Source organism: Planococcus sp. APC 3906, from assembly GCF_030407685.1.
In the GTDB taxonomy this organism is placed as follows: Bacteria; Bacillota; Bacilli; order Bacillales_A; family Planococcaceae; genus Planococcus; species Planococcus koreensis.
This window is the reverse complement of the sequence record NZ_JASDCW010000021.1, coordinates 1-56,318: the sequence shown is the minus strand read 5'-3', so window position 1 is coordinate 56,318 and position 56,318 is coordinate 1. Positions and strand designations below refer to the sequence as shown.

General features: G+C 46.6%; 67 protein-coding genes and 1 other annotated feature (1 of these 68 running past the window's edge). All 67 genes read right to left on the bottom strand.

The features are described from left to right. Positions 1-81: the 5' portion of a 30S ribosomal protein S13 gene (gene rpsM, locus QMA09_RS12525; RefSeq protein ID WP_290213329.1), read on the bottom strand. 285 nt of this gene lie to the left of the window's left edge; the window shows 81 of its 366 coding nt (coding positions 1-81); its start codon is at positions 79-81; its stop codon lies off the left edge, out of view. A gap of 21 nt (positions 82-102) precedes the next feature. Further along, positions 103-216: a 50S ribosomal protein L36 gene (rpmJ, locus tag QMA09_RS12520; protein WP_006828951.1), complete on the bottom strand. Its 114-nt coding sequence runs from the start codon at positions 214-216 to the stop codon at positions 103-105. 37 nt (positions 217-253) lie between these two features. After that, positions 254-472: a translation initiation factor IF-1 gene (infA, locus tag QMA09_RS12515; RefSeq protein ID WP_006828950.1), complete on the bottom strand. Its 219-nt coding sequence runs from the start codon at positions 470-472 to the stop codon at positions 254-256. 404 nt (positions 473-876) lie between these two features. Then, complete coding sequence (locus QMA09_RS12510) at positions 877-1,530, bottom strand: adenylate kinase (protein ID WP_290213328.1); 654 nt, start codon at positions 1,528-1,530, stop codon at positions 877-879. A 60-nt stretch (positions 1,531-1,590) separates the two neighbouring features. Continuing rightward, positions 1,591-2,886 (bottom strand): preprotein translocase subunit SecY, encoded by a 1,296-nt coding sequence (gene secY, locus QMA09_RS12505; protein WP_135500645.1) that lies wholly within the window; start codon positions 2,884-2,886, stop codon positions 1,591-1,593. After that, positions 2,886-3,326: a 50S ribosomal protein L15 gene (rplO, locus tag QMA09_RS12500; RefSeq protein WP_135500644.1), complete on the bottom strand. Its 441-nt coding sequence runs from the start codon at positions 3,324-3,326 to the stop codon at positions 2,886-2,888. Before rplO ends, secY begins: the two co-directional genes overlap by 1 nt. Positions 3,327-3,359: 33 nt before the next feature. Then, positions 3,360-3,542 (bottom strand): 50S ribosomal protein L30, encoded by a 183-nt coding sequence (rpmD, locus tag QMA09_RS12495; protein WP_135500643.1) that lies wholly within the window; start codon positions 3,540-3,542, stop codon positions 3,360-3,362. Between the two features lie 14 nt (positions 3,543-3,556). After that, on the bottom strand, positions 3,557-4,057 hold the full coding sequence (rpsE, locus tag QMA09_RS12490) for a 30S ribosomal protein S5 (protein WP_135500642.1): 501 nt from the start codon (positions 4,055-4,057) through the stop codon (positions 3,557-3,559). Positions 4,058-4,077: 20 nt separating this feature from the next. Continuing rightward, positions 4,078-4,440: a 50S ribosomal protein L18 gene (gene rplR / locus QMA09_RS12485; protein ID WP_135500659.1), complete on the bottom strand. Its 363-nt coding sequence runs from the start codon at positions 4,438-4,440 to the stop codon at positions 4,078-4,080. A gap of 33 nt (positions 4,441-4,473) precedes the next feature. Beyond that, positions 4,474-5,013 (bottom strand): 50S ribosomal protein L6, encoded by a 540-nt coding sequence (gene rplF, locus QMA09_RS12480; protein WP_135500641.1) that lies wholly within the window; start codon positions 5,011-5,013, stop codon positions 4,474-4,476. Between the two features lie 30 nt (positions 5,014-5,043). Continuing rightward, on the bottom strand, positions 5,044-5,442 hold the full coding sequence (rpsH, locus tag QMA09_RS12475; protein WP_006828942.1) for a 30S ribosomal protein S8: 399 nt from the start codon (positions 5,440-5,442) through the stop codon (positions 5,044-5,046). 29 nt (positions 5,443-5,471) lie between these two features. Beyond that, positions 5,472-5,657, bottom strand: a complete 186-nt coding sequence (gene rpsN / locus QMA09_RS12470; protein ID WP_006828941.1) for a 30S ribosomal protein S14 — start codon at positions 5,655-5,657, stop codon at positions 5,472-5,474. Between the two features lie 19 nt (positions 5,658-5,676). Then, positions 5,677-6,216 (bottom strand): 50S ribosomal protein L5, encoded by a 540-nt coding sequence (rplE, locus tag QMA09_RS12465; protein WP_135500640.1) that lies wholly within the window; start codon positions 6,214-6,216, stop codon positions 5,677-5,679. A 28-nt stretch (positions 6,217-6,244) separates the two neighbouring features. Further along, on the bottom strand, positions 6,245-6,556 hold the full coding sequence (rplX, locus tag QMA09_RS12460; protein ID WP_183736526.1) for a 50S ribosomal protein L24: 312 nt from the start codon (positions 6,554-6,556) through the stop codon (positions 6,245-6,247). 35 nt (positions 6,557-6,591) lie between these two features. Beyond that, positions 6,592-6,960: a 50S ribosomal protein L14 gene (gene rplN, locus QMA09_RS12455; protein WP_135500639.1), complete on the bottom strand. Its 369-nt coding sequence runs from the start codon at positions 6,958-6,960 to the stop codon at positions 6,592-6,594. A 47-nt stretch (positions 6,961-7,007) separates the two neighbouring features. Next, positions 7,008-7,271: a 30S ribosomal protein S17 gene (gene rpsQ, locus QMA09_RS12450; RefSeq protein ID WP_135500638.1), complete on the bottom strand. Its 264-nt coding sequence runs from the start codon at positions 7,269-7,271 to the stop codon at positions 7,008-7,010. A 24-nt stretch (positions 7,272-7,295) separates the two neighbouring features. Further along, complete coding sequence (gene rpmC, locus QMA09_RS12445) at positions 7,296-7,496, bottom strand: 50S ribosomal protein L29 (RefSeq protein WP_135500637.1); 201 nt, start codon at positions 7,494-7,496, stop codon at positions 7,296-7,298. Beyond that, positions 7,486-7,920: a 50S ribosomal protein L16 gene (gene rplP, locus QMA09_RS12440; protein ID WP_036803910.1), complete on the bottom strand. Its 435-nt coding sequence runs from the start codon at positions 7,918-7,920 to the stop codon at positions 7,486-7,488. Before rplP ends, rpmC begins: the two co-directional genes overlap by 11 nt. A 1-nt stretch (position 7,921) precedes the next feature. Next, positions 7,922-8,578 (bottom strand): 30S ribosomal protein S3, encoded by a 657-nt coding sequence (gene rpsC / locus QMA09_RS12435; RefSeq protein WP_135500636.1) that lies wholly within the window; start codon positions 8,576-8,578, stop codon positions 7,922-7,924. A 3-nt stretch (positions 8,579-8,581) separates the two neighbouring features. Continuing rightward, positions 8,582-8,923, bottom strand: a complete 342-nt coding sequence (gene rplV, locus QMA09_RS12430; RefSeq protein ID WP_135500635.1) for a 50S ribosomal protein L22 — start codon at positions 8,921-8,923, stop codon at positions 8,582-8,584. 19 nt (positions 8,924-8,942) lie between these two features. Beyond that, positions 8,943-9,221, bottom strand: a complete 279-nt coding sequence (gene rpsS / locus QMA09_RS12425) for a 30S ribosomal protein S19 (RefSeq protein ID WP_135500634.1) — start codon at positions 9,219-9,221, stop codon at positions 8,943-8,945. A 60-nt stretch (positions 9,222-9,281) separates the two neighbouring features. After that, positions 9,282-10,112 (bottom strand): 50S ribosomal protein L2, encoded by an 831-nt coding sequence (gene rplB / locus QMA09_RS12420; RefSeq protein WP_135500633.1) that lies wholly within the window; start codon positions 10,110-10,112, stop codon positions 9,282-9,284. A gap of 46 nt (positions 10,113-10,158) precedes the next feature. Then, positions 10,159-10,443 (bottom strand): 50S ribosomal protein L23, encoded by a 285-nt coding sequence (gene rplW / locus QMA09_RS12415; RefSeq protein WP_135500632.1) that lies wholly within the window; start codon positions 10,441-10,443, stop codon positions 10,159-10,161. Then, a complete protein-coding gene (gene rplD, locus QMA09_RS12410; RefSeq protein WP_290213327.1) occupies positions 10,443-11,066 on the bottom strand; it encodes a 50S ribosomal protein L4 in 624 nt (207 codons plus the stop codon). Before rplD ends, rplW begins: the two co-directional genes overlap by 1 nt. Before the next feature lie 29 nt (positions 11,067-11,095). Beyond that, positions 11,096-11,725, bottom strand: a complete 630-nt coding sequence (gene rplC, locus QMA09_RS12405) for a 50S ribosomal protein L3 (RefSeq protein WP_135500630.1) — start codon at positions 11,723-11,725, stop codon at positions 11,096-11,098. Positions 11,726-11,774: 49 nt separating this feature from the next. Then, complete coding sequence (gene rpsJ / locus QMA09_RS12400) at positions 11,775-12,083, bottom strand: 30S ribosomal protein S10 (protein WP_004233624.1); 309 nt, start codon at positions 12,081-12,083, stop codon at positions 11,775-11,777. A 253-nt stretch (positions 12,084-12,336) separates the two neighbouring features. After that, positions 12,337-13,659: a Na+/H+ antiporter family protein gene (locus QMA09_RS12395; RefSeq protein WP_135500629.1), complete on the bottom strand. Its 1,323-nt coding sequence runs from the start codon at positions 13,657-13,659 to the stop codon at positions 12,337-12,339. Between the two features lie 166 nt (positions 13,660-13,825). Beyond that, complete coding sequence (locus QMA09_RS12390; RefSeq protein WP_290213326.1) at positions 13,826-14,770, bottom strand: threonine ammonia-lyase; 945 nt, start codon at positions 14,768-14,770, stop codon at positions 13,826-13,828. Between the two features lie 78 nt (positions 14,771-14,848). Then, the gene (gene leuD / locus QMA09_RS12385; protein WP_135500627.1) at positions 14,849-15,436 is read right to left on the bottom strand and encodes a 3-isopropylmalate dehydratase small subunit; all 588 of its coding nucleotides are present in this window, start codon (positions 15,434-15,436) and stop codon (positions 14,849-14,851) included. Positions 15,437-15,466: 30 nt separating this feature from the next. Continuing rightward, entirely contained in the window at positions 15,467-16,885 is a 1,419-nt protein-coding gene (gene leuC, locus QMA09_RS12380) for a 3-isopropylmalate dehydratase large subunit (RefSeq protein ID WP_135500626.1), read from the bottom strand. Between the two features lie 19 nt (positions 16,886-16,904). Beyond that, on the bottom strand, positions 16,905-18,005 hold the full coding sequence (gene leuB, locus QMA09_RS12375) for a 3-isopropylmalate dehydrogenase (RefSeq protein WP_290213325.1): 1,101 nt from the start codon (positions 18,003-18,005) through the stop codon (positions 16,905-16,907). Positions 18,006-18,037: 32 nt separating this feature from the next. Further along, the gene (locus tag QMA09_RS12370; RefSeq protein ID WP_135500624.1) at positions 18,038-19,579 is read right to left on the bottom strand and encodes a 2-isopropylmalate synthase; all 1,542 of its coding nucleotides are present in this window, start codon (positions 19,577-19,579) and stop codon (positions 18,038-18,040) included. Beyond that, on the bottom strand, positions 19,566-20,600 hold the full coding sequence (gene ilvC / locus QMA09_RS12365) for a ketol-acid reductoisomerase (protein WP_135500623.1): 1,035 nt from the start codon (positions 20,598-20,600) through the stop codon (positions 19,566-19,568). The genes QMA09_RS12370 and ilvC overlap by 14 nt, the downstream gene beginning before the upstream one ends. Before the next feature lie 26 nt (positions 20,601-20,626). Beyond that, a complete protein-coding gene (ilvN, locus tag QMA09_RS12360; RefSeq protein WP_135500622.1) occupies positions 20,627-21,139 on the bottom strand; it encodes an acetolactate synthase small subunit in 513 nt (170 codons plus the stop codon). Continuing rightward, positions 21,136-22,860, bottom strand: a complete 1,725-nt coding sequence (gene ilvB / locus QMA09_RS12355; protein ID WP_290213324.1) for a biosynthetic-type acetolactate synthase large subunit — start codon at positions 22,858-22,860, stop codon at positions 21,136-21,138. Before ilvB ends, ilvN begins: the two co-directional genes overlap by 4 nt. A gap of 344 nt (positions 22,861-23,204) precedes the next feature. Next, a complete protein-coding gene (gene ilvE, locus QMA09_RS12350; protein ID WP_290213323.1) occupies positions 23,205-24,104 on the bottom strand; it encodes a branched-chain-amino-acid transaminase in 900 nt (299 codons plus the stop codon). Between the two features lie 321 nt (positions 24,105-24,425). Beyond that, a complete protein-coding gene (gene tuf / locus QMA09_RS12345; RefSeq protein WP_290213322.1) occupies positions 24,426-25,613 on the bottom strand; it encodes an elongation factor Tu in 1,188 nt (395 codons plus the stop codon). A gap of 115 nt (positions 25,614-25,728) precedes the next feature. After that, positions 25,729-27,807 (bottom strand): elongation factor G, encoded by a 2,079-nt coding sequence (gene fusA / locus QMA09_RS12340; RefSeq protein WP_290213321.1) that lies wholly within the window; start codon positions 27,805-27,807, stop codon positions 25,729-25,731. Between the two features lie 51 nt (positions 27,808-27,858). Continuing rightward, positions 27,859-28,329 (bottom strand): 30S ribosomal protein S7, encoded by a 471-nt coding sequence (gene rpsG / locus QMA09_RS12335; RefSeq protein WP_008432480.1) that lies wholly within the window; start codon positions 28,327-28,329, stop codon positions 27,859-27,861. Between the two features lie 44 nt (positions 28,330-28,373). Then, positions 28,374-28,793 (bottom strand): 30S ribosomal protein S12, encoded by a 420-nt coding sequence (gene rpsL / locus QMA09_RS12330; RefSeq protein WP_290213320.1) that lies wholly within the window; start codon positions 28,791-28,793, stop codon positions 28,374-28,376. 28 nt (positions 28,794-28,821) lie between these two features. Then, complete coding sequence (locus tag QMA09_RS12325; protein ID WP_241666090.1) at positions 28,822-29,127, bottom strand: ribosomal L7Ae/L30e/S12e/Gadd45 family protein; 306 nt, start codon at positions 29,125-29,127, stop codon at positions 28,822-28,824. A gap of 146 nt (positions 29,128-29,273) precedes the next feature. Continuing rightward, the gene (rpoC, locus tag QMA09_RS12320; protein WP_135500615.1) at positions 29,274-32,879 is read right to left on the bottom strand and encodes a DNA-directed RNA polymerase subunit beta'; all 3,606 of its coding nucleotides are present in this window, start codon (positions 32,877-32,879) and stop codon (positions 29,274-29,276) included. A gap of 107 nt (positions 32,880-32,986) precedes the next feature. Further along, positions 32,987-36,541, bottom strand: a complete 3,555-nt coding sequence (gene rpoB / locus QMA09_RS12315) for a DNA-directed RNA polymerase subunit beta (RefSeq protein WP_135500614.1) — start codon at positions 36,539-36,541, stop codon at positions 32,987-32,989. Between the two features lie 215 nt (positions 36,542-36,756). Then, positions 36,757-37,359, bottom strand: coding sequence for a class I SAM-dependent methyltransferase (locus tag QMA09_RS12310; RefSeq protein ID WP_290213319.1), 603 nt, complete (start codon positions 37,357-37,359; stop codon positions 36,757-36,759). A gap of 124 nt (positions 37,360-37,483) precedes the next feature. Then, a complete protein-coding gene (rplL, locus tag QMA09_RS12305; RefSeq protein WP_135500612.1) occupies positions 37,484-37,843 on the bottom strand; it encodes a 50S ribosomal protein L7/L12 in 360 nt (119 codons plus the stop codon). Positions 37,844-37,899: 56 nt separating this feature from the next. After that, positions 37,900-38,400, bottom strand: a complete 501-nt coding sequence (gene rplJ / locus QMA09_RS12300; RefSeq protein ID WP_135500611.1) for a 50S ribosomal protein L10 — start codon at positions 38,398-38,400, stop codon at positions 37,900-37,902. Positions 38,401-38,436: 36 nt separating this feature from the next. Beyond that, positions 38,437-38,584: a sequence feature (ribosomal protein L10 leader region), on the bottom strand. A 42-nt stretch (positions 38,585-38,626) separates the two neighbouring features. Further along, positions 38,627-39,322 (bottom strand): 50S ribosomal protein L1, encoded by a 696-nt coding sequence (rplA, locus tag QMA09_RS12295; RefSeq protein WP_135500610.1) that lies wholly within the window; start codon positions 39,320-39,322, stop codon positions 38,627-38,629. Positions 39,323-39,427: 105 nt separating this feature from the next. Then, entirely contained in the window at positions 39,428-39,853 is a 426-nt protein-coding gene (rplK, locus tag QMA09_RS12290; RefSeq protein WP_033542812.1) for a 50S ribosomal protein L11, read from the bottom strand. A gap of 162 nt (positions 39,854-40,015) precedes the next feature. Further along, positions 40,016-40,549 carry a transcription termination/antitermination protein NusG gene (nusG, locus tag QMA09_RS12285; protein ID WP_290213318.1) on the bottom strand — a complete coding sequence of 178 codons (534 nt, stop codon included), beginning with the start codon at positions 40,547-40,549 and terminating at the stop codon, positions 40,016-40,018. Between the two features lie 103 nt (positions 40,550-40,652). Further along, entirely contained in the window at positions 40,653-40,838 is a 186-nt protein-coding gene (gene secE, locus QMA09_RS12280; protein ID WP_135500608.1) for a preprotein translocase subunit SecE, read from the bottom strand. A 60-nt stretch (positions 40,839-40,898) separates the two neighbouring features. Continuing rightward, positions 40,899-41,045, bottom strand: a complete 147-nt coding sequence (gene rpmG, locus QMA09_RS12275) for a 50S ribosomal protein L33 (protein ID WP_135500607.1) — start codon at positions 41,043-41,045, stop codon at positions 40,899-40,901. A 69-nt stretch (positions 41,046-41,114) separates the two neighbouring features. Beyond that, the gene (gene sigH, locus QMA09_RS12270) at positions 41,115-41,798 is read right to left on the bottom strand and encodes an RNA polymerase sporulation sigma factor SigH (RefSeq protein ID WP_175580257.1); all 684 of its coding nucleotides are present in this window, start codon (positions 41,796-41,798) and stop codon (positions 41,115-41,117) included. 35 nt (positions 41,799-41,833) lie between these two features. Next, positions 41,834-42,343 carry an NYN domain-containing protein gene (locus QMA09_RS12265; protein ID WP_135500605.1) on the bottom strand — a complete coding sequence of 170 codons (510 nt, stop codon included), beginning with the start codon at positions 42,341-42,343 and terminating at the stop codon, positions 41,834-41,836. 4 nt (positions 42,344-42,347) lie between these two features. Further along, on the bottom strand, positions 42,348-43,100 hold the full coding sequence (gene rlmB, locus QMA09_RS12260; RefSeq protein ID WP_135500604.1) for a 23S rRNA (guanosine(2251)-2'-O)-methyltransferase RlmB: 753 nt from the start codon (positions 43,098-43,100) through the stop codon (positions 42,348-42,350). Beyond that, positions 43,097-43,516 (bottom strand): Mini-ribonuclease 3, encoded by a 420-nt coding sequence (locus tag QMA09_RS12255; protein WP_135500603.1) that lies wholly within the window; start codon positions 43,514-43,516, stop codon positions 43,097-43,099. Before QMA09_RS12255 ends, rlmB begins: the two co-directional genes overlap by 4 nt. A 4-nt stretch (positions 43,517-43,520) precedes the next feature. Continuing rightward, positions 43,521-44,921, bottom strand: coding sequence for a cysteine--tRNA ligase (cysS, locus tag QMA09_RS12250; protein WP_135500602.1), 1,401 nt, complete (start codon positions 44,919-44,921; stop codon positions 43,521-43,523). After that, a complete protein-coding gene (gene cysE / locus QMA09_RS12245; RefSeq protein ID WP_135500601.1) occupies positions 44,918-45,580 on the bottom strand; it encodes a serine O-acetyltransferase in 663 nt (220 codons plus the stop codon). The genes cysS and cysE overlap by 4 nt, the downstream gene beginning before the upstream one ends. Before the next feature lie 311 nt (positions 45,581-45,891). Further along, positions 45,892-47,355, bottom strand: coding sequence for a glutamate--tRNA ligase (gene gltX / locus QMA09_RS12240; RefSeq protein WP_290213317.1), 1,464 nt, complete (start codon positions 47,353-47,355; stop codon positions 45,892-45,894). 43 nt (positions 47,356-47,398) lie between these two features. After that, a complete protein-coding gene (gene ispF / locus QMA09_RS12235) occupies positions 47,399-47,899 on the bottom strand; it encodes a 2-C-methyl-D-erythritol 2,4-cyclodiphosphate synthase (RefSeq protein ID WP_290213316.1) in 501 nt (166 codons plus the stop codon). Further along, positions 47,896-48,591, bottom strand: a complete 696-nt coding sequence (gene ispD, locus QMA09_RS12230) for a 2-C-methyl-D-erythritol 4-phosphate cytidylyltransferase (protein WP_290213315.1) — start codon at positions 48,589-48,591, stop codon at positions 47,896-47,898. Before ispD ends, ispF begins: the two co-directional genes overlap by 4 nt. 13 nt (positions 48,592-48,604) lie before the next feature. Beyond that, the gene (locus tag QMA09_RS12225; protein WP_135500597.1) at positions 48,605-49,705 is read right to left on the bottom strand and encodes a PIN/TRAM domain-containing protein; all 1,101 of its coding nucleotides are present in this window, start codon (positions 49,703-49,705) and stop codon (positions 48,605-48,607) included. A gap of 93 nt (positions 49,706-49,798) precedes the next feature. After that, positions 49,799-51,178: a DNA repair protein RadA gene (gene radA, locus QMA09_RS12220; protein ID WP_290213314.1), complete on the bottom strand. Its 1,380-nt coding sequence runs from the start codon at positions 51,176-51,178 to the stop codon at positions 49,799-49,801. 63 nt (positions 51,179-51,241) lie between these two features. Further along, positions 51,242-53,683 carry an ATP-dependent Clp protease ATP-binding subunit gene (locus tag QMA09_RS12215; protein ID WP_135500595.1) on the bottom strand — a complete coding sequence of 814 codons (2,442 nt, stop codon included), beginning with the start codon at positions 53,681-53,683 and terminating at the stop codon, positions 51,242-51,244. Then, positions 53,680-54,771 (bottom strand): protein-arginine kinase McsB, encoded by a 1,092-nt coding sequence (mcsB, locus tag QMA09_RS12210; RefSeq protein ID WP_290213313.1) that lies wholly within the window; start codon positions 54,769-54,771, stop codon positions 53,680-53,682. The genes QMA09_RS12215 and mcsB overlap by 4 nt, the downstream gene beginning before the upstream one ends. Then, positions 54,761-55,294, bottom strand: a complete 534-nt coding sequence (locus QMA09_RS12205; protein WP_135500593.1) for a UvrB/UvrC motif-containing protein — start codon at positions 55,292-55,294, stop codon at positions 54,761-54,763. The genes mcsB and QMA09_RS12205 overlap by 11 nt, the downstream gene beginning before the upstream one ends. 11 nt (positions 55,295-55,305) lie before the next feature. Continuing rightward, complete coding sequence (locus tag QMA09_RS12200) at positions 55,306-55,776, bottom strand: CtsR family transcriptional regulator (protein ID WP_290213312.1); 471 nt, start codon at positions 55,774-55,776, stop codon at positions 55,306-55,308. A gap of 154 nt (positions 55,777-55,930) precedes the next feature. Further along, on the bottom strand, positions 55,931-56,176 hold the full coding sequence (locus QMA09_RS12195; RefSeq protein ID WP_290213311.1) for a hypothetical protein: 246 nt from the start codon (positions 56,174-56,176) through the stop codon (positions 55,931-55,933). Between the last annotated feature and the right edge of the window lie 142 nt (positions 56,177-56,318).

Genomic DNA, 56,318 nt, shown 5'->3' with positions numbered 1-56,318 from the left:
TTTACCAACACCGAAAATGTATGTTAATGAAATAACAACGCGTTTGTCGCGTGGAATGTCAACACCAGCAATACGTGCCATGTGTGATGCACCTCCTTCTTATTAGCCTTGTCTTTGTTTGTGTTTCGGATTTTCACAGATTACCATTACTTTACCGTTTCTGCGAATAACTTTACATTTTTCACAGATCGGTTTTACAGATGGTCTCACTTTCATCTAACCCAACCTCCTTAGTAGTCCGGAGTGCAAAAGATTATTTAAAACGGTATGTGATACGACCGCGTGTTAAATCGTAAGGAGAAAGTTCCACTGTTACTTTATCCCCCGGCAGAATGCGGATGAAATGCATGCGGATCTTGCCTGATACATGCGCAAGAATCGTATGGCCGTTCTCCAGTTCCACTTTAAACATCGCGTTAGGCAAAGTCTCAACGACTGTTCCTTCGATTTCAATTACATCGTCTTTCGCCATCGACCCAGTCTCCCTTCTGTATACAAATCAGGTTCTCATCTTCAAACAGTATTTGCTGATTGAATAATACTACGATATTCATTCACCAGGAATGCATGAGTGACATTCGAAAGACAGTCTCCGAGTTCCACTGCCCGCAAATTGCGGAGAGGGGGTAATCCGGTTAATCCAGCCTGACTCATGTTTCCTCGACCGTCCGGACTGCCTTGGATGAGTTCCAAACCCGTTACACAGATGCTTCCACGAAACCCATTATACTATTTCCCATGCCGAATTGCACTTTGTGAACCCTGCATCAGACTTCCTATAACAAGCCTTGTTTGCTTTTGCAGCTCTCGAAAATTCATATCTCCGTCGCTCCTTAAAGCCACATGGAGGCAACTAACTGCGCCCGGCGCCGAAGATTAGCCTCGGTCGCCCTTTAGAAGAGCATCAATGTCAGCAAATACCTTTTGAATGTCCTGCTGTCCATTTATATTTTTCAGCACGCCTTTGTCTTCGTAGAAATCAAGAAGCGGCTGAGTTTGTTTAATGTTAACTTCTAAACGGTTTGTGACGGTTTCAGGATTGTCGTCTTCGCGCTGGTATAGTTCGCCGCCATCTTTATCGCATACACCGTCTTTTTGAGGCGGGTTAAATACGAGATGGTAAGCTGTGCCACACACTTTGCAAATCCGGCGACCCGTTAATCGTTTAACAAGTTCGTCTTGTTCAACTTGGATGTTTACGACATGCTCGATTCTTTTGCCAAGATCAGCAAGAAGAGATTCCAGCGCTTCAGCTTGTGGGACTGTACGTGGAAAGCCATCCAATAGGAAACCTTCTTCACAATCCGCTGCGCTAAGACGCTCACGGACGATACCGATAGTCACTTCATCGGGAACTAATGCTCCCTTATCCATGAACGATTTTGCTTCCAAGCCTAGTTTCGTTCCGCCTTTGATAGCGGCCCGGAACATATCACCTGTAGAAATATGAGGGATGTCGTACTTCTCAACAATTCTGTCCGCTTGAGTGCCTTTTCCGGCACCAGGTAGACCCATTAATACGATATTCATACGTTTGCCCCCTCAGACAAGTGGAGAAGGAACGTTTTAACACGCCCCTAAAACCCCTGATTATTTCATAAAGCCTTTATAATGACGTTTAACAAGCTGAGATTCCAATTGTTTCATCGTCTCCAGCGCTACCCCTACCACGATCAATAGACTTGTACCACCGATTTGCGCCGATTGCGGCAAGCCCATCAGGTTGGTGAAGAAAATTGGCATTACTGCGATAACGGATAGGAAAATCGCTCCGACGAATGTCAAACGGTACAGCACGCTTGTTAAATAATCTTGCGTATTTTTACCCGGACGGATTCCCGGAATATAAGCACCTTGCTTTTTCAGATTGTCCGACACGTTTTCAGGATTAACCTGAATGAATGCATAGAAATAAGTGAAAGCTACAATCAAAGCGACATAAATGATCATGCCGACAGGACGAGTGTAGTCAAATGTATTCTGGATTGCATCCGTAACCGCGTTGGCGCCAAAGAAAGAAGCGATGGTTTGCGGCGTAATGATAAACGCTACTGCGAAGATAACCGGGATAACTCCGGCCGCGTTCACTTTCAAAGGTAAATGCGTTTGTTGTGCACTTGTTGTCTGGCCGCGGCCAGCAACGCGTTTTGCATACTGGATCGGAATTTTACGCAGCGCTTGCTGAACGTAGATGACCAAAACAGTAACAGCAACAACTGCTAGTGCAAGCAAGACCAGAAGGGCGATGTTAATCGCAAGCTGAGAACCAGCTCCTTCGATTTGCTGTGCGTACAATTGGTTGACAGCTCCAGGTATTGCAGCGACAATCCCAGCGAAGATGATAATCGAAATACCGTTCCCCACACCTTTTGCCGTAATCTGCTCACCAAGCCACAGTAGAAATGCAGTACCGCCAGTTAAAACAATTGCGATTACAGCATAAGTTGCAATCGAATCGTCCTGTATTAAAGATCCACCATAAATCTGGTTGAATCCGTAAGACATACCAATCGCTTGGATAAAGGCAAGAACAATTGTGAAATAGCGAGTGAATTGAGCAAGTTTCCGTCTTCCGACTTCACCTTGTTTCGCCCACTCTGCAAACTTCGGCACAACATCCATCTGCAATAATTGCACGATGATTGACGCTGTGATGTATGGCATGATCCCCATTGCTAAAATCGAGAAATTAGCTAGGGCGCCTCCACCGAAAGTATTTAAGAATCCGATCAAGCCAGCTTGATCAGTAGCTTGCAATACATTTGCGTCAACATTCGGTACCGGAATGAAAGTCCCGATACGGAAAATGATGAGCATTAGTAAAGTAAAGATAATTTTATTTCGAATATCAGTCACGCGCATAAAATTTGAGATTGTCTGAAACATTAAAGCACCTCGGTTTGTCCGCCGGCAGCTTCAATCGCTTCTTTTGCTGTTCCAGAGAATTTGTGAGCTTTAACAGTCATTTTCTTCTCTAAGCTACCATTGCCAAGAATCTTGATTCCAGAACGTTCGTTGCTGACATAACCTGATTCGATAAGCAATGCAGGTGTAATTTCCGTGCCCTCGTCGAAACGGTTCAATACATCAAGGTTGACAATAGCATAGTCTTTACGGTTAATGTTCGTAAATCCACGTTTAGGCAAACGACGGAACAATGGGTTTTGACCACCCTCGAATCCTGGACGAACTCCGCCGCCAGAACGTGCGTTTTGACCTTTATGGCCTTTACCTGCTGTTTTACCAGTACCTGAACCGATACCGCGTCCGATACGCTTTCTTGAACTGCGTGAACCTTCTGCTGGTTTTAATTCATGAAGTTTCATGTGGTTGGCACCTCCTTCTATAGAAATCAGGGATTAAACTTCTTTGATAGTTACTAAATGAGCGACTTTATCAAGCATTCCGCGAACGGCTGCATTGTCTTGGTGCGCTACTGTCTGGTGCATTTTGCGCAAGCCTAATGACTGGACAGTTTTACGTTGTGATGGCTTAGCGCCGATCACAGATTTTGTGAGGGTAATTTCTAGTTTAGTTGCCATGTAATTTTCCCTCCTTATCCTAATAGCTCTTCTGTAGTTTTGCCGCGAAGTTTTGCAACTTGGTCAGCACTTTTCAGTTGAGTCAAACCGTTGATAGTTGCACGAACCATGTTGATTGGTGTGTTTGAACCTAGAGATTTCGACAAGATGTCTTGTACTCCAGCAAGTTCAAGTACCGCACGGACAGGTCCACCAGCAATAACACCAGTACCCGGAGAAGCCGGTTTGATAAGAATTTGGCCAGCACCAAAGCGACCGATTACTAAGTGTGGAGTTGTACCTTTAACCATTGGTACTTCAATAAGGTTTTTCTTCGCATCTTCAATAGCTTTACGGATAGCATCTGGAACTTCTTGTGCTTTACCAGTACCAAAACCGACATTACCATTTTTGTCGCCTACAACAACTAATGCGGAGAAACGGAAACGACGTCCACCTTTTACAACTTTCGCTACGCGGTTAATCGTAACTACGCGTTCTTCAAGTTCAAGTTTGTTTGGATCAATACGACGCATGAAATGTGTCCCTCCTTCTTTTAAAATTGTAAACCATTTTCACGTGCAGCTTCTGCCAATGCTTTTACACGTCCATGATATAAATAACCACCGCGGTCAAAAACAATCGATGTCAAACCGTTTTCAGTAGCACGTTTTGCGATTGTTTCGCCGACTTTAGCTGCTGCTTCCACGTTGCCAGTTGAATCGCCTGTGAAATCTTTATCCATAGATGATGCACTTACAAGTGTTACGCCGTTAGTATCGTCGATCAATTGAGCGTAGATGTATTTATTCGAACGGAATACGTTTAAACGCGGGCGTGTTGCTGTACCCGTGATTTTTGAACGTACACGAGCATGACGCTTTTTACGAGATGCGTTTTTATCGAGTTTCGTAATCACTGAGGTCACTCCTTTCATCCTGCCTAAGCAGCATTATTTACCTGTTTTACCTTCTTTGCGGCGAACTTTCTCACCTTCGTAACGGATACCTTTGCCTTTATACGGCTCTGGCGGACGAACTTGGCGGATGTTAGAAGCAAGAGCTCCAACGCGTTCTTTGTCGATGCCTTTAACGATAACTTTTGTGTTAGCTGGAACTTCAACTGTAAGGCCTTCTTCCGGAGTGAATTCAACCGGGTGAGAGTAACCTACGTTAAGAACCAATTTTTGACCTTGCAGCTGAGCACGGTATCCAACCCCTACCAATTCAAGCGTACGCTCGAATCCTTGTGAAGTTCCAAGAACCATGTTAGCAAGCAAAGCACGAGTAGTTCCGTGAATTGTGCGGTGATCTTTCGATTCAGACGGGCGTGATAATGTTACCACGTTGTCTTCAAGAACGATTGCGATATCTTTGTTGAATTTGCGAGTCAACTCGCCTTTAGGTCCTTTAACAGTTACTTCGTTATTGTCGCCAATAGTGACAGTAACGTCAGCAGGAACCTCGATTGGTTTTTTACCTACACGTGACATTTCTTTGCACCTCCATTCGTTTGTTGCTAATTACCAAACGTATGCTATGATTTCTCCGCCGATTTGTTTCGCGCGGGCTTCTTTATCAGTTACCAAACCTTGTGATGTCGATACCAAAGCGATCCCAAGACCGTTCAGTACACGAGGCACCTCATTAGTTTTAGCGTATACACGCAATCCTGGTTTTGAAATGCGTTTCAATCCAGTAATAACGCGTTCGTTATTAGCTCCGTATTTCAAGAAAATCCGGATCATACCTTGTTTATCATCTTCAACATATTCCACGTCACGAACGAAACCTTCACGCTTCAAAATTTCAGCGATGTCTTTTTTCACATTAGAAGCCGGAAGCTCTAATTTCTCGTGACGAACCATGTTTGCATTACGAATGCGTGTCAGCATATCTGCAATCGGATCTGTCATTGTCATTACATTTACCTCCTTCCCAAATTAGGGGATTACCAGCTGGCTTTTTTAACGCCAGGAATTTGTCCCACATATGCAAGTTCACGGAAACAAATACGGCAAAGTTTAAATTTGCGTAATACTGAATGCGGACGTCCGCATCGTTCACAGCGTGTGTACTCTTGTACTTTAAACTTTGGCGTGCGTTTTTGTTTTGCGATCATAGATTTTTTAGCCACGTTTACGCCTCCCTCACGTTTACTTTTGGAACGGCATTCCGAATTGTGTTAATAACTCACGAGCTTCTTCATCAGAGTTCGCAGTTGTTACAATTACGATGTCCATACCGCGTACTTTAGAAACTTTATCATAATCGATTTCAGGGAAGATCAATTGTTCTTTCACACCAAGTGTGTAGTTGCCGCGTCCATCGAAAGATTTTTTCGAAACGCCACGGAAATCACGTACACGTGGAAGTGAGATAGCAATCAATTTATCCAGGAAGTCATACATACGCTCTCCGCGAAGTGTAACTTTACATCCGATTGGCATACCTTCACGAAGACGGAAGCCAGCGATAGATTTCTTAGCTTTGGTAATAACTGGTTTTTGACCAGAAATCGTTTGTAGTTCTTCAACAGCAGTGTCAAGGGACTTAGTGTTTTGAACAGCTTCGCCCACACCCATGTTAATAACGATCTTATCTACTTGGGGTACTTGCATTACTGATTTATATTCAAACTTGCTCACTAGAGCAGGAGTGACTTCATTCACATATTTTTCTTTTAGGCGGTTCATGTGTGTACCTCCCTTCATTCAGGAATTTTTATTTATCTAATTTTTCACCGGATTTTTTTGCAACACGAACTTTTTTACCATCTTCTACCTTGTATCCTACACGAGTCGGCTCGCCGGATTTAGGGTCGATTAACATTACGTTAGAAACGTGAATCGCTGCTTCTTGGCTGACAATCCCACCTTGTGGGCTTGCCTGGTTCGGTTTTGTATGCTTTTTGATGATGTTTACACCTTCAACTAGCACACGGTCTTTCTTAGGTAGAGCTGTCAAAACAACACCTGTTTTGCCTTTGTCTTTACCTGAGATTACCTTAACTGTATCACCTTTTTTAACATGCATTCTGTCGCACCTCCTTGGTATGGCACATTGATTTATTAAAGAACTTCAGGAGCAAGTGAAACGATTTTCATGAAGTTGCTGTCGCGAAGTTCGCGGGCAACAGGTCCGAAAATACGTGTTCCACGTGGACCTTTGTCGTCACGAATAATAACACATGCATTTTCATCAAATTTAATGTAAGTGCCGTCTTTACGGCGAGCTCCGCTTTTCGTGCGAACGATGACAGCCTTAACGACTTCACCTTTCTTGACAACGCCACCTGGTGTTGCTTTCTTCACGGTACAAACAATTACGTCGCCGATGTTTGCAGTCTTGCGACCAGAACCACCAAGCACTTTAATTGTTAGTACTTCACGAGCACCCGAGTTGTCTGCAACTTTTAAACGAGTTTCCTGTTGGATCACTTAGGTTACCTCCCTTCGGAATTTCTTAGGTTCCGAAATTATTTAAATTAGATAATAACCGCTTTTTCTACAACTTCCATCAAACGGAAACGTTTTGTAGCTGACAGCGGACGAGTTTCCATGATGCGAACGATGTCGCCCATTTTCGCTTCGTTTAGCTCATCATGAGCTTTATATTTCTTAGAGTATTTTACACGTTTGCCATAAAATGAGTGCTTCTTTTGAGTTTCAACCATTACTGTAACGGTCTTGTCCATTTTGTCAGACACAACACGGCCTGTGTATACTTTGCGTTGGTTACGCTCAGTCATACTTGCAAACCTCCTCTCGATTTATCAGTTATTGCCACTGAGTACTCTTTCGTGAATCACAGTTTTCATACGGGCAATCGCTTTACGTACTTCGCGGATGCGAGCAGTATTTTCTAATTGACCTGTAGCCAATTGGAAGCGAAGGTTGAAAAGCTCTTCCTTCAGTGATTTCACTTTTTGTTCGATCTCAGCAGTGGTTAAGTCACGGATTTCTTTAGCTTTCATTCGATTCACCACCAATTTCTTCGCGTTTAACGAACTTCGTTTTGATCGGAAGTTTGTGTGATGCTAAGCGCAATGCTTCGCGTGCCACTTCTTCAGATACTCCAGCAAGTTCGAACATTACTTTACCAGTTTTAACAACCGCTACCCAGCCTTCAGGCGAACCTTTACCGGATCCCATACGTACCTCAAGAGGCTTTTTCGTATAAGGTTTATGCGGGAAAATTTTAATCCATACTTTACCGCCACGTTTCATGTAGCGAGTCATGGAAATACGTGCTGCTTCGATTTGGCGGTTAGTGATCCAAGATGATTCTAAAGCCTGGAGACCAAATTCACCGAATGCGATTTCTTTGCCGCCTTTAGCTTCTCCGCGCATCTTGCCTCGGTGCTCTCGACGATATTTAACGCGTTTAGGCATTAACATATTATTTGCCTCCTTCCTCAGATTTCTTCTTAGTTGGAAGGACTTCACCGCGGTAGATCCATACTTTTACGCCAAGTTTGCCGTAAGTTGTATCGGCTTCTGCATGCGCATAATCGATATCCGCGCGTAGCGTATGGAGCGGAACAGTACCTTCACTGTAGTGTTCAGAACGCGCAATGTCAGCGCCGCCTAAACGTCCAGATACTTGAGTTTTGATCCCTTTAGCGCCAGAACGCATAGTGCGTTGGATAGCTTGCTTTTGAGCACGGCGGAAAGATACACGGTTTTCCAATTGGCGTGCTACGCTTTCAGCTACTAATCTCGCATCAAGGTCAGCTCTCTTGATTTCAATGATGTTGATGTGTACACGCTTGCCAGTCATTGTGTTCAGTTGGTTGCGAAGCACTTCTACTTCAGAACCACCTTTACCAATTACCATACCTGGTTTCGCAGTGTGAATTGTTACGTTTACACGATTTGCAGCGCGCTCAATTTCAATCTTAGAAACTGAAGCTTCTTTCAAACGTGCTTCGACGTATTCACGGATTTTAATATCTTCGTGAAGAAGTGTCGCATAGTCTTTTTCAGCGTACCATTTGGACTCCCAGTCACGAATGATTCCGATACGCATCCCTATTGGATGTATTTTTTGTCCCACGAATTATCCCTCCTTCTTGTCAGATACCACTAGTGTGATGTGGCTTGTACGTTTGTTAATCGCGCTTGCGCGTCCCATTGCACGTGGACGGAAACGTTTCAATGTCGGACCTTCATCAACGAATACTTCACTGATGTACAAGTTGTTCAGATCCATTTCGTAGTTATGTTCTGCGTTAGCAGCTGCAGATTTCAACAACTTCTCAACAACAATAGATGATGCTTTCGGAGTGTGGTTCAAAATTGCAACGGCTTCGCCGATTTGCTTGCCTCGGATTAAATCTACTACTAAACGGACTTTACGAGGAGCAATACGTACTGTTCTAGCAACAGCTTTTGCTTGCATGGGGAAATCCTCCTCTCAATTAACGTCTTGTTTTCTTGTCGTCTGCACCATGACTAGCGTATTTGCGTGTTGGAGCAAATTCTCCTAGTTTATGGCCAACCATGTCTTCAGTCACGTATACAGGGATGTGTTTACGTCCGTCGTATACTGCAATTGTTAGTCCGATGAATGTCGGGAAAATTGTAGAACGGCGAGACCAAGTTTTAATCACTTGTTTTTTCTCAGAATCCTTTTGTGCGTCAACTTTTTTCAAAAGATGATCATCAGCAAAAGGTCCTTTCTTCAAGCTGCGGCCCATTTGAGGTCCTCCCTTCGTGATCGCACCACGGTTCTTTCATTGAACCGCAGCGGAATCAAATTATTTTTTACGACGACGCACGATGAACTTGTCTGACTTGTTCGTTTTCTTGCGCGTTTTGTATCCAAGAGTTGGTTTGCCCCATGGAGACATTGGTGATTTACGTCCGATTGGCGAACGTCCTTCACCACCACCGTGTGGGTGATCGTTAGGGTTCATTACAGATCCGCGGACTGTTGGGCGATTGCCCTTCCAGCGGTTACGTCCTGCTTTACCAATGTTGATCAATTCGTGTTGCTCGTTGCCTACAGCGCCAATAGTAGCACGGCAAGTAGCAAGGATCATGCGAACTTCGCCTGATTGCAAACGAACTGTTACGTATTTTCCTTCTTTACCCAATACCTGAGCTGAAGTTCCTGCAGAGCGTACAAGTTGTCCGCCGCCGCCTGGCTTCAATTCAATGTTATGGATTGTAGAACCCATTGGGATGTTCGATAACGGAAGTGCGTTACCTGCTTTGATATCAGCTTCAACGCCTGACATGATCTGCGTTCCAACTGTGAGTCCTTTAGGAGCCAAGATGTAACGTTTTTCTCCATCAGCATAGTTGATCAATGCGATGTTCGCAGAACGGTTAGGATCGTACTCGATTGTAGCAACGCGTCCTGGAATGCCATCTTTGTTACGTTTGAAATCGATAACACGGTATTGGCGTTTATGTCCACCACCGTGATGGCGTACAGTAATTTTACCTTGGTTATTACGGCCGCCTTTACGCTTAGTTGGTTGTAGAAGCGATTTTTCAGGCTTGTTCGTTGTGATTTCAGCGAAATCCGAACTCGTCATATTACGACGACCGTTAGTGGTAGGTTTGTATTTTCTAATCCCCACGTTATTTCCCTCCTTCGTTAGTAGTTCTTTAAGAACTTATAAGAAATTAAATATCGAACAATTCGATGTCTTTGCTGTCAGCAGTCAATTTAACGATCGCTTTGCGGCGTTTGTTAGTGTATCCTGCGTGTTTGCCCATGCGTTTGAATTTCCCTTTGTAGTTCATGATGTTGACTTTCTCAACTTGAACTCCGAAGATTTCCTGAACTGCATGTTTAACTTGTGTTTTGTTTGCGCGAGTGTCCACTTCAAAAGTGTACTTCTTATCTGCCATTACTTCAGAAGAACGCTCAGTAATGACCGGACGCTTTAAAATATCACGTGCTTCCATTAACTAAGCACCTCCTCAATTTTCTCGATCGCTGCTTTTGTCATAACGACTTTGTCATGTCCAAGCAGGTCTAATACGTTGATGCCAGTTGCCGACACCACTGTCATGCCTTTGATGTTGCGCGCAGACAATGCTACGTTCTCATCAAGGTCAGCAGTTACGAACAAAGCTTTTTTACCGATTGAAAGGTCGCCCATCAATTGTGTAAATGACTTTGTTTTTGGTGCGTCAAACGACAAACCTTCAAGTACCATCAATTTTTCTCCAACTACTGTCGATGAAAGAGCAGAGCGAAGAGCTAAACGACGTACTTTCTTAGGCAATTTATAGCTGTAGCTACGTGGTGTCGGTCCGAAGACAACACCGCCGCCGCGCCATTGTGGTGAACGGATCGACCCTTGACGAGCACGTCCTGTTCCTTTTTGGCGCCATGGTTTTCTACCGCCGCCTGCTACTTCAGAACGGTTTTTTACTTTATGGTTACCTTGGCGAAGTGAAGCGCGTTGCATCACTACTGCGTCAAATAACACTGATTCATTTGGTTCGATACCGAATACATAGTCGTTCAATTCGATGTCGCCAACTTGTGAACCTGTTTGATTTAATAAAGCTATTTTAGGCATTCGTGTTTCCTCCTTCCTCAAAAAAATGATTAGTTAGCTTTGATAGCTGTTTTTACGCGAAGCATCGCTTTGCGTGAACCAGGAACATTACCTTTGATTAGAAGCAAGTTGCGTTCCACATCAACCTTGACGATTTCAAGGTTTTGGATCGTAATTGTCGTTCCACCCATTTGACCAGGTAATTTCTTCTGTTTGAAAACGCGGTTAGGGGCAACCGGGCCCATTGAACCTGGACGGCGGTGGTAACGCGATCCGTGGGACATTGGTCCGCGGGATTGTCCGTGGCGTTTAATAACACCTTGGAAACCTTTACCTTTTGTTGTTCCAGTGACATCTACGATGTCGCCTTCTGCGAATACATCTACTTTGACTTCCTGACCAATCTCGTAATCAGCTAAGTTTACATTGCGAAGTTCGCGAATGAAGCGCTTAGGAGCAGTGTTCGCTTTTGCTACGTGTCCTTTAGAAGGTTTGTTGGCAAGCTTCTCGCGCTTGTCTTCAAAACCTAATTGGATTGCTTCGTAGCCGTCAACCTCAACTGTTTTCTTTTGAAGCACTACGTTTGGAGCAGCCTCAACTACAGTTACAGGGATTAAATCACCGTTCTCAGCAAAAACTTGCGTCATACCGATTTTTCTACCTAAGATTCCTTTGGTCATGTTGTCACACCTCCTGCAATTTTTGTGTTTTTTCTATTTCGTTCACCGATTAAAGTTTAATTTCAATGTCAACGCCTGACGGTAAATCAAGTTTCATCAACGCATCGACAGTTTGTGGTGTCGGGTTAACGATATCGATTAGACGTTTGTGTGTGCGCATTTCAAATTGCTCACGAGAATCTTTGTACTTATGGACAGCACGCAAGATCGTGTAAACTGACTTTTCCGTTGGCAACGGTATCGGACCCGATACGCTAGCGCCTGAACGTTTAGCTGTTTCCACAATTTTCTCAGCAGACTGATCTAGGATTCTATGATCATATGCTTTTAAACGGATACGAATTTTTTGTTTTGCCATTATTTTCCCTCCCTTTCGCCTATTTTGGATAGACATTCTCCACGAAAATTTTCCAATCACTCGCCATGGCAAAGCGGCCGGGTGTATCGGTAACCTCTCGCTTCATCGCAGTCAAAGACCAACATTCACCATTATACAAAAGAAAAAAGAATTCCGCAAGGCTTTCCACGAAATTCTTTCTGATTCGCTTTTTTTATTATAACAGGATTTTTCCTTTATACAACCGATACGATAATAGTCCGAACATTCACCTTTAAGCGAGCAGCATAATCGCAATCCAGCCGAACACGACGAGCGGAATATTGTAATGGATGAACGTTGGCACGCACGTATCCCAGATGTGGTTGTGCTGCCCGTCGACGTTCAGTCCGGCTGTCGGGCCGAGCGTAGAATCGGAGGCCGGAGACCCGGCGTCGCCGAGTGCGCCCGCTGTTCCGATCAAGGCGATGATCGCCAGCGTCGAGAAGCCGAACTCCATGCTGAGCGGCACGAAGATGGCAGCGATGATCGGAATGGTCGCGAACGATGAGCCGATGCCCATCGTGACGACGAGGCCGATGATGAGCATCGCTAGCGCAGCCGCTCCTTTATTGCCATTGAATAAATCGGAGGAGCTTGCCACCAGCGGCTCAATGGCACCGGTCGCTTGGATGACGGAAGCAAAACCATTCGCCGAAATCATGACGAAGCCGATAAAGGCCATCATGCGCATGCCGGCTGTCAGCACATCGTCTGCGTCGCGCCATTTCATCGCACCGAAGATATACAATACGAGGATTCCGGCAAGCGCGCCGATGATCATTGATTCTGTCTGGATCTGCCCGTAAAGCGCAGCAATCAAAGCCAGAATGGTAACAATAATATCTTTCTTCGATGCTTTTTTCGTACGGGTTTCTTCTATAGTAGTAAGCTCGGTCTGATAATCACGCGGCTTGCGGTACGCAATGAAGACGGCGATGATCAAGCCGAGCGCCATGCCGGCAACTGGAATGGCCATCGCTTTCGGAATATCCGCCATATCAATCGGCAATCCTGCAAGTTCCATCTGCGTGGCAACAATTTCATGGAAAATCAGCCCGAAGCCATACGGCAGCAAAATATAGGGCGCAGTCAAACCGAAAGTCAGCACGCTAGCAATCAAACGGCGGTCGATGCGCAGTTCGTTTAGGATGTGTAGAATCGGCGGGACCAATAACGGGATGAAAGCGATGTGAATCGGGATGAGGTTCTGTGAAAAGATAGCCATCACCAGCAGCGCAAAGATGATTAATGCTTTCGCCAGGTTTTCCCTAGTTGCTTCCCCTTCTTTATTGACGAGCTTCAAGACGCCAGAAACCAGCAATTCAGGAATTCCTGTGCGCGAGATCGCTACGGCGAACCCGCCAAGCATGGCGTAGCTGAGCGCGATGGTGGCCCCTGCCCCAAGTCCGTCGGTATAGGCGGTGATGGTTTCTGCAAATGACAAGTTTCCAGCTAGCCCCCCCGCCAGTGCACCGATCAACAAAGCGAACACGACGTTGACACGGAGAAGGCTCAAGACAAGCATGATAATTACGGCAATCACTACTGCATTCATTTATGGATTCTCCTTTAGTTTGCTAAAGCGTTAAAGTACTTTATTAAATTAACAAATCCCTAAAAGGATGTCAACCGCTCTGCACGCATTTCCATCATACTGAAAAAACCGACTTTTCCGCAGCCCGCCAAAAAGCCCTTTGCCGGATAGCAAAGGGCTTCTACTATTAATAAGAACTTGCCGTACCGATATCAGTAGCGGTTTTTCTGCATTCTTCGAGTCTGGCGATGTCGAAATTGCCGCCGCTGACGATAACGCCCGTTCGCGCCGAATCAAATGGGAGATGTCGAAAGAGCATTGCAGCAACCGCCGCTGCTCCCGCTCCTTCGACAAGCATCTTTTCACGTTCAAGCATAAAAAGGATCGCTGAGGCGATTTCCTGCTCACTGACGGTGATGACATCGTCTACGTAAGCCTGGATGATTTTCGTCGTCAATTTTCCTGGCTCTTTCACTTTGATGCCTTCCGCCATGGTCGGCAGAAATGGCACCGCCGTATTATTGGTGCCGTGGAAAATGGACGCGATAGAGGAAGGGGCTCTCGCCTGCACGCCAATGACCCGGATTTCCGGCCGCATCAGCTTGGCGGCGATAGCTGTCCCTGCAAGCAGGCCGCCGCCGCCGGCTGGTACAACGATTGTATCCAGGTCGGGGCATTGCTGCAGCATCTCCATTGCAACTGTCGCCTGCCCTTCGATGATGGCCAAATCGTCAAACGGATGGACAAACGCTGCACCCGTAGCCAATTGCTCCCTTTTCGCCGCTGCGTATGCTTCGTCGAAATTCTTCCCGGCAATGATAACTCGGGCACCGTATTGGCGCGTCGCCAGCACTTTCGTTTCCGGAGTGCCTTCAGGCATAAATACCGTCACCGGCACGCCCTTTTCACGCCCTGCCAGTGCCACACCTTGCGCGTGGTTGCCCGCCGAAGCGGCAATGATTCCCCGTGCGCATTCCAATTCCGTCATCTGGCTGATTTTATTGAACGCGCCGCGGACTTTGAACGAACCCGTTTTCTGCAAGTTCTCCAGTTTCAATGAAACCTCGCTGCCGGTGATGGCATTCAGCGTACTGGATTGCTTGCACGGCGTGCGATGGACAATGGGCGCCAACCTCTCGAATGCATTAAATAAGCCTACTGTACTGTACGAATTCCCAAGCAGATCATCTCCTCTTGTAATAGTAGAATGTTACACGCCTTGTTTTGCTTCATATGCCGTAATATGCGATTCGAATTGGAATGTCAGCGCAATCTCGTCCCAGCCTTTTAGCAGCATCTCTTTCCAATACGGATCGATCGTGAACGAATAGCGGCTGCCGTCCTGGCCTGCTACGGTCTGTGCCTCTAAATCGACTTCCAGCCGGTAAGGCTCCTGTTTGCCTTTTTGAATCAGCTCGTCCACTTCCGCATGCGCCAAACGGATTGGCAAAATCCCGTTTTTCACACAGTTATTATAGAAGATATCCGCAAAGCTTGGCGCGATGACGACGTTGAACCCGTAATCTTGAATCGCCCATGGGGCATGCTCGCGTGAGGAGCCGCAACCGAAGTTCTCTTGTGCGACCAGAATTTCGGAGCCTTTGAAACGCGGATCGTTCAGGACAAAGCTTTCTTCCGGTGCACCATCCGGACGGAATCGCCAATGATAGAATAAATACTTGCCGAACCCGGTCCGTTCGATGCGCTTCAGAAACTCTTTCGAGATGATTTGGTCGGTATCGACATTTTTGCGTTCCAGGGGGGTCAAGACGCTATTGATGTGGTTGATGGGCTTCATTGCAAGCGGCCTCCTTTTCCTTTGGTGTTGTTATGCACTCGGCACAGGTTCTTTCATATAATTCCGGACATCTGTCAGATGCCCTTCAATTGCAGCTGCAGCGGCCATCACCGGGCTGACAAGGTGAGTCATTGAACCCGCTCCTTGGCGCCCTTCGAAATTCCGGTTGGAAGTGGATGCACAGCGTTCTCCTGCCGGAACAGAATCTTCATTCATCGCCAGGCACATGCTGCATCCCGTTTCGCGCCATTCAAATCCGGCGGCCAGGAAGATTTTATCGAGCCCTTCCTCTTCTGCAGCACGCTTTACAGTTTCTGACCCCGGTACGACAATCGCCGTTACAGATGGATGGACTGTACGGCCTTCTACAATGGCGCTAGCTGCCCGTAGATCGCCTAAGCGTGCATTCGTGCAGGAACCGATAAAGACGTGTTGGATCGGAATTGACGACAATGCCGCCCCTTCTTCAAGGTGCATATAATCCAGCGCCTGTTTCAGCGCATCCCGGTCTTCCTGCTCTTCGTAATCCGCAGCAAACGGCACATGGCCTGCAATTCCTGAACCCATCGAAGGATTGGTGCCCCAAGTGACGAACGGCGAGATTTCATCGGCGTGGATGGAGAGCGACACATCGTATTGCGCATCTTCATCTGTCGCCAACTCAAGCCATTTCGCAGCAGCTTCTTCAAACGCCTCGTCTTGCGGCACATGGCGTCGGCCTCTCAAATAGTCGATCGTCGTGTCGTCCGGGCTGATCAGCCCAGCGCGCGCTCCCGCTTCAATCGACATATTGCAGATCGTCATGCGCTCTTCCATCGACAAGTTGCGGATGGCATCGCCCGTATACTCGACGATATGCCCTGTTCCCATGTCGATGCCGAATTTGGCGATGATCGCCAAGATGACATCTTTCGAAGAAACGCCGAAGCCCAGTTCACCGTCGATGCGGATTTCCATCGTTTTAGGCTTTGATTGCCATAATGTCTGTGTTGATAGCACGTGTTCGACTTCACTTGTGCCGATGCCGAACGCCAGCGCGCCGAACGCGCCGTGTGTCGACGTATGGCTATCGCCGCAAACGATCGTCTTGCCCGGCTGCGTCAGCCCAAGCTCTGGTCCGATGACGTGCACGATGCCTTGGTCGGGATGATTGATGCCCGCAAGCGGAACCCCGAACTCATCGCAGTTTTGCTGCAAAGTTGCGATCTGCTTGCGCGAAATCGGATCGGTGATTTGATCGCGGTTGCGCGTCGGCACATTGTGGTCCATCGTCGCAAAGCATAAATCCGGCCGCCGCACTTTGCGGCCATTCAGCCGCAGGCCTTCGAACGCCTGCGGTGAAGTGACTTCATGCAATAAATGAAGGTCGATGTATAAAAGGTCCGGCTTTCCCGCCTCTTCATAGACGATATGCTGTTCCCAAATCTTTTCAATAATCGTTTTTGCCATCGTGCGCCCGCTCCTTTGCTTAAACGTAAGAATACATGATGTGTTCAGATACAAATTCCCGTTCGACTTCCTCGATGACTTTCGTCACGAAAGTTTCAGTCGAAACAGTCCGTTTGCCGGCTGTCGTCAAATCCCCTGTGCAATAGCCATCTTCCAGCACGCCCATTACCGCTTCTTCAATTGCGGAAGCTTCTGAATGCAGGCCGAATGAATGGCGCAGCATCATGGCAACCGACAAGATCGCCGCTGACGGGTTGGCTTTATTCTGCCCCGCGATATCTGGCGCGGATCCGTGTACCGGTTCGTATAAGCCGAAGCCGTCTGTGCGGACACTCGCGGATGGCAGCATGCCAAGCGATCCCGTGATAACCGACGCTTCATCGCTTAAGATGTCACCGAACATATTCTCTGTCACAACGACATCAAAGCGGCGGGGATCGGTGATCAATTTCATCGCGGCCGAATCGACCAGCATATGCTCGACTTCGACGTCTGGATAAGCCGCTTTCCGCTCTTCCACAACTTCACGCCATAATTTGCTCGTTTCAAGGACGTTCGCTTTATCGACCGACGTCACTTTGCCTCTGCGCCCGCGGGCAATTTCGAATGCCTGGTCGACAATCCGCTCGATTTCCCGGCGCGTATATACCAATGTATCAACCGCTGATTTTTCAGAACGGCGTTTCGGTTCAGCAAAGTACAGCCCGCCTGTCAATTCGCGGACGATGACCATGTCCACATCTTTCGCGACCTCTTCTTTTAATGGAGAAGACCCAAGCAATGCCGGCACTGCTTTAACAGGTCGGATGTTCGCGAATAAATCAAAATGCTTGCGGATATTCAGCAAACCTTTTTCCGGACGCAAATGGGCTGGATGGTTATCCCATTTCACTCCTCCGACTGCACCCAGGAGAATCGCATCGCTCGCTTCACATGCAGCCACCGTTTCTTCCGGCAGCGGACTATTATGTGCATCTACCGCACTCCCGCCAATCAATGCATGCTTCAGGTGGAAGGTATGGCCATAGCGCATCGCAATGGATTGCAGCACCTTCACTGCTGCCTCTGTCACTTCTGGTCCGATTCCATCTCCTGGCAATACTGCTATTGTTTTCTCCATTAAAATTCCTCCTCTTTCAATCTTGTTGTGGGTCACCCTGCTGCGACACTGATTTTTTGTCCCGCCTTCACCAATTGGCGATTGACTGCATTTAAATACGCTTTCGCGGTCGCTTCCAGTACATCCTGTGCCACGTCGCGCCCTGTCACGGTTTCCCCGTTATACGTCATGTTGATGACGGCTTCACCTAATGCATCGCGGCCTTTGCCGATTGACGTCACCCGGTAATCCAGAATGTGGACTTTGCCAGCCACAAGCCGCTCCAAGCTATTGAATATCGCTTCTACCGAACCGGCGCCTGTTGCCGAATCCCGAATCAGTTCGCCATCCGGCTTATACGCTGATGCAGTAGCGGTCGGAATGTTCGCTGTGCCGTAATGCACTTGCACACTTTCCAGTTCATAGACCGGCACTTCTTTATCATTTATTTGCTGGTCAGTCAGCAAGACGAACAAATCGTCTTCGACAATCTCTTTTTTGCTGTCGGCCAGTTTCTTGAATTCCACAAATGCTTGGTTCAATTTTTCATCGCTTAACTCAAAGCCCATTTTGATGGCGCGGTCTTTGAAAGCATGTCTGCCGGAATGTTTGCCGAGCACCAATTGCGTCGATGCATCGCCGATCAATTCCGGCGTAATAATTTCGTAGGTCAATGGGTTTTTCAGCATGCCGTCCTGGTGGATGCCGGATTCATGCGCAAAGGCATTTTTTCCGACCACCGCTTTATTGGGCTGAATCAAGCTGCCTGTCAATTGGCTGACCAATTGGCTTGTGCGCTTGATTTCCTTCAACTGGATGCCGGTCTCAATCTCGTAAATTTGTTTACGGATATGCAGCGCAACGGCAATTTCTTCCAACGCCACATTTCCTGCGCGTTCACCGATGCCGTTGATTGTTCCCTCCACCTGCGTCGCGCCGTTTTCGATGGCTGCCAGCGTATTCGCTGTCGCCATTCCCAAGTCATTGTGGCAATGGGCCGATAATTTGACGTTTTCGATGCCGATGACATTATCCGTCACGTATTTGAACATCGCGCCATATTCAGCTGGCGTGGCGTATCCGACTGTATCCGGCAGGTTGATCGTTGTCGCACCTGCTTCGATGACTTTGCGGATGATGCGGACCAAAAATTCCGGGTCGGACCTTGAAGCATCTTCCGCCGACCATTGGACCAGCGGGAAGAATTTTTTCGCATATTTTACAGAAGCGATAGCCGTTTCCATCACTTGTTCCGGCGTCTTCATCAATTTATGTTCCATATGAATCGGAGAAGTCGCTATGAAAATATGGACATGTGGCTGTTCGCCGCCTTTCAGCGCTTCCCACGCTCTTGAAATATCGCTTTCAACCGAACGTGCCAACCCTGTGACGATGGAATTTTTGACGGTGCCCGCAATGCGCTGCACAGCATCGAAATCCCCCGGAGAGGCCGCTGGGAATCCTGACTCTATGATCGTCGCGCCAAAACGTTCAAGCTGGCGGGCGATTTCGATTTTCTCAGCGGTATTCAAGTTGATGCCTGCCGATTGTTCACCGTCTCTTAGCGTCGTATCAAAGATGTCAATTTTGCGCACTGGCGACCACCTCTTTTTCTTTTGTCTTTTTCCCTTCATTGACGAATGGCATCATGGCGCGCAATTCGCGTCCCACTTGCTCGATTTGATGATTTTCTTCCGCTTTTTCAATCGCTGTGAACTCCGGACGGTTTAATTGGTTCTCAAGCAGCCAGCCTTTGGCGAACTTGCCTGTCTGGATATCCGTTAATACATCTTTCATGCGGACTTTCGTATCTGCATCGACGATGCGCGGGCCGGATACGAAGTCGCCCCATTGCGCTGTATCGGAGATTGAATAACGCATGCCTGACAATCCGCCTTCGTACATCAAGTCGACAATCAGCTTTAACTCGTGCATGCATTCGAAATACGCCACTTCCGGCTGATATCCCGCTTCCACCAATGTTTCAAATCCGGCTTTCACCAGCGATGTTACACCGCCGCATAACACTGCCTGTTCGCCGAAAAGATCCGTTTCCGTTTCTTCCTTGAACGTCGTCTCAAGTACACCCGCTCGTGTTGCGCCGATGCCCTTCGCGTAAGCTAATGCTGTTTCCTGCGCTTGGCCTGATACATCTTGGTGGATTGCGATCAAAGCGGGAACGCCGGCGCCTGATTCGTATGTGCGGCGCACAAGATGGCCCGGCCCTTTTGGCGCTACCAGGAACACGTCCACATCGTTTGGAGCAACAATCTGGTTGAAATGAACATTAAAGCCGTGGGCGAAAACCAGTGACTTTCCAGCTTTCAATGCCGGTTTGATTTCATCGTTATAAACTTGTGTCTGGCGCTCATCCGGCACCAATACCATGATGACATCCGCCGCTTCCGCCGCTTCTGCTACAGTAGCAACTTTCATGCCGTCCTCCTGCGCTTGGTCGAATGATTTTCCTTTGCGAACACCCACTACTACGTCAAACCCGGAATCTTTCAAGTTCTGTGCGTGTGCATGTCCCTGTGAACCATATCCGATCACCGCGATTGTCCGTCCTTTTAATACCTGTTCGTTTACGTCTTGGTTATAATACATTTTCGCCATTTTTAATTTCCTCCTCGGTTTTTGTTTTATAGAATCGATAATTGCGCTGCAGGCGTTTTCTGGGTTTCTCTAACAAAAGCGGAAACACCTGTCCGCGTCACTTCTTTAATGCCGTAAGGCCGCATCAGATCGATGAAAGCCTCGATTTTTTCCGGATCGCCTGCCACTTGGAAAGTGGTGACGTTTTTGCTCATGTCCACTACCGTCGCCCGGAAAGGTTCAACAATAGCGTAAAGCTCATTTCTGACAGCTGGCGGAGAGACCACTTTAACGATTGCCAGCTCCCTCATGACCATCGCCTTGTCGGTGATGTCATTGACTTTGATGACATCAATCTGTTTCTGCAGCTGCTTCAGCAATTGCTCCAGCTTGCCGGCATCTTCGACATTGACGACAAACGTCATTTTCGACATTCCCGGCTGCTCCGTATGTCCAACCGAAATGCTTTCAATATTAAACTGCCGTTTCATCAATAAACCCGTCACGCGGTTTAAAACACCGCTTTGGTTGATTACTGTTGTGGTTATAACCCGTTTCATTCGTTCTTCACCCCGATCATTTCATTGAGCCCCTTGCCTGGTGCTACCATCGGATAGACATTTTCCATCTGCACGGTCCGGCAATCGATCAAACACGGTTCATTAGACTCGAATGCCTCTTTGAAAACCGCTTCAGCCTGCTCCATCGTTTCCACTTTGTATCCCGCGATGTCATATGCTTCAGCCATCTTCACAAAATCAGGCTGCACATGGATCAGTGACTGTGAATAGCGTTCTTCATAAAATGTTTCCTGCCATTGCCGAACCATCCCAAGGCTTTGGTTGTTCATGATCACAACTTTTACCGGAAGCCGCAGTTCCTGCAGCAGCGACAGCTCCTGCAACGTCATCTGGAAGCCGGCATCTCCGACAATCGAGATCACTTTTTCATCTGGTCGAGCGAGCTGCGCGCCGATCGCTGCCGGGAAGCCGAAGCCCATCGTTCCTAATCCGCCTGAAGTCACCCAATTATGCGGATGATTGAATTTATAATATTGCGCTGCCCACATTTGATGTTGCCCTACGTCGGTAGTGACGATTGCGTCTCCACCCGTCAGCCGGTGAATCAATTCGATGGCTTGCTGGGGGAGGATGCCGCGCTCCTTATCCGCTTTATACTGCAGCGGATATTCGGTTTTATTGGCTGCTAGGCTTGCCAGCCACTCGGCCGTATCCGGCGACTCGATATCTTGGTTCAATAACGCCCGGAGCGCTTCTCCTGCATCCGCGACAATCGGTATGGCTGTCGGAACATTTTTGCCGATTTCAGCAGGGTCGATATCGATATGGATCACTTTTGCATTCGGTGCGAAATGGGCCAGATTGCCGGTCAGCCGGTCATCAAATCGGGCTCCGATATTCAACAGCACATCACATTCACAAATTGCCGTGTTCGCCGTATACGTTCCGTGCATCCCGGCCATTCCAAGGAATAAATTATGGTTGCCATCAATAGTTCCGAGACCCAGCAAAGTGTTTGTGATCGGCACATTATGCCGTTCCGCAAATTCTCGAAGTTCCGATGCCGCTTTTGCAGCAAGCACCCCAGCTCCCGCTAAGATCAGCGGCTTTCTTGAATTGCTTATCGCCAATGCCGCTTTCTGGATCTGCAAATAATTTGGCTGCGTTGTCGGCTGGTAGCCTGGCAGATTAACTTCTTCGTCTACATAGTTCATCAACAGTCCATTTGAAATGTCTTTCGGTATATCCACCACCACGGGGCCAGGCCGGCCAGTTGAAGCGATGTAGAATGCTTCTTTGATGATCCGCGGAAAATCTTCAACACTTTTCACTTGGTAATTGTGTTTCGTAATCGGCTGCGTGATGCCGATGATGTCAGCCTCCTGAAAGGCATCAGTTCCGATAACCGTACTGGCAACCTGTCCGGTGAAAACTACCAGCGGAAGCGAATCGAGCATGGCATCAGCGATTCCAGTCACAAGATTTGTCGCTCCCGGTCCGGATGTCGCTAGGACCACTCCAGTTTTTCCTGACACCCTTGCATAACCTTCAGCGGCGTGGATGGCTCCTTGTTCATGCCGGGCGAGCACATGACGGATCGGGTTTCTGTGCAATGCATCATAGATTGGTAATACAGCCCCTCCTGGGTAACCGAAGATCACTTCGACACCCTGCTCTTTCAACGATTGAATCAGGATCTCAGCACCGCTGCCTTTCAGTTTTTGTTCAGTTTCTTCTTTCACTTCTACATTTACTCCCAATCTGTCCGCCTCCTTTTGGATTCTGTCTTCGGTGAAATAAAAAAAAGCATTTTCATCCCTAAGCAAAGAAACATGTTCTTTGCTTAGGGATGAAAATGCTTCATGGTACCACCCTAGTTTACTGCACAACAGCAGCCTCATGGATAAGCTAAACTTATCCGTTGATAACGGTAACCACTGCTAAGCTGGCCACCGGGAATACCTATTTGGCCGAAGCCGTTCAGCACTCCACTCGGAGGGGATGTCGTAAAACGATAGTATTACCGGCTTCCACCAATACCGGCTCTCTGTGAATACCTATTCCGTCTACTTTAACCTCGTCATTGAATTGTTTTATAGATTTGTCATACCGCATTTAATTGATCAGCGTATACTTTGACTCCGTCTTCCTGCACAAGCTGCCTGAATGAAACAAGCAAATCATTTGTCACTGGCCCCGGTACACCGTCCCCGATTACCCGGCCATCTACTTTCACTACTGCGATGACTTCAGCTGCTGTTCCGGTTAAGAACACTTCGTCAGCTACATAAACATCATGTCTGGTGAAGACAGCCTCTTCCATGTCATAACCTTTCTCTTTCGCAACTTCCATGATGGCATTTCGCGTTATACCTTCCAAAGCTCCTACATAGCCCGGAGGCGTCAGCAATTTGTTTTTGCGGACGATGAAGATGTTGTCCGCGGAACCTTCTGCCACGTAACCTTGGTCGTTCAGCATAAGGGCTTCGGGCACCCCTGCCAAGTTGGCCTCTATTTTAACTAAGATATTATTCATGTAATTGAGCGACTTCACTTTCGGGCTTAAGACGTCCGAACGGCTGCGGCGTGTAGCCACCGATACTATTTCAATCCCTGTCTCATACAGCGCTTTTGGGAATAAAGATAAGGCTTCTGCAATGACAATCACGCTTGGCCGGGGACAGCTTAACGGATCCAGTCCTAGATTTCCGGCTCCTCTGGAAACAACCAGTCGGATATAGGCATCTCTCAATTCATTGCGGCGCAATGTTTCTGTCACGATATTTGTCAACTCTTCAAAAGTATGAGGAATTTCGAGCATGACCGATTTAGCTGAATCGTAAAGACGTTCTAAATGTTCCTCCAGTCGAAATACGTTTCCGTTGTATGAACGAATCCCTTCGAATACTCCGTCTCCGTATAAAAACCCATGATCGTAAACCGAAACTTTAGCATCTTCTTTTTTTACAAATTCACCATTCAAGTAAATCATCTGTTCGCCCATGCCGCCCACTTCTTTCTTCAAAATATTTTATTGATTGTTCGCTGTATTTGCTTTCTTTTAGTAAATTGTTGTTATCATATCGCCTATCCTAGCAGGTGTCAATCAAGATTGTGATAGTTTTTAGTTTATTTAGAATATTAATAAATTATGTATCCGTTTTCATTGTTGTCGTACCAAGGGTTTTTCAGATTTTAAAAAACCCAAAAAAAATTTTGAATGCAATATATTACATACCTCATATAACAGAGAAAAAGCAGAAAACTGTCCACAAAAAAATCCCCTGCTCATTAAAATGAGCAGGGGATTTACGCTTAGCGAAAATTATTTAGTGATAGTTGCAACTACGCCAGCGCCTACAGTACGTCCACCCTCACGGATAGAGAACTTAGTTCCTTCTTCAAGTGCGATAGGAGAGATTAGAGAAACGATCATTTCGATGTTGTCTCCAGGCATAACCATTTCAACGCCTTCAGGAAGGTTACAAACGCCAGTTACGTCAGTTGTACGGAAGTAGAACTGTGGGCGGTAGTTTGTGAAGAATGGCGTGTGACGGCCACCCTCTTCTTTTGAAAGAACATAAACTTCTGCTTTGAACTCAGTGTGTGGAGTGATTGTACCTGGTTTAGCCAATACTTGTCCACGTTGTACGTCGTCACGAGAAACTCCGCGAAGAAGTGCACCGATGTTGTCGCCAGCTTCAGCATAGTCAAGCAATTTACGGAACATTTCTACACCTGTTACAGTTGTAGATTTTGGTTCTTCAGTAAGACCAATGATATCAACGTTATCACCGATTTTGATTTGTCCGCGTTCAACGCGTCCAGTAGCAACCGTACCACGGCCAGTGATTGAGAATACATCCTCAACAGGCATCATGAATGGTTTTTCAGTGTCACGTGGTGGTGTTGGGATATACTCATCCACTGCGTTCATCAATTCAACGATTTTTTCTTCCCATTCTGGCTCGCCTTCAAGAGCTTTAAGAGCAGAACCTTTGATGACAGGAATGTCATCGCCAGGGAAGTCATATTCTGATAGAAGGTCGCGGACTTCCATTTCAACTAGTTCAAGAAGTTCTTCGTCATCTACCATATCGCATTTGTTCATGAATACAACTAGGTAAGGAACACCAACTTGGCGTGAAAGAAGGATGTGCTCACGAGTTTGTGGCATTGGGCCGTCAGCAGCAGATACTACTAGGATCCCGCCGTCCATTTGAGCAGCACCAGTGATCATGTTTTTAACATAATCGGCGTGTCCTGGGCAGTCAACGTGTGCATAGTGACGCGTAGCAGTTTCATATTCAACGTGAGAAGTGTTGATAGTGATTCCGCGCTCTTTTTCTTCAGGTGCGTTGTCGATTTGAGCATAGCTCATTGCAGTACCACCAGAACGTTTTGCAAGTACTGTAGCAATAGCAGCAGTCAAAGTTGTTTTACCGTGATCGACGTGACCAATTGTACCAATATTCGCGTGTGTTTTAGAACGATCAAATTTAGCTTTACCCATTAGAAAAATCCTCCTCAAAATGTAAGTTATTCGGTCGTTTGGAGTGCCGGAATAATAGGGCCCTATTATTCCCGACATACAAACTATTTATACTTTATTAAAGATCAAAATTCAATTATTGACCTTTATTTTTTTTGATAATTTCTTCAGAAATTGATTTCGGAACTTCTTCATAGTGATCGAAGTGCATTGAGAACACACCACGGCCTTGCGTATTAGAACGCAATGAAGTTGCATATCCGAACATTTGAGCAAGAGGTACCATTGAACGGACCACTTGCGCGTTTCCGCGAGCATCCATACCTTCTACGCGGCCGCGGCGTGACGTAATGTCACCCATGATATCTCCAAGGTATTCCTCAGGGATAACAACCTCGACGCGCATGATTGGCTCAAGAAGAACCGGGTTGACTTTAGAGATAGCATTTTTAAGAGCCATAGATGCAGCAACTTTAAATGCCATTTCATTCGAGTCGACGTCATGGTAAGAACCATCGTACAATTTAGCTTTGATATCGATCAATGGATATCCGGCGATAACACCGTTGTCTAGAGAGTCGCGAAGACCCGCTTCAACAGCTGGGATGTATTCACGTGGAACAACACCACCAACGACAGCATTTTCAAATTCAAAACCTGCTCCTTCTTCGTTTGGAGAGAACTCAATCCAAACGTGTCCGAATTGTCCGCGTCCACCAGATTGGCGGACGAACTTACCTTCAACTTTAGCCGTACTGCGGAATGTCTCACGGTATGAAACCTGAGGTGCACCCACGTTAGCTTCTACGTTGAATTCACGGCGCATGCGGTCAACTAGGATATCAAGGTGAAGTTCACCCATACCAGCGATGATCGTTTGGCCAGTTTCCTGGTCAGTATGCGCACGGAAAGTTGGATCTTCTTCTTGCAACTTAGCAAGGGCTTGACCCATTTTGTCTTGATCCGCTTTTGATTTCGGTTCAACTGACAATGAGATAACTGGTTCCGGGAAGACCATGCGCTCAAGGATTACTTGGGCTTTCTCGTCACACAATGTATCACCTGTCGATGTATCTTTCAAACCGATCGCAGCAGCGATATCTCCACAAAATACTTCAGCGATTTCTTCACGGGAGTTGGCGTGCATTTGCAGGATACGACCTACGCGCTCACGCTTGCCTTTAGAAGAGTTCTGTACATAAGAACCAGATTTAAGAGTGCCAGAATACACACGGAAGAAAGTCAATTTCCCTACGTATGGATCTGTCATTACTTTAAACGCTAGTGCAGAGAATGGTTCCTCTTCGCTAGGCTTACGCAATACCTCTTCGTCTGAATCTGGAAGAACGCCAGTCATTGGCGGTACGTCCAATGGTGATGGAAGGTAGTCAATTACTGCATCAAGCATCAATTGAACACCTTTGTTTTTAAATGCAGTTCCGCAAACCACAGGGTAGAACTCAACATCCAACGTTCCTTTACGGATTCCCGCTTTAAGTTCGTCAACAGTGATTTCTTCGCCGCTAAGGTATTTTTCCATCAAGTCTTCATCAAGCTCAGCAACAGCTTCCACTAATTTAGTGTGCCACTCTTCAGCAAGCTCTTTGTATTCTTCTGGAATTTCACCTTCAGTGATTTCAGTCCCCAAATCGTTCGCGTAGAAACTAGCTTTCATTTCAACCAAATCAATGATTGCAGAGAAGTCATCTTCAGCGCCGATTGGCAATTGGATCGGATGAGCGTTTGCCTGTAAGCGATCATGCAATGTGCCTACAGAATATAAGAAGTCTGCACCGATTTTATCCATTTTGTTAATGAATACGATACGAGGAACTCCGTATGTTGTAGCTTGACGCCAAACCGTTTCAGTCTGTGGCTCAACACCTGATTGAGCGTCAAGAACTGTAACAGCTCCATCAAGAACTCGCAATGAACGTTCAACTTCAACTGTGAAATCTACGTGTCCAGGAGTATCGATGATGTTAACGCGGTGGTTTTTCCATGAAGCTGTTGTAGCAGCAGAAGTGATTGTGATGCCACGTTCTTGCTCTTGCTCCATCCAGTCCATTTGAGAAGCGCCTTCATGCGTTTCCCCAATTTTGTGTATTTTACCAGTGTAATATAAAATACGCTCCGTAGTAGTCGTTTTACCAGCATCGATGTGTGCCATGATCCCGATATTACGTGTTTTGTCTAAGGAGAACTCTCTAGCCATGTTGTTTTTCTCCTTCCGTTTCGGATTAAGATGTAAACATCTCGAAAGAAATTACCAGCGATAATGAGCAAACGCTTTGTTTGCTTCCGCCATTTTGTGAATATCTTCGCGTTTTTTAACAGCTGCTCCAGTGTTGTTGGCAGCATCTAAAATTTCATTAGCCAAACGCTCTTCCATTGTTTTCTCTCCACGAAGACGTGAATAGTTTACAAGGTAGCGAAGACCTAAAGTTGTACGGCGCTCTGGACGAACCTCAACTGGTACTTGGTAGTTTGCTCCACCTACACGGCGTGCGCGAACTTCAAGAACCGGCATAACGTTAGTCAATGCTTGTTCGTATACTTCAATCGGATCTTTACCGCTGCGTTCTTTAACTAGTTCGAACGCTCCGTATAGGATCTTTTGTGAAGTACCTCTTTTTCCGTCAACCATCATTTTATTAATTAAGCGTGTCACCAATTTCGAATTATAAATTGGATCTGGCAACACGTCACGTTTAGCTACAGGACCTTTACGAGGCATGTATGTTCCTCCTTTCAACGAAATCACTTCGTTATTTTAACTTTTTATTTTTTGACTTTTGGTCGTTTAGTTCCGTATTTTGAACGTCCTTGCATACGGCCAGTAACTCCAGCAGTATCAAGTGCTCCACGTACGATATGGTAACGCACACCTGGTAAATCTTTTACGCGTCCGCCGCGAAGAAGAACTACACTGTGCTCTTGAAGGTTGTGGCCTTCGCCGCCGATGTATGCATTGACCTCAATTTGGTTTGTTAACCGTACACGCGCATATTTACGTAATGCGGAGTTAGGTTTTTTCGGTGTCATCGTACCAACACGAGTACAAACTCCACGTTTTTGAGGTGAGCTTACGTTAGTCTGAGACTTTTTGAAGCTGTTATACCCTTTGTTCAACGCTGGTGAGCCTGATTTCGTGCTTTTCGGTTTACGGGGATTGTTAACTAATTGGTTAATTGTAGGCATCGATTTTTTCCTCCTCTCAAAAGGTGTTCTAATACCACATATCCAGGTGGTTCATTTTTTGGGTAAAAACAAAGTCTTTGTGTTTTCTACACAAAAACTGGTATCCAGTAATCGCCACAGCAGCTGCATCGGCATTAATGCCATATACTTTGCCAAGCTTTAATCGTGAATCTGCAAATTCGATCAGAATGCCTTTGTCTTTTGCTGGCTCAATAATCTGTCCGGCCATTCGATCAACCGCGTCTGTTGCCACTATTGCTTCTTGGACAATGCCGCTTTTTAATGCTTTTACTGTTTGCTTTATACCGATGATCGCTTTGCATGCCCGGTTCACTTTGTTGCTGGATATAAAATATCCTCAAAGTTCCAGAGCGCTAAACCATCAACCCTCAACATGTTATCATTCATAGGTTCTAGTGTCAACAGTCTTCTTTAAAAAATCCCGGAGAGTTTTAAAGCACTCTCCGGAACCAGATTAAATTATGATTCGCTTCCGACAATCTCTTGCTGTGCCTTTTTTTCAGCTTGCGCAATCTTGATTTGGCGGTAGCGCTGCATTCCTGTTCCAGCTGGAACAAGTTTGCCGATAATGACGTTCTCTTTCAGCCCTAATAGCTCATCGCGTTTCCCTTTGATTGCCGCATCTGTTAAGACGCGAGTCGTTTCCTGGAATGACGCAGCTGATAGGAATGATTCTGTTTCAAGAGAAGCTTTTGTGATACCCAGAATAACCGGACGGCTTGTAGCAGGCAAATTGCCTTCAAGCACTGCTTTTACGTTCGCTTCAGTGAATTGGTGAATATCCAAAAGTGATCCTGGCAGCAATTCAGTGTCTCCAGCTTCAATCACACGGACTTTACGGAACATTTGGCGAACCATAACTTCCACGTGCTTATCGCCGATTTCAACGCCTTGCATGCGGTATACTTTTTGAACTTCTTTTAACAAGTAAACTTGTACAGATTGTACATCTTTTACTTGCAGCAATTGCTTCGGATCAATTGAACCATCCGTCAATACTTCACCGCGGCGGATGACATCATCCACGTGCACTTTAAGGCGGGCATTATAAGGTGCCAAGTATTTACGTGTTTCAACGTCACCTTGAATCGTGATTTCCTTCTGGCCTTCACGGATTTCATCCACTTCGGTAACTGTACCGTTGATTTCAGAAATGACCGCTTGCCCTTTCGGATTACGCGATTCGAAAATTTCCTGGATACGCGGAAGACCTTGTGTAATATCGTCTCCTGCTACCCCGCCTGTATGGAATGTACGCATCGTAAGCTGAGTTCCTGGTTCTCCGATTGACTGAGCCGCAATGATACCAACTGCTTCGCCCACTTCAACTTCGTCACCAGTCGCCAAGTTCGTTCCGTAGCATTTCTTACAAACGCCGTGTTTCGTATTACATGTAAACGCTGAGCGGATTGTCACTTCTTTGATTCCAGCTTCAACAATCAAGCGCGTCAAATCTTGTGTGATCAACTCGTCCTTCGCTACAATAACTTCTTTTGTTTCAGGGTGGCGGATGGTTTTCTTCGCGTGACGGCCCAAAATACGCTCGTCAAGCTCTTCAATCACTTCCGACCCTTCCATCAATGCTCCCACCAATAGGCCACGGTCAGTTCCGCAGTCGTTTTCGCGGACAATTGCATCTTGTGCAACGTCTACCAAACGGCGCGTCAGGTAACCTGAGTCGGCTGTTTTCAGTGCAGTATCGGCAAGACCTTTACGTGCACCGTGTGTAGAGATGAAGTATTCAAGTACCGTCAAACCTTCACGGAATGAAGACTTGATCGGCAACTCGATGATGCGTCCAGCCGGGTTGGCCATCAATCCGCGCATACCCGCAAGCTGGGTAAAGTTGGATGCGTTACCACGGGCACCGGAGTCGCTCATCATATAAATCGGGTTGAGCTTATCAAGAGATGCCATCAGTTTTTCCTGAATAACATCTTTCGCGCTGCTCCAATAAGAGATGACGCGTGAATAGCGCTCTTCTTCCGTGATTAGACCACGGCGGAATTGCTTCATCACTTTATCTACATTCGCCTGTGCTTCAACCAGGATTTCGCCTTTATCAGGAAGTACTACGATATCTGCAACACCGACCGTAATACCAGCTTGAGTCGAATATTTAAACCCAAGGCTCTTCATGCGGTCAAGCATTCTTGAAGTTTCTGTAATGTGGAAGCGTTTGAAGACTTCTGCAATGATTTCTCCAAGAATTTTCTTTTTAAACGGTGTTACTAGCTCAGCTTCCGCAATATAAGTACGGATGTCCGTCGTAGTCGACACGAAATATTTCGCTGGTGTTTCCACCTGCAAATTGAAGTCAGTCGGTTCGTTGATATAAGGGAACGATTTCGGAAGGATTTCATTGAAAATAATTTTACCGACACTTGTCAATAAAAGCATTTTGTTTTGCTCTTCCGTAAACGTCGGGTTGTTCAACGACCCGGCTAGAATCGCAATTCTAGTGTGAAGGTGCACATGGCCAGTCTGATAAGCGACAAGCGCTTCTTCCGGACCTGAGAATGTAGCTCCTTCACCAGTAGCTCCTTTACGCTCCAGTGTTAAGTAATAGTTTCCTAGAACCATATCCTGGGACGGAGTTACAACCGGTTTGCCGTCTTTCGGGTTCAAAATGTTCTGGGCAGCAAGCATTAGAAGGCGTGCTTCCGCTTGCGCTTCAGAAGATAACGGTACGTGGACGGCCATTTGGTCACCATCGAAATCGGCATTGTATGCTGTACATACAAGCGGATGCAGACGGATTGCTTTGCCCTCGACCAAAGTCGGTTCGAATGCTTGGATACCAAGTCTGTGAAGAGTTGGTGCCCGGTTCAATAGAACCGGATGCTCCTTGATCACGTCTTCGAGTACATCCCAAACTTCTGAATGCAATCGTTCGATTTTACGTTTCGCGCTCTTGATGTTATGTGCCAATCCACGCTCAACAAGTTCTTTCATAACAAAAGGCTTGAACAGCTCGATTGCCATTCCTTTAGGCAATCCGCATTGGTACATTTTCAGATTCGGTCCTACAACGATAACGGAACGGCCTGAATAATCAACACGTTTACCAAGAAGGTTTTGGCGGAAACGCCCTTGCTTCCCTTTAAGCATATGAGAAAGGGATTTCAACGGACGGTTACCCGGTCCAGTGACCGGACGGCCACGGCGCCCGTTATCGATCAACGCATCAACAGCTTCCTGAAGCATGCGTTTTTCATTTTGGACAATGATGCTAGGAGCGCCAAGGTCCAATAAGCGTTTAAGACGGTTGTTCCGGTTGATTACGCGACGATATAGATCGTTTAAATCAGAAGTCGCAAAGCGGCCTCCGTCCAATTGAACCATCGGGCGCAACTCTGGCGGAATTACCGGAAGAACATCCAGAATCATCCAATCAGGATTGTTTCCTGAGTTACGGAATGATTCAACCACTTCAAGGCGTTTGATCGCACGTGTGCGGCGTTGTCCCTGAGCAGTTTTCAATTCTTCTTTCAATGAGTCGGTTTCGCGCTCAAGGTCGATTTCCTGAAGAAGTCGTTTGATTGCTTCCGCTCCCATTGCAGCCTGGAATTTTTTCCCGAACTTATCACGATAAGCGCGATACTCTTTTTCAGACAAAAGCTGTTTCTTTTCAAGCGGTGTATCAGCAGGGTCGATTACTACGTAAGAAGCAAAATAGATGACTTCTTCGAGTGAACGTGGAGACATATCAAGGATAAGTCCCATACGGCTCGGAATTCCTTTGAAATACCAAATATGTGATACAGGAGCAGCAAGTTCGATATGCCCCATGCGTTCACGGCGGACTTTCGAACGTGTGACTTCAACGCCGCAACGATCGCAGACTACGCCTTTATAACGGACGCGCTTGTATTTCCCGCAATGGCATTCCCAGTCTTTTGTAGGACCGAAAATACGTTCACAGAACAAACCGTCTTTCTCTGGTTTTAATGTACGGTAGTTAATTGTTTCTGGCTTTTTGACTTCTCCATAAGACCATGAGCGAATTTTATCGGGTGAAGCTAATCCGATTTTCATATACTCAAAATTGTTAACATCTATCAAGGAGCCTACCTCCCTTTTGTCTCGAGTTTCTGAACGGCTCTTCCTCGTTTGCGACCAAGTGATTGGAATACGGACGGCCAGTTAAGCCGTTCCGCTTCCAAAATGTATCAATCAACTGTTCCAACAGAAGCTTCTTTATCTGCGATTGGCAAGATGTTCAATGAATCCGCTGGCTGAAGATCTTCTTCTTCATCCAAATCGCGCAATTCGATTTCCTCATCGTCAATCGTTAACATCTTAACATCCATACCTAAACTTTGGAGCTCTTTGATCAAAACTTTGAACGATTCAGGAACACTTGGTTCTGGCACGCTTTCACCTTTGACAATTGCTTCATAAGTTTTCACGCGTCCAACAACATCATCCGATTTTACAGTCAGGATTTCCTGAAGTGTATGGGCTGCCCCATAAGCTTCAAGAGCCCATACTTCCATCTCACCGAAGCGCTGTCCACCGAATTGGGCTTTACCGCCCAATGGCTGTTGCGTAACAAGCGAGTAAGGACCTGTTGAACGGGCGTGCAATTTATCATCGACCATGTGGGCAAGTTTGATCATATACATGATCCCTACAGACACACGGTTGTCGAATGCTTCACCTGAACGGCCATCATAAAGGATGGTTTTTCCGTCGCGCGGCATTCCAGCCTCTTCCATTGTTTCCCATACATCTGCTTCATTGGCGCCGTCAAATACGGACGATGCCATATGAATGCCAAGCGAGCGTGAAGCCATACCTAAGTGAAGCTCCAAAACTTGCCCGATGTTCATACGTGATGGTACACCAAGTGGATTAAGCATGATATCTACAGGCGTTCCGTCTGGCATAAATGGCATATCTTCCTCCGGAAGGATGCGCGAGATAACACCTTTGTTCCCGTGGCGTCCGGCCATTTTATCGCCGACAGAAATTTTACGTTTCTGAACGATATAAGCACGCACCAATTGGTTTACACCTGGTGGCAGCTCATCGCCGTCTTCACGGTTGAAAATTTTCACATCAAGTACGATTCCGCCTGCTCCGTGTGGAACACGAAGAGAAGTATCGCGTACTTCACGCGCTTTTTCACCGAAGATCGCATGCAATAAACGTTCTTCAGCTGTCAATTCAGTTACCCCTTTTGGAGTTACTTTACCGACTAGGATATCTCCGTCTTTAACTTCGGCACCGACACGGATAATTCCACGGTCGTCCAAGTTGCGCAACGCATCTTCGCCGACGTTCGGGATATCGCGTGTAATTTCTTCTGGTCCAAGTTTCGTATCACGAGAATCTGACTCGTACTCTTCAATATGGACTGAAGTATAGACATCATCTTTCACAAGGCGTTCGCTCATGATGATCGCATCTTCATAGTTGAAACCGTCCCAAGTCATGAATGCAACTAGAACGTTGCGTCCAAGCGCCATTTCACCGCGTTCCATTGAAGGTCCATCAGCTAAGATATCGCGAGGCGAAACCCGGTCCCCGACTTTAACAATCGGACGCTGGTTGTAGCTTGTACCTTGGTTGGAACGGACAAATTTCTGCAATTTATAAGCAGTCAGGTCGCCCTTCACTTCTTTTCCATCTATCTCTTCAATTCGGCGTACTTTGATTTCGCGTGCTTCGACGGATTCAACAATACCTTCGAACTTCGCGATAACCGCTGCCCCTGAATCTCTTGCAGCCAAATGCTCCATGCCCGTGCCGACGAAAGGCGCTTCAGGGTTTAATAAAGGAACAGCTTGGCGCTGCATGTTCGCTCCCATCAATGCTCGGTTGGAGTCATCGTTTTCAAGGAACGGGATACAAGCTGTCGCTACTGAAACAACCTGCTTCGGCGAGACATCCATGTAATCGATGCGTTCGCGTTTAAGCAATGTGTTCTCACCGCGGAAACGGGCTACCACTTCATTTTCCACAAAAGAGCCGTCATCATTTAATCGCGAATTAGCCTGAGCTACTACGTAATTATCTTCTTCATCGGCAGTCAAATAGTCGATTTGAGGTGTTACGATGCCTGTTTCGGGATCTACACGGCGGTAAGGTGTTTCAATAAAGCCGAATTTATTCACTTTAGCGAATGTTGATAATGTATTGATCAACCCGATATTCGGTCCCTCAGGCGTTTCAATCGGACACATGCGCCCATAATGCGAGTAATGGACGTCACGTACTTCAAATCCAGCGCGCTCACGCGTCAAACCACCGGGCCCTAATGCAGAAAGGCGGCGTTTATGCGTCAATTCGCCCAATGGATTTGTTTGATCCATGAACTGGGAGAGCTGAGAGCTACCGAAGAACTCTTTGATAGAAGCAATTACCGGACGGATGTTGATCAATTGCTGCGGTACGATCGCTTGCGTGTCATTGATCGACATACGCTCACGCACAACGCGTTCCATACGGGATAAACCGATGCGGAATTGGTTTTGCAGCAACTCCCCTACTGAACGGAGACGTCGGTTTCCAAGATGATCGATATCATCCGTGTTTCCAACACCGTAAAGTAGGTTAAAGAAGTAACTAATAGAAGAAATGATATCGGCTGGCGTTACATGTTTGATCTTGTCCTCGATGTAAGCGTTGCTGATAACATTGATTTCTTTTTGCGTTTCATCATTCGGCGCGTAAATCTTCACGGATTGCAATGTGACATCGCCTTCTAGGACGCCGCCATTTTGGGTAACTGAATGGAAATTAACTCCAGCTTCCAAATAAGGGATCAAGCGATCCAGGACACGGCGATCGATTAGCGTGCCTGCTTCAACAAGGATTTCACCCGTTTCCGGATCAACCAGCGTTTCAGCAATCGTCTGGTTGAAAAGACGATTTTTGATGTGAAGCTTTTTATTCATTTTGTAGCGGCCAACATTCGCTAGGTCATAGCGTTTTGGGTCGAAAAAGCGTGAGTAAAGTAAGCTCTTAGCGCTTTCGACTGTTGGCGGCTCTCCAGGACGGAGGCGTTCGTAAATTTCAAGAAGCGCTTTTTCAGTGCTTTCTGTATTATCTTTTTCAAGCGTGTTTTGCAGGTATTCATTGTCCCCAAGCAATTCGATGATTTCTTGGTCGGATCCGAAGCCCAAAGCTCTTAAAAGTACAGTGACCGGCAATTTGCGCGTGCGGTCGATTCTGACATAGACTACGTCTTTTGCGTCAGTTTCATATTCAAGCCATGCGCCGCGGTTAGGAATAACCGTTGCTCCAAAGCCTCTTTTACCGTTTTTGTCTGTTTTGTCGTGGAAGTAAACACTTGGTGAACGCACTAATTGAGAAACGATGACGCGCTCTGCGCCATTGATGACAAAAGTACCAGTTTCCGTCATTAATGGGAAATCGCCCATAAAGACATCCTGTTCTTTTACTTCGTCTGTTTCTTTGTTGTGGAGACGTACTTTTACGCGTAGTGGAGCCGCATATGTGACGTCGCGTTCTTTCGATTCAGAAACTGGATACTTTGGTTCTGCGAGACTGTAATCTACAAACTCGAGCGAAAGATTTCCAGTGAAATCTTCAATCGGCGAGATATCTCGGAACATTTCGCGCAGCCCTTCTTCGAGGAACCACTCATAAGACGCTGATTGAATTTCAATCAGGTTAGGAAGATCGAGCACTTCTTTAATTCTCGAAAAACTTCTACGTTGACGATGTTGCCCGTACTGAACTAGTTGACCTGCCAACTTATTCACCCCTCAATAAAACGATTATAGGTCTTTGCGATTTCCACCGGATGGTGTATGATATCGAAAAGACAAAAAGAAAACGAGGCTAAACAATAGCTCATTTTCGGTATACCCGTGATTTGCTCTGCCGCCATGCCAAGCCCCAAAAAGGGCAAACGACCTCAAAATAATAATTTTGCATTTCATTATAATAACACAAGGGATTTGTCAAGTCAAACTTTTCTGGCTTCGAAAATAAAGTAACCCTTCTTCTTGTCAGCCTGCCGGCAATTGCCGAAAAGTTCCTCTAATTTCTCCTGCGTCGATGGCGCACCCTGCTTTTTCTGGATAACCACCCACAGGGATCCACCACTTTCCAACTTCTCAAATGCTTCTTCGTAAAAACGGAATATCGTGTCTTTGCCCGCGCGTATCGGCGGGTTGGTCAAGATCGCCGAAAATCCTTCCGCCTCAACAGCAGCCAGTCCGTCACTCTCGTAAATTCGAACATTTGCCACTCCATTTTTTTCTGTATTCTTTTTAGCCAATTCAATGGCGCGTGTATTCACGTCTACCATATGAACTTCTTTGTGGGGAATTGTTTTGGCGATGGCCATTCCGATCGGCCCGTATCCACAGCCGACATCAAGAATTGGCCCCTTCAGATCCGAATCTTTAAATGCTTCGATCAGCAGCCGGGAGCCGAAATCGACTTCACCTTTGCTGAACACACCTGCATCTGTCTGGAAATGAAATTCTTCGCCCCGCAATGTATATGTCCATTCTCGAGGATTGCTTTTTGTTTGAGGATTTTTGGAATAATAATGCTGTGACACAAGGAGTCCTCCTTACATTTATCAACTCAGCATGCTGCCGTACCGGAATTTCCGGTTTTAAAAAGAAGAAAAAGCCCGTCGGTGAATACTGACGAGCTTCTTTCTTATTCAAAAGGTGTTGAAATTATTTAACTTCTACTGAAGCGCCAACTTCTTCAAGTTTGCCTTTTAGTTCTTCAGCTTCTTCTTTAGTAACGCCTTCTTTGATTGCTTTAGGAGCTTCGTCAACTAGTGCTTTAGCTTCTTTCAAGCCTAGGCCAGTAGCTTCGCGTACTGCTTTGATAACTTTGATTTTTTGATCGCCAGCAGAAGCTAGGATTACGTCAAATTCAGTTTGTTCTTCTTCAGCAGCACCGCCAGCAGCAGCTGCAGCAACAGGAGCAGCAGCAGTTACGCCGAACTCTTCTTCGATTGCTTTTACAAGGTCGTTAAGTTGTAGAACTGTCATTTCTTTGATTGCTTCTAAGATTTGTTCTTGTGTCATTATAGTTTCCTCCTATGGAAAGTTGATTTTTTTGTCGTACTTATCCGGCTAACTTATTAAGCGCCTTGTTCTTCTTTGCTGTCTGCAACTGCTTTTGTGATAGCAGCAAAGTTGCGGACTGGAGCTTGAAGTACGCTGAGTAGCATAGAAAGTAGACCTTCGCGTGATGGAAGTTCTGCCAATGCTTTTACATCGTCAGCGGATGCAACAGTGCCTTCGATGATACCCGCTTTAATTTCAAGCGCTTCGTTCTTTTTAGCGAAATCGTTGATGATTCTCGCTGGAGCTACTACATCTTCGTTAGAAAATGCAATTGCGTTTGGTCCTGTCAAGTGTTCGTTGATCGCTTCAAGACCGTGCATTTCTGTCGCGCGGCGAGTCATTGAGTTTTTGTAAACTTTAAACTCAACGCCTGCTTCACGAAGCTGTTTACGAAGTTCTGTTACTTGTGCAACGTTCAAACCGCGGTAATCAACAACTACAACAGAAGCTGCAGCATTGAATTTATCAGCGATTGTCTGCACGACAACTTTTTTCGTTTCAACTGCTTTGCTCATTTTGGCACCTCCTATAGATTTTTCAATTCGTACCGTCAGCCCATAAGAAAAGCCTCTGGTCTAAACAGACACAGAGGCATAATATCAGCATCAAAAAGATGTCAACTGAATTCATCATGTCCTCGGCAGGGATAAATTAAGCGGCTGGCGCCCCTGCTGTCTGCGGTACAAATATGCATTTCACAACTTCGCAATTATAGCAACGCGGAAATGGTTTGTCAAACTCTTATTTTCCTACAGTAGAAGTATCCACTTTAACAGCAGGTCCCATTGTAGTTGTTACGTTTAGGGATTTGATGTATACGCCTTTAGCAGCCGATGGCTTAGCTTTAAGGACAACATCGTAGATCGCTTCCAAGTTTTCAGCAAGTTTGCCGTCTTCGAAAGAGACTTTCCCGATTGGCGCATGGATGATACCCGTTTTGTCTGCACGGTATTCCACTTTACCAGCTTTGATTTCTTGAACAGCTTTTGTTACATCAAATGTAACTGTGCCTGTTTTCGGGTTTGGCATTAAGCCTTTTGGCCCTAAAACGCGTCCAAGTTTACCAACTTCACCCATCATGTCAGGAGTTGCAACGATAACATCGAAGTCAAACCATCCTTGTTGGATTTTTTGGATATATTCAGCATCGCCGACGAAATCTGCGCCAGCTGCTTCAGCTTCTTTAAGTTTTTCGCCTTTAGCGAAAACCAATACGCTTTGAGTTTTACCAGTACCGTTTGGAAGCACTACCGCTCCACGGATTTGCTGGTCGTTCTTGCGCGTGTCGATTCCAAGACGGAAAGCCACTTCTACTGTTGCATCAAAGTTCACTGTGCTTGCTTTTTTAGCAAGTTCGATCGCTTCTTTAGCTTCGTAAAGTTTTGTGCGGTCGATCAATTTTGCTGCATCTTGCAGCTTTTTGCCTGTTTTAGCCATTTTAAACGTCCTCCTTGTTGTGGTCTAACGGTTTAAACCTCCCACGATTAAAGGCTGCGCGGTTCACATTGAACACACGCAACCCATCCAAAAACAACTGCTGTATTAGTCTTCGATTGTAATGCCCATGCTGCGAGCAGTACCTTCAACCATCAACATTGCAGCTTCAACTGAAGCAGCATTTAGATCTGGCATTTTAGTTTCTGCGATTTCGCGAACTTTGTCGCGTTTTACAGTCGCTACTTTATTGCGGTTCGGTTCGCCTGAACCTGATTCAATACCGGCTGCTACTTTAAGTAGAACAGCTGCGGGTGGAGTTTTCGTAATGAATGTAAATGAACGATCTTCAAATACTGAAATCTCAACTGGAATGATCAGTCCTGCTTGATCTGCCGTACGCGCGTTGAACTCTTTACAGAAGCCCATGATGTTAACACCTGCTTGACCCAATGCTGGACCAACTGGTGGCGCTGGATTAGCTTTTGCTGCAGGGATCTGCAATTTTACAACTTTAATAACTTTTTTAGCCACGAAACACACCTCCTTAAGTCCGTGATGTGGTAATAGGGTTTCCCCTCCCACTCAATATCTCTGTCAACTATGTTGATAGAATTAATTAGCTTGTACAAATTGTCTGATGACAGTCTGACCTATGAAATAATACCACTTCCCTAAGAGAATAGCAAGGGGTATTTAAATTTTATGGGCTTGCTCAAAATCAAGTTCCATTTTTGTTTCACGGCCAAAAATATCGATCGACACTTTGACTTTGCCTTTTGTTTCGTCGATTTCTTCGACTTTCCCTTGGAAGTTCGCAAATGGCCCTTCCATGACTTCAACGGTATCGCCCACCGCAAAGTCGATATCCACTTTGCGCGAAGCCATGCCCATCTGTTTCAGGATGAAATCGACTTCTTCATCTAAAAGCGGCGTCGGTTTCGCGCCTCCGCCCGATGAACCGATAAAGCCGGTTACACCCGGCGTGTTGCGTACAACATACCAAGATTCATCCGTCATGATCAATTCAACCAGCACGTAACCCGGGAAGGTTTTGCGCATGACCGTACGTTTTTTGCCATCTTTGAAATCTGTTTCTTGTTCTTCCGGGATGATGACGCGGAAGATCTTGTCTTGCATGCCCATCGTTTCGACACGCTTCTCCAAATTCGCTTTCACCTTGTTCTCGTATCCGGAATACGTATGGACCACATACCAATTTTTCTCCATATTCGTTCGGACTAAACGTCCGTCCCTCCTTTTTTCACCAAATGAAAAAACCCGTTCTCAACTGCTGACGGGCTATTTTTGACATGTTATTGTTGTTGATCCTTTAAAGCGCCAAGAACCAGCGGAATAATTCCGAGATGCCTGAATCAATCAATGCGAAGAAAAGAGCCATGAAGATGACCGTTGAAAGAACCACTATTGTGTAGCGTGTCAGTTCTTTGCGTTTAGGCCAGCTAACTTTTCTCATTTCCGAAACGACGTTCTTAAAGAAACTGCCAATGTTGCCCATTGTTTAAAAAACCTCCGAAAATTTAAAATCACTCTATATCGTTCGGCATTCACTTAATATTCATATCGTTTGTTTATGCACGGTATGCCCATTGCAATGAGCACAGAATTTATTAAGTTCCAAACGTGTGCTGGATTCCGAACGCGCCGGAACCGTATAATTGCGGGATGCACATTTCGAGCAGCTTAAAACGATTTTTTTAGCCATATTTCTTCACCCTATTCGAGTTTTCAGCTTTTTCCAGATTAGCATCTTAAAAGTAACCTGTCAACAGCGTCAGGACGTCTGCGTCTCATCCAGCTGAAGATGTCGCTCCAATTTGCGCTTGACGCGCTGCAGCGCATTATCAATGGATTTGACATGGCGTTCTAATTTTTCTGAAATTTCCTGATAGGATTGTCCATCAAGATAGAGCGCTAGCACTTCTCTTTCGAGGTTGCTGAGCACTTCACCCATTTTTGCTTCCATGTACATGAACTCTTCATTGTTGATCATCAATTCTTCAGGATCATCCACCCCGTTGCCTGTCAGCACATCCATCAGTGTCCGGTCCGATTCTTCATCGTAGATCGGTTTATCCAGCGAAACGTAGGAATTAAGCGGAATATGTTTTTGGCGGGTCGCCGTTTTGATCGCCGTGATGATCTGGCGGATGATGCACAATTCGGCAAACGCGCGGAACGATGATAATTTATCGCTGCGGAAATCACGGATCGCCTTATATAGGCCGATCATCCCTTCCTGGATGATATCTTCCTTATCGGCGCCAATCAGAAAGTAGGAACGCGCTTTCATACGGACAAAATGCCGATATTTCGTAATTAAATAATCCAAGGCCTCAGTATTTCCGCTGTGGACTACGCTGACAAGTTCTTCATCTGACATTTCTGTGAATCGTTGGGCTTGAACTTGCTCATGATTTACCACGGCTATCCCTCCGGTTGCGAGCCTCGATATCATCAGTATACAGGAAGCAAAAATTGAGCGTCAACCTATCATTTCTGCCCGCGCCGCCATTTTTCGAAAATTTCAGCTATTTCATCTGATAGCAGAATCTTGGAGAAGGCACGCTGCTCCTGGATTTCTTTTACTTTTTTTGTAATATCTCGCTGGATTTCCTCTGTTTCAATTTCCAGTTCCCGAGCCGAAATTCTTAATGCGCCTTTGCCAAAAATCACTCGCTGCTCGGTCATATCCGATGTGGCAACGTAAATTTGATCACGCCGGTTGCCCAAACTGTCTGCCAGCTTCTCGATTCGTTCGTCGGCCGTTTCACTTTCCCGGGTGAAAATCACTTCAATGTCGTGGCGCCGGTCTTTCGCTTCGATGCCGGGAACCAAATGGGCGTCAAAAATGATAATGACGCGCCATCCCTTATAGCTCTGGTATTCCGCCATCCGCTCGATCAGCCGATCCCGGGCATCCGCCAATTTGTCTTTTTTCAGTTTCTGCAGTTCCGGCCAATCCCCAATGATGTTATACCCATCCACCAGTAGAATGTCCATTGCCTCAACCCAGCGGATTGCGCTTTCTGTAAACTTCGTACATTAACAGGCTTGCAGCGACTGACGCATTCAGCGACGTGACATGCCCGACCATCGGCAGCTGATAAAGGAAGTCGCATTTCTCACGCAGCAAGCGGCTCATGCCTTTGCCTTCACTGCCGATGACGACAGCTAACGGCAATTTCGCATCCATCGTGCGGTAATCGGCCGATTCTTTTGCGTCTGTGCCGGCGATCCACAAACCACGCTTCTTCAATTCATCGACAGTCTGCGACAAATTATTGACGCGCACCACTGGCACGTGCTCAATTGCACCTGTCGAGGCTTTTGCAACAACCGCTGTCAACCCGACTGCCCGGCGCCTCGGAATAATCAACCCGTGGACACCGATCGCATCGGCTGTCCGCATGATGGACCCTAAATTATGCGGATCTTCCAGTTCATCAAGAATGAGAAAGAATGGATCTTCAGAGCGTTTTGCCGCCGCTTCGAACAAGTCATCCAGCTCCGCGTAATTATACGCCGCAACTGCTGCCGCGATTCCTTGGTGGTTGGAATCCGTCAGGCTGTCGATCTTTTTCTTCGGCACGAATTGCACCAAGACTTTTTTCTCTTTAGCCAGTTCCAATATTTCCGTGATGCCTTTTTTCTGGACGCCTTCAGCGATCCAGATTTTATTGACATCGCGGTCGGCGCGCAGCGCTTCCAGTACAGGATTTTTGCCGCCTATGATTTCTGGCGTTAGTTCTTCGCTCATTTGACCACTCCTCTCAACTCTTCCACGATTTCTATGGCGTAGCGGATGACCTCGTCTGTCCGCTCTTGCCGTTCTTTCAAATAAAGCCAGCCCAAAACCGCTTCGAACGCGGTACTGAAATTATAGGTCTGGACATCGGTATTTTTCGGTACAGAGCCCGACTTGGCGTTGCGACCGCGCCGCATGACCGCCAATTCGTCTTCCGTCAAAAAACCTTCTTCCGTCAAACGTTTCAAGACCATCGCCTGGGCTTTCGCCGAGACGAACGTCGTCGCCTGGCGATGGAGCGTATTCGGTTTGACGCGCCCGGAGCGCAGCAAATGTTCGCGCACCGCCTGCTCGTAGACTGCGTCACCCATATAAGCAAGTGCCAGCCCGTTCAGCTGGTCGACATCCTGGTTCCGTAACACATTCATGCCGTTACCCCCGCTTCCAACGCGTGCCTTGCGCTGTATCTTCCAAAATAATGTTTTTCTCTTTGAACAAATCGCGGATTTCATCGGCACGGGCGAAATCACGATTCTTGCGTGCTTCGATCCGTTCCGCAAGCAAAGCTTCTACTTCTTCATCCAATAATTCTTCCTGTTGGTTGAACGGCAGCCCGAGAACGCCTGCCAATTCGTCGAACATTGCGATAAATGCCGACAGCACCTGCGTTGAAGTCTGCTTTTCCAACAAATACGTATTCGACAGCTTCGACAAATCAAAGAGCTTCGAAATGGCATTGGCCGTATTGAAATCGTCATCCATCGTTTCAATGAATTCCGTTTTGATGGCGTCCATTTTCGACAGCCAGATGTCCGAATGGTCCCCGAGGTCGGCGGACGCTTGCAAGCGATGCTTCAAATTGGCGTATGCCGTGCGCAGGCGGTCCAACGCCGCGATAGCATCTTCCACCAATTGCTGCGAGTAATTGATCGGATGGCGGTAATGCACGGACAGCATGAAGAAGCGCAGCACTTGTGCATCCAGCTCTTTCAAGATGTCATTGACCAACACGAAATTATTCAGTGATTTGGACATTTTTTCATTGTCGATATTAATATAGCCATTGTGCATCCAGTAGCGCGCAAATGGTTTGCCTGTCAGCGCTTCCGACTGCGCAATTTCGTTTTCGTGGTGCGGGAACGTCAAATCCTGTCCGCCGGCGTGGATGTCGATCGTGTCGCCGAGGTGCTCACGCGCCATTACCGAGCATTCGATATGCCAGCCCGGACGCCCTTTGCCCCACGGGCTTTCCCAAGAGATTTCGCCGGGTTTCGCCGTTTTCCACAGCACAAAATCCAACGCATCTTCTTTTTTGTCGCCCGTTTCAATGCGTGCGCCGATTTTCAGCTCGTCGACCGATTGATGCGACAATTTGCCGTAGCCTTCGAATTTGCGGGTGCGGTAGTAGACATCCCCCTGCGACTCATAGGCATAGCCTTTCTCGATCAGCACGTTGATGAAATCGACAATTTGCGGCATGTGCCCTGTTACCCGCGGATGGACATCCGCTTCGCCGCAGCCGAGCGCTTTCGTATCTTCAAAATACGCATTGATAAAACGCTCTGCCACTTCCGGCACTTCCACACCCAGTTCGTTGGCTGCCTTGATCAGCTTGTCGTCGACATCCGTGAAATTAGACACATACGTTACGTCATAGCCGCGGTATTCCAAGTAGCGGCGCACCGTATCATAGACGATCACTGGGCGCGCGTTGCCGATGTGGATGTAATTATAGACGGTCGGCCCGCACACATACATCTTTACTTTTCCCGCTTCCAGCGGAATAAACGCCTCTTTTTGGCGTGACAATGAATTAAAAATTTGGATCGTCATTGGGGTTCCCCTGCTTTCTTTTGAGCATTTTTCAATTGGTCCACTTCACGCTGCAGCGCAGCGATTTTCATTTCCATGCTGTCGCATTTGTCCATGACCGGATCCGGCATGTTCTGGTGGTTCAAGTCTTGCTTCACTTTGACGCCATTTTGCATGACCACCTTGCCCGGAATTCCGACAACGGTCGAATTTGGCGGCACGTCTTTCAGCACAACCGAACCAGCTCCCACTTTCGAATTGGCGCCGATGACAATCGAACCAAGCACTTTCGCACCGGTCGCGACCAGCACACCGTCTTCCAATGTCGGATGGCGTTTTCCGCGCTCTTTGCCTGTACCGCCGAGCGTCACGCCTTGGTAAAGCGTCACGTCATCGCCGATGATGCACGTCTCGCCGATGACTACGCCCATGCCGTGGTCAATGAAGAACCGGCGGCCGATGACGGCGCCCGGGTGGATTTCGATACCCGTGAAAAAGCGGCTGATTTGGGAAATAGCCCGTGCGATGAAAAATAATTTATTCTTGAAAAAGAAATGGGCCAGCCGGTGCGACCAAATGGCATGGAGGCCGGCGTACGTCAAAATCACTTCCAAATAGCTGCGGGCGGCCGGATCTTGTTCGAAAATAACATCAATGTCTTCTTTCAATAACTTCCACATCTTCTTAACTCCTTTCGTAACCTTAGGCAAAATAAAAAGCGCCCCTGTCAAATTAATGACAGAGACGCATAGTTGCGCGGTTCCACTCTGATTAGAAGGGCTGTGCCTTCTCTCTCGAAGCCTTTAACGCAGGCGGTACGTCTGGTCTACTTGATTCGACTCAGCACTCAGAGAGGCATTTCGATGCCGCAGCGGCCCAGACCCCTTTCAGCCGGTGGAGGTCTTCTCTAAAGAGCGTGCGCACGTACTTCTTCTCGTCAACGTTTTGGTAATAGTAGATTTATTGTACCTCTTTTTTAGCAGAAGTCAATTTACGCGCTCGCGAACTGCGCAACTCGGGCAATCGTTTTGTCTTTGCCCAGAAGCGAAATCGCATCCGGCAATTCCGGTCCGTGCATTTGGCCCGTTGTGACGATGCGGATCGGCATAAACAGGTTTTTCCCTTTGTGGCCGGTCGCTTTTTGAACCGCTTTGATTGCCCCTTTGATGTCAGCCGCTTCAAAGCTTTCGAGGTTTTCCAGCTGCTCTTTGAACGAAGCCATCACTTCTGGCACCTGCTCGCCAGCAAGCACCGCTTTTTCATCTTCTTCGAACGTCAGCTCATCCACAAAGAACACTTCCGTCAATTCCGTGATTTCAGCTCCATAGCTTAATTGCTCGTGGTACAAGGCGATCAGCTTTTCAGCCCATTCGGCTTGTTCCGGCGTCAACTCTGCAGGCAGCTTGCCCGCTTTTTGCAGATGCGGAAGCGCCAGCGCCACCACTTCTTCAAGCGGCATCTGCTTGATGTATTGGTTGTTCATCCACGTCAATTTTTGCTTATCGAACATCGATGCTGATTTGGAAAGGCGGTTCACGTCGAAAATACGGATCAGCTCTTCTTTCGAGAAGATCTCTTCTTCCCCTTCAGGAGACCAGCCGAGAAGTGCGAAGAAATTGAACAGCGCTTCCGGAATAAATCCAAGGTCTTTGTATTGGGAGATGAACTGAATGATCGATTCATCGCGTTTCGACAGTTTTTTACGGTCTTCATTAACGATCAATGTCATGTGGCCGTAAGTTGGATGGTCCCAACCGAATGCGTCGAAGATCATCATCTGCTTCGGCGTGTTCGACAAATGCTCTTCGCCGCGGAAGACGTGTGAAATCTTCATCAAATGATCATCTGCGACAACTGCGAAATTATACGTCGGAATGCCGTTCGTTTTCACAAGTACCCAGTCGCCGACGTCTTTTGACTCGAATGAGACCGGTCCGCGGACCAGATCTTCAAACTCATACGTTACGTCAGCCGGCACTTTCATGCGCAAAGTGAACGGCATACCCGCCGCTTCTTTTTCTGCGACTTGCTCAGGTGTTAAATTGCGGCATGTGCCAACGTATTGAGGCGCTGCAATGCCTGAAGCCTTTTGGGCTTCGCGTTCCGCTTCCAATTTTTCAGGTGTGCAGAAACATTTATAAGCTGAGCCTTGCTCCAGCATTTCATCGGCGTATTTCTTGTAAGTGTCAAGACGCTCCATCTGACGGTAAGGTCCGTATTCGCCGCCGATGTCAACGGACTCATCGTAGTCGATGCCAAGCCATTTCAAGTTGTCGAGCTGCGACGTTACGCCGGTTTCGATATTCCGTGCAATGTCGGTATCCTCGATGCGGACGATGAATTTGCCGTTATTGTGGCGTGCATATAAATAATTGAACAACGCTGTGCGGGCTCCGCCGATATGCAAATGGCCAGTCGGGCTCGGGGCGTAGCGTACGCGTACTTCTTGTGTCATGTATAGTTCCTCCTCATTTAAATAACAATATCCTTTTATTCTATCATTCTGGAACGTCCAGCGAAAGCGGACGCTGCACCAATAAAATCACGGCAAGCGCCGCAATGCCTTCTTCTCGACCCGTAAAGCCAAGATGCTCTGAAGTCGTTGCTTTGACGTTAACCTGCGACACTTCCGCTTCCAATAAGCGGGCAATCGACTCGCGCATTTGTTCAATGTAGGGTGCCAATTTCGGTTTCTGTGCGATCACGGTGCAATCGACATTGCCCAGTTCGTAGCCCTGCTCTTTTACGTATTGCCAAATATGCGACAGCAGTTTTTTGGAATCCGCATCTTTGAATTCAGGATCCGTATCCGGGAAATGCTTGCCGATATCGCCTCCGCAAATCGCGCCAAGCGCCGCGTCCGTAATCGTGTGCAGCAGCACATCCGCATCTGAATGCCCAAGCAGCCCTTTATCATGCGGAATTTCAATGCCGCCTAAAATGAACGGCCGCCCTTCTGTTAATTGATGTACATCATAACCTTGTCCAATTCGAATCATGTCAATTCCTCCTGTGTCCGGCTTTCCAAAATGGCTTTGCCATAAATCAAGTCTTCCGGAGTCGTCATTTTTACATTTTCATACGTGCTTTCAACAATATGTACCGGATGGCCGATACGCTCGACAAGCATCGCTTCATCCGTACCGATAAAACCGGCTTCGTTTGCTGATTGCGCTGCCTTTAGCAGCAATTCATAAGTGAACGCTTGCGGCGTCTGGATCATCCATAGCTGATTGCGGTCAACGGTTTCCGTAATGATGCCGCCTGCCGCTTTTTTGATGGTGTCTTTCACCGGCACCGCAGCAATCGCCGCTCCTTTATGTGCCGCTTCTTCCACCAGACTAGCAATGACGCGGGACGCAATAAATGGACGCGCGGCGTCATGAACCAATACAACACCGCAAGGCGGAATCGCTTCAAGACAAGCTCTGACACTGTCTTGACGCTCCATTCCGCCTTTTGCATAGCCTTTTACTTTGGTGATGCCATACTTGGCAACATAGCTTTCAATCACGCCGCGCTCTTCTTCCTTAATCGCGAGCCAAATGGCGTCACATGCCGGATCGTTCTGAAACACTTCGAGTGTATAGACGAAAATCGGCTTGCCGAAAAGCTCCAGTAATAATTTGTTTTTATCTGCCTTCATCCGTTTCCCACTGCCGGCAGCAGGCAAGACCACTGTATAATTCATATTGCGACATCCTTTATCCATTCATTGAGGCTTGGCGCCCCTCACGCGGTTTCGCGAAAATCATGCGGCCCGCTGACGTTTGCAGCACACTCGTTACCGTCACATTGATGGCCTGGCCGATATAGCCTTTGCCATCTTCAATGACAATCATCGTGCCGTCATCCAAATAAGCGACGCCTTGATTCTGTTCTTTGCCGTCTTTGATCACGACAACGTGCATATCTTCACCTGGAATGACAACCGGCTTCACGGCATTCGCCAAATCATTGATGTTCAGCACAGGCACATTATGCAATTCGCAGACTTTATTCAAATTGAAGTCGTTTGTCACCACTTGCCCACCCATTTTCTTCGCAGCGCGCATCAATTTCATATCGACTTCGGCAACTTCATCGTAATTTTCCTCGGTAATCACAATCGCCCCTTCGCGCTCCGCCTGGAGGCGTTTCAAAATATCCAAGCCGCGGCGTCCGCGCGTCCGTTTCAGCGTATCCGAAGAATCCGCGATATGCTGCAATTCCGACAACACGAAATGCGGTACGACGAACGTCCCTTCCATAAAGCCGGTTGCGGAAATGTCCGCAATCCGGCCATCGATGATAACGCTCGTATCAAGCAATTTATAAGACATATTTTTTACTGGCTCTTCAGGTTCTGCCTTTTTATGGTTTGTCATAATGCGCTGAGGCGTCAACATGCCGACCATTTCTTCCCGCTTCTTAAATCCGACTTGAAACCCTAAATACCCGAGCACCACAGACAAAATAATCGGAGCTGCCGTAGCGACAATCGGAATATCAATCGTGTTCAAGGCGAACCCGATAAGAAAAGCCACCACCAATCCGATGATAAGCCCTACCGTACCGAATAATAAGTCCGGAGTCGGCGCATGGAGCAATTTCTCTTCCATCCACCTCACAAATTTAACAATCGAATCCGCAAACAATAATGACAATAAAAAGAATACAAGGGCGCCGATCAAAGCAAATACGATGGCATTATTAATCCACGGGCTGTCGGGAATGGGAATAAGTTCAAAGACATAAGGCAAAAATATGATTCCGACTGTAGCGCCAATCAGTAAAAATAAAATCTGGATAATTCTCTTTAACATGGACTCCACCTCCTTTTAAATAATTATACACGTTTTGTAATGGAAACGCTGTGTTCGGCATTGCAGTAAAGAAAAAGAGGGCAATTCGCCCTCTTACTGCTGTGGGAATATTTCTTTCAATGCATCGTTGACACTTTCAACGCCGACTACCCGGATTCCTTCCGGATAATCCCAGCCGCCCAGATTCGAAGCCGGGATGATGGCGCGTTTAAAGCCGAGCTTGGCAGCTTCCTGCACCCGCTGTTCAATGCGCGATACACGCCGCACTTCGCCGGTCAATCCGACTTCGCCGATGATGCAGTCATAGACGTTCGGGGCAATGTCCCGGTAGCTGGACACAATGCTTGCCAGCACGGCCAAATCGATGGCCGGTTCATCCAGTTTGACACCGCCAGCCACCTTGATATAAGCGTCCTGTGACTGCAGAAGCATGCCGACCCGTTTCTCAAGGACAGCCATTAATAACGAAATCCGGTTTTGGTCGATGCCCGTTGCCATCCGTTTTGGATAATTGAAGCTCGACTGCGTCACCAGTGCCTGGATTTCAACCAGAATCGGCCGCGTGCCTTCCATCGATGCGACGACGGTTGAACCGGCCGCTCCGCTCGAGCGCTCTTGCAGAAATAGTTCCGACGGATTCAGCACTTCCACCAAGCCGCCTTGCAGCATTTCAAAAATGGCGATTTCATTGGTCGAGCCGAAACGGTTTTTTACGCTGCGCAAAATCCGGTACGTATGGTGCCGCTCACCTTCAAAATACAGCACCGTATCCACCATATGCTCCAAAATACGCGGACCTGCAATCTGCCCTTCTTTTGTCACATGGCCGACCAGAAAAATCGCGATATTCTTGGTTTTGGCAATGCGCATCAATTCGGCGGTACTTTCCCGCACTTGCGTGACACTGCCTGGTGCAGAGGTCACTTCTGGATGATAAACCGTCTGAATGGAATCGATAATGACAAAATCAGGGGCCACATCTTCGATGGTATGATGAATCAATTCCAAATTCGTTTCTGCATAGATGAATAATTCCGGCGAAGAAGCATCCAAGCGCTCTGCGCGCAGCTTCGTCTGGCGAATCGATTCTTCTCCGGAAATATACAATACCCGATTGCCGTTGTTCGCAAGCATTGCCGATACTTGAAGAAGCAGCGTCGATTTTCCGATGCCCGGATCGCCGCCGATGAGCACGAGCGAACCTGGCACAATGCCACCGCCGAGAACCCGGTTCATCTCGCCCATTTTCGTATCCACCCGCGGTTCATCCTGGGTTTCAATCGAGTTGATTGGCGTAGCTTTTTGAGGCACTGAAGCCGAATGCTGGAATGCGCCGCGCGTCCCTTTAGGCGCTGCCACTTCAACTTCCTCAATCATTTGGTTCCACTCACCGCAGCCTGGGCATTTGCCCATCCATTTAGCTGACTCATAGCCGCAAGACTGACAGATAAACTTCGACTTTTTCTTAGCCATGACTCTCTCCCTTTCCATATAAAAACCGCCCGCCAATGTCCGGCGAGCGGAATGATTATTCTTTTATTCTTTAATATCCGCTGTAGTGCGAATGACAAATTCATCATTTTCTACATCAAATACGATATGCTGCCCCGCAATTGCCGTGCCTTTCAGCAATTCTTCAGACAAGCGGTCTTCAACGTGTTTTTGAAGAGATCGGCGAAGCGGGCGGGCACCATATTCCGGATCATACCCTTCCTTCGCGATTTTTTCAAGCGCAGCGTCTGTCAGCTCCAAATCGATGTGCTGTTCTTTCAAACGGTCAATCAACTGCTGGGACATCAAGTTGACAATCTTACGCAAATCTTCCCGTTCAAGAGAATGGAATACGATCATGTCGTCAATACGGTTCAAGAACTCCGGACGGAAAGCCTTCTTCAATTGGCCCAGCATTTTCGCTTTCATATCCTTGTAATCCGTTTTTCCGTCCTGCAAATTGAAACCGACGTATTTATTGTATTTCAATTCTTCTGCACCGACGTTGGACGTCATGATGATCACTGTGTTGCGGAAATCGACGCGGCGGCCTTTTGAATCGGTCAAGCGTCCATCTTCGAGAACTTGCAACAGAATGTTAAAGACATCTGGATGCGCTTTTTCAATTTCATCAAGCAGGACCACTGAATACGGTTTTCTGCGGACTTTCTCCGTCAGCTGGCCGCCTTCTTCATATCCAACATAGCCAGGAGGCGAACCGACAAGGCGTGAAGTCGAATGTCTCTCCATATACTCGGACATGTCAATGCGGATCATCGCTTCTTCATCACCGAACATCGCTTCTGCCAAAGCACGTGCAAGTTCCGTTTTACCGACACCCGTAGGCCCAAGGAAAATGAACGAACCAATCGGGCGTTTTGGATCTTTCAAACCTGCGCGCGCGCGGCGAATCGCTTTGGAGATTGAAGTCACGGCTTCTTCTTGTCCGATTACACGATTATGCAAAAGATCTTCCAAATTCAATAATTTTTCCGATTCTGTTTGCGCTAATTTAGAAACTGGAACCCCTGTCCACATCGAGACGACCGCCGCAATGTCTTCAACTGTCACTTCAGATTCTTCTTTGCCTTGCTTTTCTTTCCATTCTTTCTTGGTCTTATCCAATTGATCTTTCAGTTTTTGCTCCGCATCGCGCAAAGAAGCAGCTTTTTCGAAAGCCTGGCTTTGGACAGCCGCATTCTTTTCATTGCGGGCAGATTCCAAGCGATCTTCCAACTCTTTCAAATCAGGTGGAGTTGTATACGAACGAAGACGGACTTTAGAACCCGCTTCATCAATCAAGTCAATTGCTTTATCCGGCAGGAAACGATCCGAAATATACCGGTCAGACATAACCGCCGCCGCTTCAATTGCTTCATCTGTGATTTTCACACGGTGATGCGCTTCATAGCGATCGCGCAAGCCTTTAATGATTAGGATGGATTCTGCTACTGTTGGCTCATCCACTTGAATCGGCTGGAAGCGGCGCTCAAGCGCTGCATCTTTTTCGATGTATTTTCGGTACTCATCCAATGTAGTAGCACCGATGCACTGCAATTCTCCACGTGCCAATGACGGTTTTAGAATATTCGAAGCATCGATTGCCCCTTCCGCTCCGCCGGCACCAATCAATGTATGAAGTTCATCGATAAATAAGATAACATTGCCCGCTTGGCGGATTTCGTCCATCACTTTTTTCAAACGATCTTCAAATTCACCGCGGTATTTCGTACCAGCAACAACCGTCCCCATATCAAGCACCATCACACGTTTGTCGCGCAGTGTTTCCGGTATTTCATTATTGACGATCTGCTGTGCTAATCCTTCGGCGATTGCTGTTTTACCAACACCTGGTTCACCAATCAACACAGGATTATTTTTCGTGCGGCGGCTCAATACTTCAATGACGCGCGTAATTTCTTTGCTGCGCCCAATGACCGGATCCAAACTGCCTTCTCGCGCCACTTGAGTCAAGTCGCGTGCCAGTCCATCAAGAGTCGGTGTATTCGCTGAAGCATTCGGGCTGCTTCCTGTATTTGAAGCCTGTTCGTTGCTTCCTAATAGCTGAAGCACTTGCTGGCGAGCTTTGTTCAAGCTTACGCCTGCATTGCCAAGCACTCGGGCCGCAACTCCTTCTCCTTCGCGTATCAAGGCCAGCAGCAAATGCTCGGTTCCGATATAAGAATGGCCAAGCTTGCGTGATTCATCCACTGATAACTCGATGACTTTTTTCGCTCTCGGAGTATAATGGACAATCGGCCCTACATCTTTTTCACCGACACCGACAAGTTCTTTAATGCCTTCTTCGATCAGCTGTGTATTCACGTCAATCGCTTCAAGAGCTTTAGCAGCTATACCGCCGCCCTCCCGAATCAACCCAAGCAAAATATGTTCGGTCCCAATCGATTCATGTTTCATGCGGATGGCTTCTTCTTGAGCTAGTTGAAGAACTTTTTGTGCGCGTTGTGTAAATCGATTAAACATCATGCAAAATCCTCTCCTTTGTTAGTTACACTATCCTTATTCAAACGCTCGCGGAATAATTTCGCGCGGGCAATATCTCTTTCAGTCGGCTGCAAAGGACTGCCTGAGTACTGCTGCAAAAATGCCGGCTGCATAAAAATCATCAATTCATTTAATATCGACATATCGATATCTTTAATTAAATTTAAATCGATTCCCAATCGGACATTCGATAAACAAGTCGCAGCTTCCTCGGTAGATAATAAGCGGGCATTGGCCAATGTACCGAGAGATCGATAAACCCGATCTTCCAAAACCACGGGTGAATTATTCAAAATCGCCTCCCGCGCCCTGCGCTCTTGTTGAATGATTTGGTCGGTCATACTTTCCAAGTCTTGCAAAATTTCGTATTCTGACTTGCCAAGCGTCATTTGATTAGAAATCTGGTATACATTGCCCAGCGCTTCGCTGCCTTCTCCGTAAATACCTCTCACAGCCATTCCTAAACGTGAGATTGCCGGAATGATTCGCGCGATCTGCTGTGACATTGTCAACGCTGGCAAATGGAGCATGACTGAAGCTCGCATTCCAGTACCTGTATTCGTCGGGCAACTGGTCAAATATCCATATTTTTCGTGAAATGCATAAGATAAATGCTGCTCCAATAGGTTATCCAGGTCATTCGCCACCTGATATGTCTCTTTTAAATGGAACCCTGCCCGCAAACTTTGAATCCGCAAATGATCTTCTTCATTTACCATTATGCTGAGCTCTTCATTTTCAGAAAGAAGAACCGCGCCAGAATGGCTTTCCTTTACTAGGTACGGGCTGATCAAATGCTTTTCAATCAACACTTCCCGCTGAAGAGGAAGGATTTCCTGCATATCAATATGGGTGAACTCCAAGTTCAATTTACGCCCTTGGTCTATCAGCACCGATGAAATTGCCTTATCTACTTTCAATGCTTCGTCTTCTGAAAACGAGTAAGGAAATTTAAAATCACTTAAGTTACGGGCTAGCCGTATTCGGGTACTCATTGCGATATCTGCATTTTCACTATCCGTTTCCATCCAACTGCTAGCTTTAGGCTGCAGAAAACGATCAATTTCCATCAGCCCCACCCCCTTCAAGTTGCAGAGTAAGAGCCCTTACCTCATCGCGCAGTTTGGCCGCTTCTTCAAAATCCTCACCGGCAATAGACACTTGCATCTGTTTTCGTAATTCTTCTATCTCTTTTTTTATCTTTAATGTACTGCCGTAAGCGGATGGTATCTTACCTTCGTGCCTGTAATTCCCATTATGAAGCCGCTTAAATATATTATCTAAATGATCTTCAAAAGCATCGTAGCAAGTAGCGCAACCGAATTTTCCAATCTCCATGAATTTAGAGAATGTGAATCCGCAATTCGGGCATACAGCCATTTCCTTTTTGACTGGGTTCACTGAAGCTTTTTGATTCGGGAACCAATTGGACAATAATTGATGAATGGCCATAGGATCCTGTTCAAACGTGTAATTTATATTATGATTTTCTGCTGCGCAAACTGGACAAAGGTGGCGTTCGATTGTATTGCCATTCACCGTTTGTTTGACGATTACGGAAGCTGGCCTTTTCCCGCATTGCTCACAATACATTTGATCACCTCTCAAATACTTGACTGATATTTCAAAGTAAATAACATTGCAATGAGTATTCTTGCTCTTACTTCATCGCGAGTCGGCAACGGTAAAAGAAGTGTCGCGCGATCACTTGCACTCAAAATCAATTTTGCTTCCCTTTTGGAAATGATATCCTCATTCAATAACCTAAAAACAATATCCTCTGCCATACTTTGAGAGGCACCTTGCTCCAAACGTTTAATAACATCGGAAAGAACATCGGATTTCGTATGAAGTGTGATGCGCTTTATGCGGATATACCCGCCACCGCCTCTTTTGCTCTCTACGAGATAGCCACGATCCACTGTAAATCGAGTATTGATTACGTAATTTATTTGCGAAGGGACACATTGAAATCTTTCGGCGATTTCATTGCGTTTGATTTCAATATAGTCTCTTTCGCTTACTTCTATAACCCCTTTTAAATACCCTTCAATTATGTCCGAAATATTCCGCATCGCCATCACCTCTCAGGTATATAATTAGCCTTTAATTGACTTTGACTATATTTGACTTAATTATACACTAAGCTTTTTAAGGATTTCAAATTCTACGATTTGAATAATAGAATCAAAAAATGTCCCGAGATTAATTCCCCCGAGACATCATAAGCTATTCTTTATCCATAATCCGTTTTATAAAATCCTTAGTGTGGCTAGAAATCGATTTTGTTTCTTCTTCACAGTATTTCGTTTTCCATTTGGTGCCTTCCCGCCACACTTCTACGACATCTCCTTTAGCCACATCGTGTGTAAAATCGGAGACTGGAAAAGTAAATTGATCATCTTGTTTATTTAAAGGAGTGAGCAATGCAGTTCTTTTGTCAATTGTTTCTACCTTATATAAACCTGGTTTCATGCATATCACCTCATTATCAGTTTTCCCAATGCGCAACGATGTTAATCATCAATGAAGCTACATTTTAATTTATTCAAATGAAAAATCTAATAGATTTTCATTTATGAGCTCTTAAGTTATCAGTGGTCCTGATTTTTCTTCC

What these genes read in the sequence shown, in the direction of transcription:
- rpmJ (WP_006828951.1), bottom strand. Translation starts at nt 216, where the DNA reads ATGAAAGTGAGACCATCTGTAAAACCGATCTGTGAAAAATGTAAAGTT.
- infA (WP_006828950.1), bottom strand. Translation starts at nt 472, where the DNA reads ATGGCGAAAGACGATGTAATTGAAATCGAAGGAACAGTCGTTGAGACT.
- QMA09_RS12510 (WP_290213328.1), bottom strand. Translation starts at nt 1,530, where the DNA reads ATGAATATCGTATTAATGGGTCTACCTGGTGCCGGAAAAGGCACTCAA.
- secY (WP_135500645.1), bottom strand. Translation starts at nt 2,886, where the DNA reads ATGTTTCAGACAATCTCAAATTTTATGCGCGTGACTGATATTCGAAAT.
- rplO (WP_135500644.1), bottom strand. Translation starts at nt 3,326, where the DNA reads ATGAAACTTCATGAATTAAAACCAGCAGAAGGTTCACGCAGTTCAAGA.
- rpmD (WP_135500643.1), bottom strand. Translation starts at nt 3,542, where the DNA reads ATGGCAACTAAACTAGAAATTACCCTCACAAAATCTGTGATCGGCGCT.
- rpsE (WP_135500642.1), bottom strand. Translation starts at nt 4,057, where the DNA reads ATGCGTCGTATTGATCCAAACAAACTTGAACTTGAAGAACGCGTAGTT.
- rplF (WP_135500641.1), bottom strand. Translation starts at nt 5,013, where the DNA reads ATGTCACGTGTAGGTAAAAAACCAATCGAGGTTCCTGCTGACGTTACT.
- rpsH (WP_006828942.1), bottom strand. Translation starts at nt 5,442, where the DNA reads ATGACAATGACAGATCCGATTGCAGATATGCTGACACGCATTCGTAAT.
- rplE (WP_135500640.1), bottom strand. Translation starts at nt 6,216, where the DNA reads ATGAACCGCCTAAAAGAAAAATATGTGAATGAAGTCACTCCTGCTCTA.
- rplX (WP_183736526.1), bottom strand. Translation starts at nt 6,556, where the DNA reads ATGCATGTTAAAAAAGGTGATACAGTTAAGGTAATCTCAGGTAAAGAC.
- rpsQ (WP_135500638.1), bottom strand. Translation starts at nt 7,271, where the DNA reads ATGACTGAGCGTAACCAACGCAAAGTATACACAGGCCGTGTTGTGTCT.
- rpmC (WP_135500637.1), bottom strand. Translation starts at nt 7,496, where the DNA reads ATGAAAGCTAAAGAAATCCGTGACTTAACCACTGCTGAGATCGAACAA.
- rplP (WP_036803910.1), bottom strand. Translation starts at nt 7,920, where the DNA reads ATGTTAATGCCTAAACGCGTTAAATATCGTCGAGAGCACCGAGGCAAG.
- rplV (WP_135500635.1), bottom strand. Translation starts at nt 8,923, where the DNA reads ATGCAAGCAAAAGCTGTTGCTAGAACAGTACGTATTGCTCCTCGTAAA.
- rpsS (WP_135500634.1), bottom strand. Translation starts at nt 9,221, where the DNA reads ATGGGCCGCAGCTTGAAGAAAGGACCTTTTGCTGATGATCATCTTTTG.
- rplW (WP_135500632.1), bottom strand. Translation starts at nt 10,443, where the DNA reads ATGGAAGCACGTGATATTTTAAAGCGTCCGGTCATTACTGAGCGTTCT.
- rplD (WP_290213327.1), bottom strand. Translation starts at nt 11,066, where the DNA reads ATGCCTAAAATAGCTTTATTAAATCAAACAGGTTCACAAGTTGGCGAC.
- rplC (WP_135500630.1), bottom strand. Translation starts at nt 11,725, where the DNA reads ATGACCAAAGGAATCTTAGGTAGAAAAATCGGTATGACGCAAGTTTTT.
- rpsJ (WP_004233624.1), bottom strand. Translation starts at nt 12,083, where the DNA reads ATGGCAAAACAAAAAATTCGTATCCGTTTAAAAGCATATGATCATAGA.
- QMA09_RS12395 (WP_135500629.1), bottom strand. Translation starts at nt 13,659, where the DNA reads ATGAATGCAGTAGTGATTGCCGTAATTATCATGCTTGTCTTGAGCCTT.
- leuD (WP_135500627.1), bottom strand. Translation starts at nt 15,436, where the DNA reads ATGAAGCCCATCAACCACATCAATAGCGTCTTGACCCCCCTGGAACGC.
- leuC (WP_135500626.1), bottom strand. Translation starts at nt 16,885, where the DNA reads ATGGCAAAAACGATTATTGAAAAGATTTGGGAACAGCATATCGTCTAT.
- leuB (WP_290213325.1), bottom strand. Translation starts at nt 18,005, where the DNA reads ATGGAGAAAACAATAGCAGTATTGCCAGGAGATGGAATCGGACCAGAA.
- ilvC (WP_135500623.1), bottom strand. Translation starts at nt 20,600, where the DNA reads ATGGCGAAAATGTATTATAACCAAGACGTAAACGAACAGGTATTAAAA.
- ilvN (WP_135500622.1), bottom strand. Translation starts at nt 21,139, where the DNA reads ATGAAACGGGTTATAACCACAACAGTAATCAACCAAAGCGGTGTTTTA.
- ilvE (WP_290213323.1), bottom strand. Translation starts at nt 24,104, where the DNA reads ATGGGCGAACAGATGATTTACTTGAATGGTGAATTTGTAAAAAAAGAA.
- tuf (WP_290213322.1), bottom strand. Translation starts at nt 25,613, where the DNA reads ATGGGTAAAGCTAAATTTGATCGTTCTAAAACACACGCGAATATTGGT.
- fusA (WP_290213321.1), bottom strand. Translation starts at nt 27,807, where the DNA reads ATGGCTAGAGAGTTCTCCTTAGACAAAACACGTAATATCGGGATCATG.
- rpsG (WP_008432480.1), bottom strand. Translation starts at nt 28,329, where the DNA reads ATGCCTCGTAAAGGTCCTGTAGCTAAACGTGACGTGTTGCCAGATCCA.
- rpsL (WP_290213320.1), bottom strand. Translation starts at nt 28,793, where the DNA reads ATGCCTACAATTAACCAATTAGTTAACAATCCCCGTAAACCGAAAAGC.
- rplL (WP_135500612.1), bottom strand. Translation starts at nt 37,843, where the DNA reads ATGACACAAGAACAAATCTTAGAAGCAATCAAAGAAATGACAGTTCTA.
- rplJ (WP_135500611.1), bottom strand. Translation starts at nt 38,400, where the DNA reads ATGAGCAAAGCAGTTGAAACGAAAAAAGTTGTCGTGCAGACAATCGCT.
- rplA (WP_135500610.1), bottom strand. Translation starts at nt 39,322, where the DNA reads ATGGCTAAAACAGGCAAAAAGCTGCAAGATGCAGCAAAATTGATCGAC.
- nusG (WP_290213318.1), bottom strand. Translation starts at nt 40,549, where the DNA reads ATGGAGAAAAATTGGTATGTGGTCCATACGTATTCCGGATACGAGAAC.
- secE (WP_135500608.1), bottom strand. Translation starts at nt 40,838, where the DNA reads ATGGGCAACATTGGCAGTTTCTTTAAGAACGTCGTTTCGGAAATGAGA.
- rpmG (WP_135500607.1), bottom strand. Translation starts at nt 41,045, where the DNA reads ATGGCTAAAAAAATCGTTTTAAGCTGCTCGAAATGTGCATCCCGCAAT.
- sigH (WP_175580257.1), bottom strand. Translation starts at nt 41,798, where the DNA reads ATGATATCGAGGCTCGCAACCGGAGGGATAGCCGTGGTAAATCATGAG.
- QMA09_RS12265 (WP_135500605.1), bottom strand. Translation starts at nt 42,343, where the DNA reads ATGGACATTCTACTGGTGGATGGGTATAACATCATTGGGGATTGGCCG.
- rlmB (WP_135500604.1), bottom strand. Translation starts at nt 43,100, where the DNA reads ATGAGCGAAGAACTAACGCCAGAAATCATAGGCGGCAAAAATCCTGTA.
- QMA09_RS12255 (WP_135500603.1), bottom strand. Translation starts at nt 43,516, where the DNA reads ATGAATGTGTTACGGAACCAGGATGTCGACCAGCTGAACGGGCTGGCA.
- cysS (WP_135500602.1), bottom strand. Translation starts at nt 44,921, where the DNA reads ATGACGATCCAAATTTTTAATTCATTGTCACGCCAAAAAGAGGCGTTT.
- cysE (WP_135500601.1), bottom strand. Translation starts at nt 45,580, where the DNA reads ATGTGGAAGTTATTGAAAGAAGACATTGATGTTATTTTCGAACAAGAT.
- gltX (WP_290213317.1), bottom strand. Translation starts at nt 47,355, where the DNA reads ATGACACAAGAAGTACGCGTACGCTACGCCCCGAGCCCGACTGGCCAT.
- ispF (WP_290213316.1), bottom strand. Translation starts at nt 47,899, where the DNA reads ATGATTCGAATTGGACAAGGTTATGATGTACATCAATTAACAGAAGGG.
- ispD (WP_290213315.1), bottom strand. Translation starts at nt 48,591, where the DNA reads ATGAATTATACAGTGGTCTTGCCTGCTGCCGGCAGTGGGAAACGGATG.
- QMA09_RS12225 (WP_135500597.1), bottom strand. Translation starts at nt 49,705, where the DNA reads ATGTTAAAGAGAATTATCCAGATTTTATTTTTACTGATTGGCGCTACA.
- radA (WP_290213314.1), bottom strand. Translation starts at nt 51,178, where the DNA reads ATGGCTAAGAAAAAGTCGAAGTTTATCTGTCAGTCTTGCGGCTATGAG.
- QMA09_RS12215 (WP_135500595.1), bottom strand. Translation starts at nt 53,683, where the DNA reads ATGATGTTTAATCGATTTACACAACGCGCACAAAAAGTTCTTCAACTA.
- mcsB (WP_290213313.1), bottom strand. Translation starts at nt 54,771, where the DNA reads ATGGAAATTGATCGTTTTCTGCAGCCTAAAGCTAGCAGTTGGATGGAA.
- QMA09_RS12205 (WP_135500593.1), bottom strand. Translation starts at nt 55,294, where the DNA reads ATGTATTGTGAGCAATGCGGGAAAAGGCCAGCTTCCGTAATCGTCAAA.
- QMA09_RS12200 (WP_290213312.1), bottom strand. Translation starts at nt 55,776, where the DNA reads ATGCGGAATATTTCGGACATAATTGAAGGGTATTTAAAAGGGGTTATA.
- QMA09_RS12195 (WP_290213311.1), bottom strand. Translation starts at nt 56,176, where the DNA reads ATGAAACCAGGTTTATATAAGGTAGAAACAATTGACAAAAGAACTGCA.